49 protein-coding genes (1 of these 49 running past the window's edge) are annotated in these 57,671 nt (G+C 62.1%); 39 read left to right on the top strand and 10 right to left on the bottom strand.

What is annotated here, in order from left to right:
- Together dut and coaBC are read right to left on the bottom strand one after the other, a co-directional pair.
- On the bottom strand, positions 1-320 hold the 5' portion of the coding sequence (gene dut, locus AC13FW_RS19680) for a dUTP diphosphatase (protein ID WP_482990203.1). The gene continues 148 nt to the left of window position 1, outside the view; the window shows 320 of its 468 coding nt (coding positions 1-320); the start codon lies at positions 318-320; its stop codon lies off the left edge, out of view.
- Complete coding sequence (coaBC, locus tag AC13FW_RS19675; protein WP_482985626.1) at positions 317-1,558, bottom strand: bifunctional phosphopantothenoylcysteine decarboxylase/phosphopantothenate--cysteine ligase CoaBC; 1,242 nt, start codon at positions 1,556-1,558, stop codon at positions 317-319. Before coaBC ends, dut begins: the two co-directional genes overlap by 4 nt.
- Before the next feature lie 97 nt (positions 1,559-1,655).
- Here coaBC and radC point away from each other — a divergent pair, with 97 nt between their 5' ends.
- The 5 genes from radC to AC13FW_RS19650 all read left to right on the top strand — a co-directional run bounded on the left by radC (position 1,656) and on the right by AC13FW_RS19650 (position 7,576).
- Entirely contained in the window at positions 1,656-2,330 is a 675-nt protein-coding gene (gene radC / locus AC13FW_RS19670; RefSeq protein ID WP_482990205.1) for a RadC family protein, read from the top strand.
- A gap of 196 nt (positions 2,331-2,526) precedes the next feature.
- Positions 2,527-4,215 carry an arginine--tRNA ligase gene (gene argS, locus AC13FW_RS19665; protein WP_482990202.1) on the top strand — a complete coding sequence of 563 codons (1,689 nt, stop codon included), beginning with the start codon at positions 2,527-2,529 and terminating at the stop codon, positions 4,213-4,215.
- A 21-nt stretch (positions 4,216-4,236) separates the two neighbouring features.
- Positions 4,237-5,109 carry an SPOR domain-containing protein gene (locus AC13FW_RS19660; RefSeq protein WP_482990201.1) on the top strand — a complete coding sequence of 291 codons (873 nt, stop codon included), beginning with the start codon at positions 4,237-4,239 and terminating at the stop codon, positions 5,107-5,109.
- Between the two features lie 786 nt (positions 5,110-5,895).
- Entirely contained in the window at positions 5,896-6,645 is a 750-nt protein-coding gene (locus tag AC13FW_RS19655) for an SDR family NAD(P)-dependent oxidoreductase (protein WP_482990200.1), read from the top strand.
- Positions 6,646-6,712: 67 nt separating this feature from the next.
- On the top strand, positions 6,713-7,576 hold the full coding sequence (locus tag AC13FW_RS19650) for a hypothetical protein (protein WP_482990199.1): 864 nt from the start codon (positions 6,713-6,715) through the stop codon (positions 7,574-7,576).
- Between the two features lie 134 nt (positions 7,577-7,710).
- Here AC13FW_RS19650 and AC13FW_RS19645 read toward each other — a convergent pair whose 3' ends face one another.
- Positions 7,711-8,160, bottom strand: coding sequence for a PepSY domain-containing protein (locus AC13FW_RS19645; protein WP_482990198.1), 450 nt, complete (start codon positions 8,158-8,160; stop codon positions 7,711-7,713).
- A 120-nt stretch (positions 8,161-8,280) separates the two neighbouring features.
- Here AC13FW_RS19645 and AC13FW_RS19640 point away from each other — a divergent pair, with 120 nt between their 5' ends.
- From AC13FW_RS19640 to AC13FW_RS19630, 3 genes are read left to right on the top strand one after another with little or no spacing between them, the layout of a single operon-like run.
- Positions 8,281-8,589: a PepSY domain-containing protein gene (locus AC13FW_RS19640; RefSeq protein WP_296246826.1), complete on the top strand. Its 309-nt coding sequence runs from the start codon at positions 8,281-8,283 to the stop codon at positions 8,587-8,589.
- On the top strand, positions 8,589-9,251 hold the full coding sequence (locus AC13FW_RS19635) for a response regulator transcription factor (protein ID WP_482990197.1): 663 nt from the start codon (positions 8,589-8,591) through the stop codon (positions 9,249-9,251). The genes AC13FW_RS19640 and AC13FW_RS19635 overlap by 1 nt, the downstream gene beginning before the upstream one ends.
- Positions 9,248-10,576, top strand: a complete 1,329-nt coding sequence (locus AC13FW_RS19630) for a sensor histidine kinase (protein ID WP_482990196.1) — start codon at positions 9,248-9,250, stop codon at positions 10,574-10,576. Before AC13FW_RS19635 ends, AC13FW_RS19630 begins: the two co-directional genes overlap by 4 nt.
- 85 nt (positions 10,577-10,661) lie before the next feature.
- Here AC13FW_RS19630 and speA read toward each other — a convergent pair whose 3' ends face one another.
- Positions 10,662-12,551, bottom strand: coding sequence for an arginine decarboxylase (speA, locus tag AC13FW_RS19625; RefSeq protein WP_296246819.1), 1,890 nt, complete (start codon positions 12,549-12,551; stop codon positions 10,662-10,664).
- A gap of 263 nt (positions 12,552-12,814) precedes the next feature.
- Between speA and speE the strand changes: the two genes are divergently transcribed.
- Both speE and AC13FW_RS19615 read left to right on the top strand, forming a co-directional pair.
- Positions 12,815-13,672: a polyamine aminopropyltransferase gene (gene speE, locus AC13FW_RS19620; RefSeq protein WP_481533098.1), complete on the top strand. Its 858-nt coding sequence runs from the start codon at positions 12,815-12,817 to the stop codon at positions 13,670-13,672.
- A 265-nt stretch (positions 13,673-13,937) separates the two neighbouring features.
- Positions 13,938-14,594: an RIO1 family regulatory kinase/ATPase domain-containing protein gene (locus tag AC13FW_RS19615; protein ID WP_482990195.1), complete on the top strand. Its 657-nt coding sequence runs from the start codon at positions 13,938-13,940 to the stop codon at positions 14,592-14,594.
- A gap of 150 nt (positions 14,595-14,744) precedes the next feature.
- Here AC13FW_RS19615 and AC13FW_RS19610 read toward each other — a convergent pair whose 3' ends face one another.
- Entirely contained in the window at positions 14,745-15,083 is a 339-nt protein-coding gene (locus AC13FW_RS19610) for a P-II family nitrogen regulator (protein WP_057628415.1), read from the bottom strand.
- A 155-nt stretch (positions 15,084-15,238) separates the two neighbouring features.
- On the opposite strand from AC13FW_RS19610, the gene ubiK reads away from it, so the two are divergent.
- The 3 genes from ubiK (at position 15,239) to AC13FW_RS19595 (ending at position 18,775) form a co-directional block, all read left to right on the top strand.
- A complete protein-coding gene (gene ubiK, locus AC13FW_RS19605) occupies positions 15,239-15,496 on the top strand; it encodes a ubiquinone biosynthesis accessory factor UbiK (RefSeq protein ID WP_482990194.1) in 258 nt (85 codons plus the stop codon).
- A 10-nt stretch (positions 15,497-15,506) separates the two neighbouring features.
- Complete coding sequence (locus tag AC13FW_RS19600) at positions 15,507-17,021, top strand: YifB family Mg chelatase-like AAA ATPase (protein ID WP_482990193.1); 1,515 nt, start codon at positions 15,507-15,509, stop codon at positions 17,019-17,021.
- A gap of 227 nt (positions 17,022-17,248) precedes the next feature.
- The gene (locus tag AC13FW_RS19595; protein ID WP_482990192.1) at positions 17,249-18,775 is read left to right on the top strand and encodes an esterase/lipase family protein; all 1,527 of its coding nucleotides are present in this window, start codon (positions 17,249-17,251) and stop codon (positions 18,773-18,775) included.
- A 40-nt stretch (positions 18,776-18,815) separates the two neighbouring features.
- Here the strand turns inward: AC13FW_RS19595 and AC13FW_RS19590 are convergent, their stop codons facing one another.
- Complete coding sequence (locus AC13FW_RS19590; RefSeq protein ID WP_482990191.1) at positions 18,816-20,231, bottom strand: aminotransferase-like domain-containing protein; 1,416 nt, start codon at positions 20,229-20,231, stop codon at positions 18,816-18,818.
- A gap of 367 nt (positions 20,232-20,598) precedes the next feature.
- Between AC13FW_RS19590 and AC13FW_RS19585 the strand changes: the two genes are divergently transcribed.
- The 13 genes from AC13FW_RS19585 (at position 20,599) to AC13FW_RS19525 (ending at position 33,717) form a co-directional block, all read left to right on the top strand.
- The gene (locus tag AC13FW_RS19585; protein ID WP_482990190.1) at positions 20,599-21,708 is read left to right on the top strand and encodes a hypothetical protein; all 1,110 of its coding nucleotides are present in this window, start codon (positions 20,599-20,601) and stop codon (positions 21,706-21,708) included.
- The gene (locus AC13FW_RS19580; RefSeq protein WP_282267952.1) at positions 21,708-22,664 is read left to right on the top strand and encodes a hydroxymethylglutaryl-CoA lyase; all 957 of its coding nucleotides are present in this window, start codon (positions 21,708-21,710) and stop codon (positions 22,662-22,664) included. Before AC13FW_RS19585 ends, AC13FW_RS19580 begins: the two co-directional genes overlap by 1 nt.
- Before the next feature lie 468 nt (positions 22,665-23,132).
- Positions 23,133-23,639, top strand: coding sequence for an RNA polymerase sigma factor (locus AC13FW_RS19575; RefSeq protein ID WP_482985643.1), 507 nt, complete (start codon positions 23,133-23,135; stop codon positions 23,637-23,639).
- A 107-nt stretch (positions 23,640-23,746) separates the two neighbouring features.
- Positions 23,747-24,703: a FecR family protein gene (locus AC13FW_RS19570; RefSeq protein ID WP_282267956.1), complete on the top strand. Its 957-nt coding sequence runs from the start codon at positions 23,747-23,749 to the stop codon at positions 24,701-24,703.
- A 185-nt stretch (positions 24,704-24,888) separates the two neighbouring features.
- Positions 24,889-27,975, top strand: a complete 3,087-nt coding sequence (locus tag AC13FW_RS19565; RefSeq protein WP_482990189.1) for a TonB-dependent receptor — start codon at positions 24,889-24,891, stop codon at positions 27,973-27,975.
- A gap of 85 nt (positions 27,976-28,060) precedes the next feature.
- Positions 28,061-28,900 carry a HupA family protein gene (locus AC13FW_RS19560; protein ID WP_296246798.1) on the top strand — a complete coding sequence of 280 codons (840 nt, stop codon included), beginning with the start codon at positions 28,061-28,063 and terminating at the stop codon, positions 28,898-28,900.
- A 94-nt stretch (positions 28,901-28,994) separates the two neighbouring features.
- Positions 28,995-30,506 carry a surface lipoprotein assembly modifier gene (locus AC13FW_RS19555; RefSeq protein WP_482990188.1) on the top strand — a complete coding sequence of 504 codons (1,512 nt, stop codon included), beginning with the start codon at positions 28,995-28,997 and terminating at the stop codon, positions 30,504-30,506.
- Positions 30,507-30,542: 36 nt separating this feature from the next.
- Positions 30,543-31,151 (top strand): biliverdin-producing heme oxygenase, encoded by a 609-nt coding sequence (locus AC13FW_RS19550; protein ID WP_296246794.1) that lies wholly within the window; start codon positions 30,543-30,545, stop codon positions 31,149-31,151.
- Positions 31,151-31,522 carry a YbaN family protein gene (locus tag AC13FW_RS19545; protein WP_282267968.1) on the top strand — a complete coding sequence of 124 codons (372 nt, stop codon included), beginning with the start codon at positions 31,151-31,153 and terminating at the stop codon, positions 31,520-31,522. The genes AC13FW_RS19550 and AC13FW_RS19545 overlap by 1 nt, the downstream gene beginning before the upstream one ends.
- A gap of 11 nt (positions 31,523-31,533) precedes the next feature.
- Positions 31,534-31,851: a hypothetical protein gene (locus tag AC13FW_RS19540; RefSeq protein WP_482990187.1), complete on the top strand. Its 318-nt coding sequence runs from the start codon at positions 31,534-31,536 to the stop codon at positions 31,849-31,851.
- Complete coding sequence (exbB, locus tag AC13FW_RS19535; RefSeq protein ID WP_482990186.1) at positions 31,848-32,546, top strand: tonB-system energizer ExbB; 699 nt, start codon at positions 31,848-31,850, stop codon at positions 32,544-32,546. The genes AC13FW_RS19540 and exbB overlap by 4 nt, the downstream gene beginning before the upstream one ends.
- Positions 32,547-32,548: 2 nt before the next feature.
- Complete coding sequence (exbD, locus tag AC13FW_RS19530; RefSeq protein ID WP_482990185.1) at positions 32,549-32,971, top strand: TonB system transport protein ExbD; 423 nt, start codon at positions 32,549-32,551, stop codon at positions 32,969-32,971.
- Positions 32,968-33,717, top strand: coding sequence for an energy transducer TonB family protein (locus AC13FW_RS19525; RefSeq protein ID WP_482990184.1), 750 nt, complete (start codon positions 32,968-32,970; stop codon positions 33,715-33,717). The genes exbD and AC13FW_RS19525 overlap by 4 nt, the downstream gene beginning before the upstream one ends.
- Positions 33,718-33,875: 158 nt before the next feature.
- Here the strand turns inward: AC13FW_RS19525 and AC13FW_RS19520 are convergent, their stop codons facing one another.
- The 3 genes from AC13FW_RS19520 to AC13FW_RS19510 form a co-directional block, all read right to left on the bottom strand.
- The gene (locus AC13FW_RS19520) at positions 33,876-37,025 is read right to left on the bottom strand and encodes a TonB-dependent receptor (protein ID WP_482990183.1); all 3,150 of its coding nucleotides are present in this window, start codon (positions 37,023-37,025) and stop codon (positions 33,876-33,878) included.
- Positions 37,026-37,103: 78 nt separating this feature from the next.
- Complete coding sequence (locus AC13FW_RS19515) at positions 37,104-38,087, bottom strand: FecR domain-containing protein (protein ID WP_482990182.1); 984 nt, start codon at positions 38,085-38,087, stop codon at positions 37,104-37,106.
- Positions 38,088-38,092: 5 nt separating this feature from the next.
- Positions 38,093-38,602 carry a sigma-70 family RNA polymerase sigma factor gene (locus AC13FW_RS19510; protein WP_296246780.1) on the bottom strand — a complete coding sequence of 170 codons (510 nt, stop codon included), beginning with the start codon at positions 38,600-38,602 and terminating at the stop codon, positions 38,093-38,095.
- 464 nt (positions 38,603-39,066) lie between these two features.
- On the opposite strand from AC13FW_RS19510, the gene AC13FW_RS19505 reads away from it, so the two are divergent.
- The 8 genes from AC13FW_RS19505 to AC13FW_RS19470 all read left to right on the top strand — a co-directional run bounded on the left by AC13FW_RS19505 (position 39,067) and on the right by AC13FW_RS19470 (position 50,393).
- A complete protein-coding gene (locus AC13FW_RS19505) occupies positions 39,067-41,397 on the top strand; it encodes a TonB-dependent receptor (RefSeq protein WP_482990181.1) in 2,331 nt (776 codons plus the stop codon).
- Positions 41,398-42,101: 704 nt separating this feature from the next.
- Positions 42,102-43,064, top strand: coding sequence for a hypothetical protein (locus AC13FW_RS19500; RefSeq protein ID WP_482990180.1), 963 nt, complete (start codon positions 42,102-42,104; stop codon positions 43,062-43,064).
- A 21-nt stretch (positions 43,065-43,085) separates the two neighbouring features.
- Positions 43,086-44,990 carry a P-loop NTPase fold protein gene (locus tag AC13FW_RS19495; protein WP_482990179.1) on the top strand — a complete coding sequence of 635 codons (1,905 nt, stop codon included), beginning with the start codon at positions 43,086-43,088 and terminating at the stop codon, positions 44,988-44,990.
- Between the two features lie 495 nt (positions 44,991-45,485).
- Positions 45,486-46,880 (top strand): hypothetical protein, encoded by a 1,395-nt coding sequence (locus tag AC13FW_RS19490; protein ID WP_482990178.1) that lies wholly within the window; start codon positions 45,486-45,488, stop codon positions 46,878-46,880.
- 1,144 nt (positions 46,881-48,024) lie between these two features.
- Entirely contained in the window at positions 48,025-48,276 is a 252-nt protein-coding gene (locus AC13FW_RS19485; RefSeq protein WP_482990177.1) for a hypothetical protein, read from the top strand.
- Positions 48,277-48,610: 334 nt separating this feature from the next.
- Positions 48,611-49,411 carry an endonuclease gene (locus AC13FW_RS19480; RefSeq protein ID WP_482990176.1) on the top strand — a complete coding sequence of 267 codons (801 nt, stop codon included), beginning with the start codon at positions 48,611-48,613 and terminating at the stop codon, positions 49,409-49,411.
- 190 nt (positions 49,412-49,601) lie between these two features.
- On the top strand, positions 49,602-50,033 hold the full coding sequence (locus AC13FW_RS19475; protein ID WP_482990175.1) for a BLUF domain-containing protein: 432 nt from the start codon (positions 49,602-49,604) through the stop codon (positions 50,031-50,033).
- A 129-nt stretch (positions 50,034-50,162) separates the two neighbouring features.
- Positions 50,163-50,393 (top strand): hypothetical protein, encoded by a 231-nt coding sequence (locus tag AC13FW_RS19470; protein WP_482990174.1) that lies wholly within the window; start codon positions 50,163-50,165, stop codon positions 50,391-50,393.
- A gap of 340 nt (positions 50,394-50,733) precedes the next feature.
- On the opposite strand, the gene arsN2 is transcribed toward AC13FW_RS19470, so the two are convergent.
- The gene (gene arsN2, locus AC13FW_RS19465; protein WP_482990173.1) at positions 50,734-51,162 is read right to left on the bottom strand and encodes an arsenic resistance N-acetyltransferase ArsN2; all 429 of its coding nucleotides are present in this window, start codon (positions 51,160-51,162) and stop codon (positions 50,734-50,736) included.
- A gap of 73 nt (positions 51,163-51,235) precedes the next feature.
- Between arsN2 and AC13FW_RS19460 the strand changes: the two genes are divergently transcribed.
- The 5 genes from AC13FW_RS19460 (at position 51,236) to AC13FW_RS19440 (ending at position 57,215) form a co-directional block, all read left to right on the top strand.
- Entirely contained in the window at positions 51,236-51,625 is a 390-nt protein-coding gene (locus AC13FW_RS19460) for a rhodanese-like domain-containing protein (RefSeq protein WP_482990172.1), read from the top strand.
- A gap of 5 nt (positions 51,626-51,630) precedes the next feature.
- Positions 51,631-51,963 (top strand): ArsR/SmtB family transcription factor, encoded by a 333-nt coding sequence (locus AC13FW_RS19455; RefSeq protein WP_482990171.1) that lies wholly within the window; start codon positions 51,631-51,633, stop codon positions 51,961-51,963.
- A 117-nt stretch (positions 51,964-52,080) separates the two neighbouring features.
- Positions 52,081-52,434: a carboxymuconolactone decarboxylase family protein gene (locus tag AC13FW_RS19450; protein ID WP_482990170.1), complete on the top strand. Its 354-nt coding sequence runs from the start codon at positions 52,081-52,083 to the stop codon at positions 52,432-52,434.
- Between the two features lie 647 nt (positions 52,435-53,081).
- Complete coding sequence (locus AC13FW_RS19445; RefSeq protein ID WP_482990169.1) at positions 53,082-55,727, top strand: bifunctional diguanylate cyclase/phosphodiesterase; 2,646 nt, start codon at positions 53,082-53,084, stop codon at positions 55,725-55,727.
- Positions 55,728-56,357: 630 nt separating this feature from the next.
- Positions 56,358-57,215, top strand: coding sequence for an NAD-dependent epimerase/dehydratase family protein (locus AC13FW_RS19440; RefSeq protein ID WP_482990168.1), 858 nt, complete (start codon positions 56,358-56,360; stop codon positions 57,213-57,215).
- The last annotated feature ends 456 nt before the right edge of the window (positions 57,216-57,671 follow it).

Below are 57,671 nucleotides of genomic sequence, written 5' to 3'. Positions count from 1 at the left end.
CGGTTCCACACACTGATCAGCAGTGGCCCCTGGTAATCGGCGTCGATCAGGCCGGTGCCATTGCCCAGCACGATGCCGTGGCGGTGGCCCAGCCCGGAGCGCGGCAGAACCACCGCACACAGGCCAGGATCGGCGATATGGATCGCGATGCCGCTGGGCAGCAGGGCCGCATCGCCGGGCTCCAGCGTCAGCGCCGCTTCGGTCGCCGCGCGCAGGTCCATGCCGGCGCTGGCCTCGGTGGCGTAGGCCGGCAGCGGCCAGCTGTCGCCGAAGCGCGGGTCCAGCAACTTCACCTGCAAGGGCTGCAGTCCATTACTCATGCGTCCAACCTCTCGGCAATCAAATCCAGCAATTGTTCGGCCAGCTGGGTCTTGGCGGTGCCCGGGAACTCGCGCAGGCCGCCGTTCCAATAGGCCACGGCCGCGTTCTGGTCACTCTCGAAGCCATTGCCGGCGATGCCGACCTGGTTGGCGATGATCAGGTCCAGGTGCTTGTCGGCCAGCTTGCCGCGTGCGTACTTCTCCACATCGTGGGTTTCGGCGGCGAAGCCCACCACCAGCTTCAAGGCCTGCTCCTGCACGGCCACTTCGGCCAGGATGTCGGCGGTGCGCACCAGTTCCAGAGTCAGGGTCTGGCTGCCGGCGGTCTTCTTCAGCTTCTGCGGCGAGACCTGGCGCGGCGTGTAATCGGCCACGGCGGCCGCGCCAATGTAGATATCGGCCGGCAAGGCACCGAGTACGGCCTCACGCATCTGCGCGGCCGAGCGCACGTCGATGCGCTGCACACCGGCCGGCGTGGCCAGCTGTACCGGTCCGCTGACCAGCACCACTTGCGCGCCCTGGCGGGCGGCGGCGGCGGCCAGGGCATAGCCCATCTTGCCGCTGCTGCGGTTGCCGACGTAGCGCACCGGGTCCAGATCTTCGTAGGTTGGACCGGCGCTGATCAGCACGCGCATGCCGTTCAGGCGGCCCGGCTTGGCCGGGGCCTGCGGGGCCAGGTTGCCGGCAAGTGCAGCAATGATGGTTGGTGCTTCACTGACCCGACCAGGGCCGGATTCACCTTCGGCCAGCGGGCCGTCCTCCGGCCCGATCACCTGCACGCCGCGCTCGCGCAGCAGTGCCATGTTGGCCTGGGTGGCCGGATGCAGCCACATGCGGTGATTCATTGCCGGGCACACGGTCAGCGGCGCGGTACTGGCCAGACACAGCGTGGTCACCAGGTCGTCGGCATTGCCGTGCGCCAGCCGCGCCAGCAGGTCGGCCGTGGCCGGGGCGATGAGGATGCGGTCGGCCCAGCGCGCCAGTTCGATATGGCCCATGGCCTGCTCGGCGGCGCTGTCCCACAGCGTGGTGCGGGTGGGATGGCCCGACAGCGCCTGGAAGCTCAACGGAGTGACGAACTGCTGCGCACCAGCCGTCATCGCCACCTGCACGGTGGCGCCGGCATCACGCAGCCGACGCACCAGCTCCAGCGACTTGTACGCAGCGATGCCACCGCCTACGCATAGCAGCAGCTTCTGTCCTTCCAAGGGGCGGGAAGTGGGGGAAACGGCGGTCACGGATGGGGATTCCTAGGTACAGAAGAAGGGTTAGCTTAACCGAAGGCTTTGTTACGCCTGATCCAGTTTTTGGCAAATGGCGGTGAATCTGCCACTCATGCATATCCGTGATTGGCCCAGCGCTGAACGCCCGCGCGAAAAACTGCTGGCACGTGGCGCAGCCGCACTTTCCGACGCTGAACTGCTGGCGATTTTCCTCGGTTCGGGCCTGCGCGGGCGCGATGCGGTACAGACCGCGCGCGAGCTGCTGCAGGCGCACGGCCCGCTACGGGCGCTGCTGGACCGCAGCGCACCGCAACTGGCCAGATTGCCGGGGCTGGGTCCTGCCCGCGCCTGCCAGCTCAGCGCCGCGCTGGAACTGGGCCGGCGCCATCTGGCCGCCGGGCTGGAACGCGGCGATGCGCTGACCGACCCGGCCGCTGCCGGCCGCTACTTCGCCCAGCGCCTGCGCCACCGCCCGCAGGAGGTGTTCGCCGTGCTGTTCATGGACAATCGCCACCGGGCCTTGGCTTTTGAAGAGTTATCCACAGGGACGGTAGACAGCGCCGAGGTACATCCGCGTGAGGTCGTCCGCCAGGCCTTGGCCCACAACGCTGCGGCGGTGATCGTCGGCCACAACCACCCGTCCGGGAATCCTGAACCGTCGGCGGCCGATCGCACCATCACCGCACGGCTGCAGCAGGCCTTGGCGCTGGTGGATATCCGCCTGCTCGACCATTTCGTGATCGGCGACGGCGCGCCGGTGTCGCTGGCCGCGCGGGGCTGGGTCTGAACGCCTCAGCCTGAACCCCCTCCTGCCTACCCCGGCCCCAGAATCTGCCCGGTCGGACACCGGAATCCCGCTTGACCGCTGGCCGCCGCAGCTTTTCTGTTTTTTTGACATTGCTGACCCCAGCGGGCGTGCCGCGGGCGGCCTCGTCGCAGGTCAGGTAAAATGGTCAGTTCCGCGCTTCAAGCAGAATAGTCACGTGAAAGCCCAACTCCGCGCCCTCATCGGCCAAGGCATCGAAGCCTTGCGCGCCAACGGCACCTTGCCTGCCGACACCCTGCCGCCGGATTTCGTGGTCGAGCGACCCAAGACCCGCGAACACGGTGATTTCGCCACCAATGCCGCCATGCTGCTGGCCAAGGCCGCGCGCAGCAATCCGCGCGCCGTTGCACAGGCGCTGCTTGCCGCATTGCCGGCCAGCGACGACATCGTAAATGTCGAGATCGCCGGCCCTGGCTTCATCAATTTCAAACTCTCGCCGGTGGCTTACCAGCGCGAAGTGGTCAGCGTGCTCAAGGAAGCCGAGGACTATGGCCGCAACCTGAGCGGCAACGGCCGCAGCGTCGGCGTCGAATACGTGTCGGCCAACCCGACCGGCCCGCTGCATGTCGGCCACGGCCGCGCCGGTGCGATCGGCGATTGCATTGCCCGCGTGCTGGAAGCCAACGGCTGGAACGCCAAGCGTGAGTTCTATTACAACGACGCCGGCGTGCAGATCGAAAACCTGGCCAAGTCGGTGCAGGCGCGCGCACGCGGCTTCAAGCCGGGCGATGAGCAGTGGCCGGCCGAAGCCTATAACGGTGAATACATCGGCGACGTGGCCAAGGCCTACCTGCTGGGTGAGACCGTGGACCTCGAGGGCAGCCAGGTCGTCGGCGCCAAGGATGCCGAGAACCTGGAGGAAGTCCGCCGCTTCGCCGTTGCCTACCTGCGCAACGAGCAGAACCTGGACTTGGCCGCGTTCGGCGTGGATTTCGACATCTACTTCCTGGAAAGCTCGCTGTACAAGGACGGCAAGGTCGCCGAGACCGTGCAGCAGCTGATCAGCTCCGGCCACACCTACGAGGAAGGCGGCGCGCTGTGGCTGCGCTCCACCGATTTCGGTGACGACAAGGACCGCGTGATGCGCAAGTCCGACGGAACGTTCACCTATTTCCTGCCGGACGTGGCCTACCACCTGAGCAAGTGGCAGCGCGGTTACGAACGCGCCATCACCGAGCTCGGTGCCGACCACCACGGCTCGCTGGCGCGTGTGCGCGCCGGCCTGCAGGCGCTGGACCTGGGCATCCCCAAGGGCTGGCCGGAATACGTGCTGCACCAGATGGTGACGGTGATGCGCGGCGGCGAGGAAGTGAAGCTGTCCAAGCGTGCCGGCAGCTACCTGACCCTGCGTGACCTGATCGAGGAAGTGGGCAGCGATGCGGTGCGTTGGTTCCTGATCGCGCGCAAGCCCGACTCGCAGCTGACCTTCGACATCGACCTGGCCCGCCAGCAGAGCAGCGACAACCCGGTGTTCTATGTGCAGTACGCGCATGCCCGCGTGTGCTCGCTGCTGCGCCAGGCGCAGGAAAAGGGCCTGGACTACAAGCAGGCCGACGGTCTGGCCGCGCTGTCGCGTCTGGGCGACGACGCCTCGCTGGAACTGATGAACGAAATCTCGCGTTACCCGGAAGTGGTGGAAGCAGCCGGCATCGCGCTGGAACCGCACCAGATCGCGCAGTACCTGCGTGAATTGGCACACGCTTTCCACACGTGGTATCACGGCACCCCCGTGCTGGTGGATGATGCAGCCGAGCGCAACGCCAAGCTGACCTTGGCCAGCGCAGCACGGCAGACCCTGGCCAATGGCCTGAGCATCCTGGGCGTCAGTGCCCCGGAAAAGATGTAAACACCTGGAGACGCAGTAGACATGGCAGCACGACGCGGCAAAACCCAAGCCCGGCGCAACAACGACAATGGCACGCCCGGCTGGGTGTGGCTGGTTGCCGGCGTGGCGATTGCGGCGGTGGTGTTCCTGGCGGCGCCGAACCTGTTCAAGAAGGACGGCGACGGTTTCCTGCGCGTAGGCCCGCAACCCAATCCGGACGCACAACCGGCACCGGTTGCTGACGCCGACGTCGACGCCGGGGTGGAATCGAACAAGCCAGCCACGCCTGCCGGTGCCAAGCCGGAGGAAAAGCCAGCCACCCAGTACGACTTCTACACCCTGCTGCCGGGCACGGAAGTACAGATGTCCGATGCCGAGCTCGCCGCCAGTGCCAAGGCCGAGGAACAGCGTCGTGCGGCAGCCGCGCGCGCGACTGCTGCGGCAACGCCGGCTACTCCTGCGACGCCGCCGACCGAGGCACAGCGTGCACAAGCTGCGCTGGAAGGTCGTCCGTTGCCGGCACCGGTGAGCGAAGCCACCCGCCAGCCGGCGCCGATCAGCGAAACAGCATCGCGTCCGGCGCAGGTTGCCAGCGTTACTCCGGCGGCCACCGCTCCGAAGCCGGCACCTGCGGCTGCAGCTGCGACTGTTGCTGCAGCTACACCCGCGGCTGCGACCGAGAACGTGCGCTACATCCTGCAGGCAGGTGCATTCGGTGCTTCGGGTGATGCCGAATCGACCAAGGCCAAGCTGGCGATGATGGGCCTGGCAGCACGCGTGGAATCGGCGCAGATCAACGGCAACACCGTATACCGCGTGCGCATGGGCCCGTATGGCACCGCCAGCGAACTGGCCGAGGCCAAGGCCAAGCTCAACGGCACTGGCTTGCAGGCCATGGCGATCAAGGCGCAGTGAAGTCGCCTACGGCGGCTTCACCCCAAAGTTTGTGAAACAAACTTTGGGCCCCGTGCCCGTTACACCCACAACCCCGCGCCTGTCGGCGCGCCCCCTTTACCAAAGGGGGCTGCTGCGACTGACAGGTCGCTCGAAGAGCTTCTCGATCATTTAAGCCCTGACGTCGTTTTGATGTTGGGGCTTTTTGTTGATGCCGTTGTAGCGTCGGTACGTGCAAGCACCTGGGGCTTTGAGTGCGCGTTTGCTCGAGAGCTGGTTTCTCTTGCGCCGGTGATTTTCCTGCAAAGAGCACCCCTCCCCAACCCTCCCCTGCGCCTGCGGCGCAAGGGAGGGAGCGAAGCGCGGCTTCGCTCCGCATCGCTGCGAACTGGTCGATCGCACAGTCAGCCCCCTCCCTTGCGCCGCAGGCGCAGGGGAGGGTTGGGGAGGGGTGCTTTGGCTCTTGGCTCTTGGCTCTTGGCTCTTGGCTCTTGGCTCTTGGCTCTTGGCTCTTGGCTCTTGGCTTCTGGCTTCTGGCTTCTGGCTTCTGGCTCCTGGCTTCTGGCTTCTGGCTCCTGGCTTCTGGCTCCTGGCTCCTGGCTCCTGGCTCCTGGCTTCTGGCTCCTGGCTTCTGGCTCTTGGCTTTGGCTCTTGGCTTTGGCTTTAGCCCTTCTCCCGCTTGCGGGAGAAGGGTTGGGATGAGGGGGCGCTTTAGCTTTGGCCCTTAGCTTGAGGCATCGCCCTCCCCCCACACCCCCACCGCCGCAAAGTGCGAAAATCAAGATCCCCCGCCCCAAGGATTCCGCAATGTCCAAGACCGCTTTGATCACCGGCGCCACGTCCGGCTTCGGCGCCGCCGCTGTCCGTCGCTTTGCTGCGGCTGGCTGGAAAGTGATCGCCACCGGTCGTCGTGCCGAGCGCCTGCAGCCGCTGGTGGAAGAATTCGGCGCCGACAAGATCCACGCCGCCGCCTTCGACATCCGCGATGCCGCTGCAATGGAAGCTGCTCTGGCCGCCCTGCCACCCGCTTTCCGCGACATCGACCTGCTGGTCAACAACGCCGGTCTCGCCCAAGGCACCGCCGCCGCACAGCACGCCAGCCTGGAAGATTGGCGCACGATGATCGACACCAACATCACCGCGCTGGTCACGCTGACCCATCACCTGCTGCCGAAGCTCGTAGAGCGCCGTGGCGCGATCATCAACATCAGCTCCACCGCCGCGCTGTATCCGTACCCGGGTGGCAATGCCTACGGCGGCACCAAGGCCTTCGTCAGCCAGTTCTCGCTGGGCCTGCGCTCGGACCTACACGGCACCGGCGTACGCGTGACCGCGATTGAGCCGGGCATGGCCGAAACCGAATTCACCCTGGTGCGTACGCACGGCAATCAGGCCGCATCCGATCAGCTGTACGGCGGTGCCAGCCCGATGACAGCCGAAGACATCGCAGAGCAGATCTTCTGGGTGGCGACACTGCCCGAACACCTCAACGTCAACCGCATCGAGTTGATGCCGGTCAGCCAGTCGTTTGCTGGCTTCCAGGTACATCGCGGCTGAAGAACCTATCCGTACCCCGAGGCCTTTGACAAGGCCCCCTTCTCTCAAGGATCGACGAGGAACTCCAATGCTGCGCATCGCACGACCGTTCACCGCCACGCTGTTTCTTGTAATGCTGCTTGCAGCGGATTCATGGGCCCAGGAATCTTCACTGCCCAACGGTTTGGACGCAGGCGTGCTTGCGCAGGCGCTTTCACATGTTGGCGGGGCATCCGACGCACTGCTGCCACCGCTCTCATCGCGCAGCACCATCATTGCGAGGGGAAATTTCGGAAAAGCAATCTACTCCGATAGTTCTGCCAGCTACACGCGCCTCGAAGACGGTCTATACGATGTCCGAGATAGTTCACGCATGGCGGCCAACACGAACATCGGCGAAGGAGCGGGCTCCACGAGCTCCACACTTTCCCTTTGCGGATTGGTGGCGTTGTTTTCAGCAGGGAACTCTCGATCGGTCAACAAGATTGCTACTGCTGCAGGAAACTGGATTCTGGAGACCACCAGCTCCGTTGACTTCGGCAATCACTACAAAGCGACCTTGCTTGAATCCTCGACACCGTCGCTGTGCAACCCAACTCCAGGCTCTGACTTCACAATGCGGGTGGATTCGATCAAGACCACCCGCATGGAGGGCCCTTACGTCAGAGACAAAACAGTGGAGCACAACTTCAGCTTCATCCAGACATGCAAGGTTGCTGCGATACCAGAACCAGCTTCTCGAATCGCAGCGGCGCTGGCAGGTGAGTACCTTGACGTCACCTGTGAGTTCTCTGACGAAAAGAATCGTCCGGTGACGACACGCTATGCCTTTCTTACGCACTACCGCTACTACCTGACCGTACAGACGGTGGCAAAGAACCAGCGTTCCGAAACCGCCTATTCTTCAGCGCATCGCACGGAACCCGAAGACTCCCCAGGCACAGCACGGTAACTGGCGTCCCTGCAGCGTCACGATGGGGGTGGAAGCTTTCGACATGCGGATACCTGACACGGCACTGCCGCCATGGACGTTGTGAGACCTACCTGACGACTGCGGGCGCAGCGAGGCTGCGCCTTCTCGGCAACTCAGTCCAGCCAGCCGTCACGCTCGCTGTGCAGGATGCGGCCATCGATGCCGCTCATGCGGACTTCAACGCGCTGATTGCGGGCGTTGCGTGCTTCCAGCTTCCAGGTGGCGCCGTCGCGCTCCAGCGAATGGATCTCGCGCAGGCCTGCGGCGCCGGCACGGGCCAGGATCTGCTCGCTGCCCAGCAGGGCGCGACCATCGTGTTCATCGAAGATCTCGCCGGTCGCCGGGTCCACCCACACCTCGGCGAAGCGGCCATCAGCGCGCGCCACATCGGCTTCCCACAGGCCGTCGTCCTTCTCGATCTCGTGGATCTGCGTGTAGCCAGCGGCACGCAGCTTCTGCTCGACCTCGGCCATGCCCAGCGACTTGGTCTGTGCATGGGCGCTGGTGCTCAATGCCGCGGCGATGGCGGCGGTGGCGGCGGTGGCGAACAATGACTTCAACATGGGGGAGTTCCTTGAGTGCTGCCGGATCAGCCCGGCCCAAACAGTCTCCGCCGCCTGCCTAACAGCGCCCTAGCCAGCACTGTTAGTCGATTGTTAGCCAGCCGCGCTATCAATAGCGCCATGTTTTCCTACCGCACCCTTGTCGCCCTCGCCGGCCTGTCCTTGCTGACCGCAGGCACGCCGCTGGCCATCGCCCACGGCCAGGACGCCGCACAGCAGACCGCGCGCCAGGCCTTGAAGCAGGGCCGCTACGTGCCGCTGGAAAACATCGTGCGCGATGCCCTGCAGCGACATCCGGGCAAGCTGCTGGAAGTGGAACTCGACGACGGTATCTACGAAGTGGAAATCCTGCGCGCAGACGGCGTTGTCATCGAGCTCGACTATGATGCCCGCAGCGGTGCCTTGCTGAAGACCGAACTGGACGACTGATGCGGATCCTGTTGGCCGAAGATGACCTGGAATTGGCCAGCCGCCTACAGCCTTTGCTGGAGCAGGCCGGCTACGTGGTCAGCCACGTCAGCGATGGCCGTGAGGCCGAGGAACTCGGCCAGATCGAGGAACTGCAGGCAGCCATCGTCGACCTCGGCCTGCCTGGGCTGGATGGGCTCAGCGTGATCGAGCGCTGGCGCGGCAATGGCCGCGACTTCCCGGTGCTGGTGCTGACCGCACGCGGGCGCTGGCACGACAAGTTGGCCGGCTTCGATGCCGGTGCCGATGACTACCTGACCAAACCCTTCCAGGCCGATGAACTGATCCTGCGGCTGCGGGCGCTGATCCGCCGCAGCAACGGCCATGCCAGCGCGCAGCTGAGCTGTGGACCGTTGCAACTGGAGATCAACGCCGGGCGCTTCCTGCTGGAAGGACAGCCGCTGGCGCTAAGCCCGCAGGAGTTCCGCCTGCTCAGCTATTTCATCCACCATCCGGGCAGCGTCGTCAGCCGCGAGCGGCTGGGCGAGCAGGTCTTCGACGGCGGCCATGATCCGGATTCCAATGCACTGGATGTGCTGCTGGGACGGCTGCGGCGCAAGCTTGGCGTGGACATGATCCAGACCGTGCGCGGCCAGGGCTGGCGTTTGGTCGCACCAGCATGAAGGCACTTTCACTGCGTGCGCGCCTGCTGCTTGCCGGCGGTCTCGGCCTGGTGTTGGTATCGGTGCTGGCCGGTGTACTGCTGGGGCGCTTGTTCGAACAGGCAGCGCGCGACAACCTGGACACGCAACTGGAACAGGACCTGCTTACCGTATTGGCGCAGGCCGAGATCGACGCCAGCGGCAAGCTCACGCTGCGCCAGGAACCCAACGATGCCCGCTTCCAGCGGGTGTTCTCCGGCGCGTACTGGCAGATCGCCACGACCGATGGGCAGGTGTTGCTGCAATCGCGCTCGTTGTGGGACGAGAGCCTGCAGCCACCGATCACAGACATTCCCACCCAGGCAAGCGGCGTGGACTTCAGCGGTCCCATGCGGCAGCCCCTGCGCGGCCTCACCCAACAGGTGCGTCTGCCACGCAGCCAGGCGCCATTGCAGGTCACCGTCGCCAGTGATCGCAGCCAGCTGGATGCCGATGTCGACCGTTTCCGCCAGCGCTCAGCGCTGGCGATGGCGGTATTGATCGCGGCGTGGCTGGCCGTGCTGGTCAGCCAGGTGCAGTTCGGCCTGCGCCCACTGCGCGCGCTTGGCACGCGCGTGGAACAGGTCCGCCACGGCGATGCCGCGCAGATCAGCAGCGAGGGGCTGGGGCGCGAAGTTGCGCCGCTGGCCGATGAACTCAACGCCCTGCTCGCGCATCACCAGCGTATGGTCAGCCGCGCGCGCAGCAGTGCGCAGGATCTGGCGCATGCGTTGAAGACACCGCTGAGCGTGCTGCATGCCGAAGCCGATGGCAGCGGCGAGCACTGGCGGCAAACCCTGCGCGAGCAAAGCCGGCGCATGCAGGCCAGCATTGATCGCTATCTGGCCTCGGGCATGGCGGCTGACCGGCATCAACGCAGTGCCGTCGCACCGGTCGTGCAATCGTTGTGCCGGCTGATGGAACGTGTGCACGGCGAGCGCGGCATCCACTTCGTCGCCGACGATATCGATGCGCAGCTGTGCTTTGCCGGGGCGACAGCCGACCTCGAAGAAATGCTCGGCAACCTGCTCGACAACGCTGGCCGCTGGGCAACACATGAAGTACGCGTCCAGGCGCGCGCCGATGACCAGCAGCTGCTGATCGACGTCATCGACGACGGCCCAGGCTTGGCCGAGGAAGCGCTGCAACAGGTGCTGCAACGTGGCGTACGTCTGGACGAACGCGATGGCAGCAGCGGGCTTGGGCTGGCGATAGTCGGCGACATCGTCGACAGCTACGGCGGCCGCCTGACCCTGCGCAATACCGGCAGCGGTCTGTGCGCCAGCCTGCAGCTGCCACGGGCCTGAGCGCACATCGAATCAATCCGCCAAAGAAAACGCCGCGCAGGCGGACCGGCGCGGCGTTCGCTGTTTCCTTGCAGGTGCCCTTGGATCAGCCCAGCGGTTCGTCCGACAGGTAGGTGTAGCCGGTCAGGCCCGCTTCCAGCGCGGCATCCAGCTCCGCTGCGCGTTCGGCTGACAGATCGGCGGCGGCCACGCGCTCACGGTAGGCCGTGCGCAGGTCGGCCAGGCTGTAGCCCACGTAGTCCAGCATCACGTCGGTGGTGTCACCACGACGCTGCTGGGTGATCACGTAGCCGTCGTCTTCCACCACCACTTCCACGGCGTCTGTATCACCGAACAGGTTGTGGATGTCGCCGAGGATTTCCTGATACGCGCCAACCAAGAAGAAGCCGATGCGGTAGCTCTCGCCATGACGCACCGCGTGCAGCGGCAGCGAGCTGTCCAGGCTTTCGTTCTCGACGTAGGTCTTGACCATGCCATCGGAATCGCAGGTCATGTCGGCGATCACGCCGCGACGCTCGGGGCGCTCGTTCAAGCGCTCGATCGGCACGATCGGGAACACCTGGTCGATCGCCCATGCATCCGGGATCGATTCGAACACGCTGAAGTTGACGAAGTACTTGTCGACCAGGCGGTCATTCAGTTCGTCCAACGCCGGGCGATGGCTCTTTTCGTCATAGCTCAGGCGCGCACGCACGCCGTTGGCAATGGCGTAGAACAGGTCGTCGATGCGCGCACGCTGCGGCAGGTCGATCTGGCCCAGTGCGTAGGCGCTCAGGCCCTCGGCATGGAAATGCTGGGCTTCCTGGAACAGTTCCACCGCCGGGCGCTGGTCGAGTTCCTCGTGGATCTCACGCAGGTGGCGGATCGCCGCCGGCTCGTCGTCATGCGCTTCCGGCACGCGGCCTTCGGCGGCCTGCTCCACTTCCGACACATTGGCGATCAGCACCGCGTGGTGCGCGGTCATTGCGCGGCCGCACTCGGTGATGATGCGCGGCGGGGTCAGGCCATGCGCTTCGCAGGCTTCGGCCAGCGGTTGCACGATGTTGCTGGCGTAGGCGTTGAGGCCGTAATTGATCGAGCAGTAGCTGCGCGAACGGGTGCCTTCGTAATCGATGCCCAGCCCGCCGCCAACATCGACGTGGCTGATCCTGGCACCCAGCTGCGACAGCTCGACGAAGTAACGGGTGGCCTCGCGCATGCCGTTTGCGATGTCGCGCACATTGCTGATCTGGCTGCCCATGTGGAAATGCAGCAGGTTCAGGCAATCGGCGTACTCGGTGTCACGCAGCGCCTTCCACAGGTCCAGCAGCTGGCGCGGGGACAGGCCGAACTTGGCCTTGTCGCCGCCGCTGTTCTGCCACTTGCCGGCGCCCAGCGAGGCAAGGCGCATGCGCACGCCCAGGCCCGGCTTCACGTCCAGCGCCTTGGATTCCTCCAGCACCAGCTTCAGCTCGGACGGCTTCTCGATGACGATATAGGTCTGCAGGCCGAGCTTGCGGCCGATCAGGGCCAGGCGGATGTACTCGCGGTCCTTGTAGCCGTTGCAGACGATCAGCCCGCCCGGCCGGCTCAGCGCCAGCACCGCCATCAGCTCCGGCTTGGAGCCGGCTTCCAGGCCAAAGCCCTCGCCGTGGTGACTGGCCAGGGTGCCGGCCACGCCACGGTGCTGGTTCACCTTGATCGGGTAGACCGCGGTATAGCCGCCAGCGTAGTCCCAGTCGGACTGGGCCTGGGCGAAGGCAGCCTGCAGCTTGCCCAGGCGCTGACCGAGGATGTCCGGAAAGCGCACCAGCAACGGCAGCTTGGCGCCGGCGGCACGCGCCGAATCGACAACCTGCGGCAACGACACCGCCGCGCCTTGGGCGCCTGCGGGACGGACCACGACGTGCCCGGCGGCATCGACGTCGAAATAACCATCAGACCAGTGCGGAATCGAATAGGTCTTGCGGGCCTGTTCGAGGGACCAATCGCTCATCGGCGTAGCAACTCTCAGCTGTGGATAAATAAGGACGCGCATTCTAACGCTAGCGGGGCAAGGGTCCGTTACAATCCGCGCCCGCGCCTCCTCCCCTCTCCCCCCGGGAGAGGGGTCGGGGGTGAGGGTAAGGGTGAAACCTGACTGTGACAGGCTTCGCCCTTACCCTCATCCGCCCCTTCGGGGCATCCCCGCCTTCGCGGGGACAGGCTCTTCTCCCGCCCGCGGGAGAAGGGAAAAGTCCATTGCACCCAGGAATCATCATGACCTCCAACGAAAACTGGTTCATCGAACACTTCCAGCCGACCGGTTCGGCTATTGGTTTCCGCATCACCGGCAAGCTGGACGAGGTGCAGTCGCCGTTCCAGAAGATCGAGATCTACGACAGCACCGACTGGGGCAAGTTGATGGTCATCGACGGCGCCATGATGCTGACCACCAAGGACAATTTCTTCTACCACGAGATGATCAGCCACCCGGTGCTGTTCACCCACCCGGCGCCCAAGCGCGTGGTGATCATCGGCGGCGGCGACTGCGGCACCCTGCGCGAGGTGCTCAAGCACCCGGGCGTGGAGAGCGCCACCCAGTGCGATATCGACGAGCAGGTCACCCGCATGGCCGAGAAGTACTTCCCGGAACTGTGCGAATCCAACGGCGACGTGCGCGCCGAGCTGCTGTTCGACGACGGCGTGGCCTACATGGCCAACTGCGCCCCGGGCAGCGTGGACGTGGTGATCGTGGACTCCACCGACCCGGTCGGCCCGGCCGAAGGCCTGTTCAACAAGGCCTTTTTCGAAAGCTGCTTCCGTGCGCTGAAGGACGACGGCCTGCTGGTGCAGCAGAGCGAGTCGCCGCTGGCCCTGCTGGAGCTGATCAAGGACATGCGTTCGGAAATGGGCAAGGCCGGCTTCCAGTCGTTCAAGACCCTGCCGTTCCCGCAGCCGTGCTACCCGACCGGCTGGTGGTCGGTGACCGTGGCCAGCAAGCAGGCCGGTTTCGGCTTCGGCTTCCGCGAGGCCGACTCGGCCGCCAAGCCGTTCGACACCCTGTACTACACCGCCCCGCTGCACACCGGCGTTCTGGTCAGCCCGCCATTCGTGGCCAAGGCGCTGGGCGAATAAGCCCGCTGCCAGCGCCGTGAACCGAACCCCGCGCCCGCAACGGCGCGGGGTTTTCGTTTTCTGGCCATGACGCACACAGGCGCGCGCCACATCAGCCACGCCATCGCAACAATCATTTCCGTCACGCGATTCCTACATTTTTTTTACATTCAGCAATTCATGGACTGTGCAGTTTTATAATTGCCGCACATCCCCGCCCATGCGGGCACGTTAGACCGGCTTTGCAAGACGCTTTCCGCGCCATGCCCGCGTCAGGAAGGTTTTGATGAATACATTGCCCAGTTTCGACGGCGACCACGCGGTTGTTCCCGCCCACCATCTGCTCAAGCGCGGCGAACGCCTGCTGGAGCCTGACGTCTACCGCACCGAACTGGACGGCCGCCCGGCCGTGGTCAAGGACTACCGCCGCTACCAGGGCACTCCCCTGTCGCCGGTGGCGCGCCTGCTGGTACGCCGCGAGGCCAAGGTGCTCAAGCGCCTGCAGGGTTGGAAGCACGCGCCGGCGCTGCTGGGCACCCTTGGCGGCCTGGCACTGGGCATGGAATTCATCCCCGGCGACACCTTGAGTGCCGGCGTGCAGGGCGTCACCCAGGAAGTCTTCGACCAGTTGCAGAACGCCTTGGCGCGCCTGCATGCGGCCGGCATCACCCATAACGACCTGCACGGCACCAATGTGGTGGTCAGCGCAGGCGTGCCGGTCCTGCTGGACTTCACCTCGGCGCTGCGGGCGCCACGCTGGCTGCGCAACTGGCCGATCTTCCGCCAGCTGCGCCGCAGCGACATGAAGAACCTGGTGAAGATGCGCCAACGTTTGACCGGAATGAAGCCCTCTGCCGAGCAGGCCGCAGCGCTGGCGGAGCCGGGCTGGGTGCAGGCGGTGCGTAATGCGTGGAAGCGGCTTTATCGGCGGATCAAGGGCTAAAGCCAAGGCTTACCCCTCCCCAGCCCTCCCCTGCGCTACGCGCAAGGGAGGGGGCCAAGCCCTGCTCCCTCCCTTTGGCGCAGCCAAGGGGAGGGCTGGGGAGGGGTGCTCCAAAGCTCTAAAGCTTCAAAACCCCAAAGCCCACAAACCTCAAAGCGCATCCCCATCCAGTTCACCGGTGCGGATCCGCACCACGCTGCCCAGGTCATACACGAACACCTTGCCGTCGCCGATCTTGCCGGTGCCGGCGGCCTTGACGATGGCTTCCACCACCTCGTCGGCCTGCGCATCGGTCACCGCGACCTCGATCTTCACCTTCGGCAAGAAATCGACCACGTACTCGGCACCGCGATACAGCTCGGTGTGACCCTTCTGCCTGCCAAAGCCCTTGACCTCGGTGACGGTGATACCGGCCACGCCGCGTTCGGCAAGCGCCTCACGCACGTCGTCCAGCTTGAACGGCTTGACGATGGCCATGATCATCTTCATAGGTCGGCTCCTTGGGTGATGCCTGAAGCATACCGCGCAGGCTGACGTGCCACTAGCAAGCTTCCGGACTATCCTTACCATTGGCACTAACGGATACCGATGCCCGCAACCCACAGCCGCCCTCTAGGCTCGGCTCACCCCTGCGGAGAAACCCCATGATCGACCTCAACCACATTGATGCGCTGGCCCGCCGCCTGAGCGACCTGGTGCCGCCGGGCCTGCGCGACTCGCGCGAAGAACTGCAGGCGACCTTCAAGAGCGCACTGCAGGCAGGGCTGGGCAAGCTGGACCTGGTCACCCGCGAAGAATTTGAAGTGCAGCGTGCCGTCCTGCTGCGCACCCGTGAAAAACTCGACGCGCTGGAACACGCCGTCGCCACCCTGGAAAACCGCGCCAGCGACAAGAACGCCTGAGCGCCGGGCGGTGAGCCTGGCGCTGGTGCACAGCCGCGCCCGCGCAGGTGTGCATGCACCGTTGGTGCAGGTAGAAGTACACCTGTCCGGCGGCCTGCCCTTCACCCAGATCGTCGGCCTGCCCGAGGCCGCTGTGCGCGAATCACGCGACCGGGTGCGCGCCGCCATTCTCTGCGCGCAGTTCGACTATCCAGCGCGACGCATCACCATCAATCTGGCACCCGCGGATCTGCCCAAGGAAGGCGGTCGCTTTGACCTGCCCATCGCGCTCGGCATCCTCGCCGCCTCCGGCCAGATCGACCGCAATGCCTTGGCCAACTACGAGTTCATCGGCGAGCTGGCACTGACCGGCGAATTACGTGCGGTGGATGGTGCACTGCCGGCCGCAATCTCAGCGGCCAACGCCCAGCGCTGCCTGATCGTTCCACCGGGCAACGCCGGCGAAGCGGCACTGGCCCAGCACGCAGAAGTCAAAGTCGCACGCACCTTGCTGGAAGTGTGCGCAGCTTTGAACGGCAGCAAGCAGCTGCCCGATGCACAGGTACCGTCAACAGAACCGGCCGCGCCTGCTGACCTCAGCGATGTACGTGGTCAGCAACATGCGCGAAGGGCCTTGGAGATTGCCGCAGCAGGTGGCCATCATCTCCTGCTGCTGGGTTCCCCCGGCTGTGGCAAGACCCTGCTGGCCTCGCGCCTGCCCGGCATCCTGCCCGAGGCAAGCGAGGAAGAAGCGCTGGAATCCGCAGCCATCGCCTCGATCAGCGGGCGCGGCGTTGATCCGAGTCGCTGGCGGCAACGTCCCTATCGCTCGCCACACCACACTGCCAGCGCGGTTGCGCTGGTTGGTGGCGGCTCGCATCCGCGACCTGGCGAAATCTCTCTCGCGCACAACGGCGTTTTGTTCCTGGACGAGCTGCCGGAATGGAATCGGCACGCGCTTGAAGTACTGCGCGAGCCACTGGAGTCCGGCACGGTCACTGTCTCACGCGCGGCACGCAGCATGGAGTTTCCGGCGCGATTCCAACTGGTCGCAGCAATGAACCCTTGTCCCTGCGGTTGGGCTGGCGACAGCAGTGGCCGCTGCCATTGTTCTGCAGAAAGCATCCGTCGCTATCGCGCGCGCATCTCCGGGCCGCTACTGGACCGCATCGACCTGCACCTGCAGGTGCCGCGGCTGGCACCCAGCGAGTTGCGAGGTGATGCCGCCATTGGTGAGAGCAGCAGCGAGGTACGCGAGCGGGTGATGCGGGCAAGGACGCGGCAACTGCAGCGTGCGGGCAAGGCCAACGCACATCTCGGCCAAGCGGAAACCTCGCGGGACTGCGTGCTATCCGCTGCCGACAGTGACCTGCTGGAACAGGCCATGGAGCGACTGCAGCTGTCGGCACGCTCGATGCACCGGATCCTGCGGGTGGCGCGAACGGTTGCCGACCTTGCAGGGGAGCCTGCGATTCAACGGCTGCACCTGACCGAGGCGATTGGCTATCGGCAGTTGGATCGGGGTGGGATTGGGGGCGAGGGATAGGTTGCTGGGGGTTTTGGCGCTTGCTTGGAGCCACTGCAACGGCAAAGGCTTTACCCCTCCCCAGCCCTCCCCTGCGCTTCGCGCAAGGGAGGGGGCAGAGCTTGGCCCCCTCCCTTTGGCGCAGCCAAGGGGAGGGTTGGGGAGGGGTTAGCTCTCAAAGCACCGGATTCAAGACAAATGCCAAAAATCCGTTCACCATCGCCAGCAGCCCCCCGCAGAGACCGGCCATGGAACGTATCGAGCGCCCCTACTTCCCGATCATCTACGTGCGCGGCTACGCGATGACCCGCGATGAGATCGTCGAAACCACCTCCACGCCGTTCATGGGCTTCGAGGCCGGTTCCACCAAGATGCGCCAGGCGCAGGACGGCAGCATCGTCAAGTTCGTCTTCGAGTCACCGCTGGTGCGCTTGATGAAGGACTACAACTACCGCGACGTCTACGAATTCGGCGCCGAGCGTCGCGACCGCATCTCGCCGCGCTGCATCGTCATCCATCGCTACTACGACCCGGCAGACCCGGCCTTCGGCGATGGCAAGACGCCGTCCATCGTCGATGCCGCCGCCGCGTTGGGCAAACGCATCGAACAACTGCGCGACAGCATCTGTGGCAACAACGCGGCCATGCGCAAGGAATTCCGCGTCTATCTGGTCGCCCATTCGATGGGCGGGCTGATCTGCCGTTGCCTGCTGCAGAACCCGGACGTGGCCAGTGCCGAGGTGCGGGCGATGGTCGACAAGGCCTTCACCTATGCCACGCCGCACAACGGCATCGAGGTCGGCGGCATCAACCTGCCGAACCTGCTGTCGATCAACGACATCAACAACTTCAACCGCAGCAACATGGGCAAGTACCTGAAGGTGCCCAAGGACAAGGTCAACACCCTGGGCACCTCCGGCTTTCCGCCCGAGCGGCTGTTCTGCCTGATCGGCACCAACGCACGCGACTACGCCGCCGCGCACGGGCTGTCCTCGTTTGCAGTAGGTGCGTTGAGCGACGGGCTGGTTCGTATCGCCAACGCCTACGTCGAAGGCTCGCCGCGGGCCTTCGTCAACCGCAGCCATAGTGGCTACTTCGGCATCGTCAATTCCGAGGAGGGTTACCAGAACCTGGTGCGCTTCCTGTTCGGCGACACCTGCGCCACCGCCCAGCTCGACATCACCGCCCTGCCCTTCCCGCCGGAGATCGAGGCCGCCCGCAAGCGCGGCAAGAAGATCGAGTCCTCGTACTACATCGAGGCCACCGTCGCCCCGCGCGGCGCCTACACCTACGAGCTCACCTCGCGCACCCAGGCCAACCAATGCGCCATCCGTCGCGAGTACGGTGACATCTTCGACGCACAGGGCAACCTGCTGAAGGACAAACGCTCGACCGTGCTGTTCTCGGTGTTCCTGGACAGCAGCAAGATCCTGGCCGGCAGCGAAATCGCGTTCTCGATCGACCTGGCGGTCAGCAACGCCGGCTATCAGGTGGACGGCGCGCTGTTCCTGAAGAACCACATCCCCGGTGAGTACCTGTTCCGCAACACACTGGTGGTCTTCGCCAAGCCCGACGATGCAGGCGGCTGGCGCCTGCGTTATGTCTGGAGTGACGACCAATGGGCAGGCGGACCGAAGAATGAAGCCGAGCTGGATACCGCCCGCACCAAGGCGATCGGCATCAACCAGCAGGCACCGAACATCTTCGCGATACCGCTGCAGTCAGCCAAAGGCTTCAGCGCCGAGTTGAAGCTTTCGCTTTCCGACTGGCATTGAGCTCTCGCCGTGCCTCGCCGTACCGGGCGCTGGACCAGCATCAGGCCAGGACCGCGGCCTGGTCCATCTCCTCACGCAGGCTGTCGACGAAAACGCTGTCATTCAAATAGGCGACGTTCAAACGTGTCCACGGTGACACCTGCTCGGAGTCGATGTTGAAGAACGCGCCCGGCGCCAGCACAACACCGCGTGACAGCAAGCGAGCAGTCAGCGTACGGGTGTCGTCGATGCCATCGAAACGCGCCCATAGATACAGGCTTTGTTCCGGCGTCGCGTAGACGGTTGCGTCCAGTCGATTCAACACCTCCAACCCTTCCGCAGTGGCGGCGCGCACCCGGTCCTGCAAGCGCCCGACATGGCGCAGGAAGTTGCCTTCGCGCAGGATCGCCTCCAGCACGCGCTCTCCATACTCGCTGCTGCCGATGTGCAGCAGCATCTTCAGGTCGGCCAGCTCTTCGATGTGTGCGTTCTCGCCGGCGATGAAGCCGCTGCGCAATGCCGCCGATACCGACTTCGAGAAGCTGCCCACATACAGCGTGTTCCTGAACTGGGACAACGAAGACAGGCGAAACGCAGAATTCGGCTTGAAATCTGCCATTGCATCGTTCTCGACGATCAGCACGTTGTGCGCCGCCGCCAGCTCCAGCAAGCGCTTGCCGACTTCTGGCGCTACATCGGTACCGGTCGGGTTGTGCGCTGTGGTCTGCATGAAGAAGACACGCGCCTTGCTGGCCAGCAGCGCCGCCTCGAACTCGGCAAGATCGGGACCGTCCACGCGGCGTGTGATGGCGATCGGCTTCGCGCCTTGCAGTTGCAGCTTGCCAAACAGCGGGTAGTAACCCGGCTGCTCCACCAACACCGTATCGCCTGGCGCAACGTAGCGTCGGATGATCAGGTCCAGCGCATGATTTGCGCCAAACGTGGTCACCAGCTGCCGCGGGCCGAGCTCCATGCCATGCATGGCCATGCGGCGGATCAACTGCTGCCGCAACGGCAGGTAGCCGTAACGGTTGCCGTATCGAAACAAGCTGCCGATGCCACTGCGAGCGACCTGCCGATGGAAGCGATCAAGTCGCATGTAGGTCAACCAATCAACCGGCGGAAAGCCTTCGGCCAGGTGTGACCGCCCTGGCTCACGGATGGCCTGTTGGCGCATCATCCACAACGTGTCGATAACCCTGCTGTAACCAACGGGTTCCTCATCAACATCCCGTTCCGGCGGCGCTTCCACGCCGCGCACAAAGAATCCTTTGCCGTGCTGCGCCTCCACCAGCGCCCGCTCGCCAAGCAGGTCGAACGCCGAGATCACAGTGTTCTTCGAATAGCCATTCAAGCGCGCGTACTCACGCAAGGACGGCAGCTTGTCTCCTGGCTTCAGCACACCGGCAAGGATCTGGCGACCGATGTCCATCGCTACTTTTTCCGCTAGTGAAATCTTCCGTGGTTCAGAGCGCATAGGGATCCATACAGAATTCTTCGGGGGGCGCTCACTGTATCTAGACGCCAGCGCACGCTGTAAAGAGCATAAATAGACATTTTGATATGAATTGGCAGACACGCCGCTGCAGCCTATCTGTACGAGAAAACTGTACCTTTCGCCCGCACGCTTCAGAGCACACGGCGTTCCGATGATTGAGTAATGCTCGACGCAGATGGATCGACCGGGACAATCACCGTTGAACGCAATCAATGCACATGCAGAGCACACAGCGTCGTCCGATTCGACGCCAGCAATAGCGCACATTCCGCGCAAACCAGGCATTGGCATAAGACTGGACAGCGCTTCCGGAACAGCGCCAGTGAATGGCGCCGTTCCAATGCCAATGCCTGACGACCAACACATCCATTTGAACCAGCCAATCAGCTTCATCGACGAAGTGCCGATCAACGGCAGTCGCCAGCGCGTAGCAATCGCGGAGCGTCAGCCGGGACAGGCACACATCCTGCAACGCATCATCCAGCTCTCGCATCCAACCGGTGGATTTCATGTGTTTGGTGCCGCCCGGCTGCTGCGTGCCAGCGTCCAGTTCAGCACGATCCGCGACGTGCATGGTGCGCGCAAGCAAGTACTGCAGCTACGCAACCAGCTGGTCGGACTCGTCAACGCGATGAACCATGGACTAGTCTCCGGTGGCGGCGGCTGCAAGGAGCTTGAAGCAGTGGTGCGCATGAGCAGCGCCATGGAGCCGCAGCTGGAGATTTCAGTGCTTTTGGAAATCCCAGATAGATCTGACATCCGGGTCATCGACGAGCTGATCGCGAAGCTGGCACCTTTGATTGAGCAGTTGACCATGGGGACGAAGACGGGGGCGTCAACCACCGAGGTCGCCAGTCACCAGCTGCTACGCGCGCAGGTAGCTTTCGACCCGGGCACCTTTTCGCTTGCGGCCGCCACGGGCTATGCGCTGGCAGGACGTGTCGTTGATCTTCACAATTTCACCTGCATGACCAGGGAGCGCGTCCACAAGCGCAACGCGGACATTCTCGCAACGGCGAATTCCGTGCTTGCTGCCACTGGAGCTGCGAGCGGCAACAAGCGCACTACCTGGACAGCCGTCGACGACCCCGGGGTGCCGCTGGTGACCTGGTACCGCGATCACCACGGTCGTCTGGCGGGACGAATCTCGCTGCCGCTGCAGGCGGACGCAGACTACACCGGCACTGCGACGCGCGACGCAGCCAAGGTTCCGTTTACGTATCCACTCACTCCCGCCGTCGCGGCGATCGGTTTGGCGCAGAGCCTGGTCAACCTGCATGCACATGCTGCCGAGGCGGTCGCTCAGGGTGATCCCGGCCAACACGCCTACGACCTGGCATTGCTGGCAGGCGCCATCGACAGTGAGATCGTTCACGTGGTCAACGCCCAGTTGTCCGCGCAGAGCATCCACCTGGATCTCGCGATAACTGCGCTCGACAAGTTGCGGCGGCGATGATGGACAGCCACGATGAAGCCCAGGAAGATCATGTCCGCATCATCGAGCTTGGCGCGCGCAGTTGCCTTGAGCGCCAGACCAAGGCACTGCCGGCCATGGTCCGCATGAACCTGATCGAATTGCTGGAATCGGCCGGCATCAGGGAAATCGAACTGGGCTCGTTCACTTCACCACGCCGGGTGCCGCAGATGGCCGATACCGCGGCGCTATGCACGCTGCTGGGGCCAGCGCCGATTGACCGTGTCCGCTCCGCGCTGGTTTCGGACATGACGGGGCTGGAGATGGCAGTCACCAACGGCTTCCGTGATATCACCATCACTGCGGCCGCATCGGATGCCTATTGCCGCGCAATACTCAACTGCAACATCAGCGAAAGCCTGCGCCGTGCTGACGAGATCAGCGAGCATGCCCTGGCACTCGGCATCCAGGTCCGTGCCACGTTGGCGACGGTCATCCATTGCCCCTACGGTGGAGCGGTGACGACGGCGGAGGTCATCCGTATCGTGCGCACGCTCTACCATATGGGCTGCCGTGAGATCAGCCTGTGCGATACCACAGGCAGGGGTACCCCAGCGTCGGTTGGTGTGCTGCTGCGTGCCTGTGCCAGCGAAGTGCCGATGCACCGCGTGGCCATGCACTTCCATGACACCTTCGGCCTGGCCATCGCCAATGTCATCGAAGCACTGGAACATGGCGTGCGCGCGTTCGATGGCGCTGTTTCCGGGCTTGGCGGTGACAGCCATGCTCCGGGTGCGGCAGGCAATCTGGCTAGCGAAGACCTGGTCTATCTGTTCTCCGGACTGGGGATCAGCTGCAACGCCGATCTCGACGGCCTGCTGCTGGCCGCTGACTACATCGACTGCGTGCTTGAGCGCAGCACCGGGTCGCGCGTGGGTCGGGCGCTGCGGGCGGGAAGAAAGCAAAGCAAGGACACGGCTAGAATCTGGACGGGATGAGCTGGTTCGGTTGCTGCCGCTGTTGCATGACATCCAGCCCAGGCAGCGGCCGCCGTGGAACCCGTTGCCCGTGCGCGGCCGGCCCACGGCGTTGACGTGCACGCAGTCGTGCCAGATCAGCCCAGCCTGCTCCGTTGCCGGTGGCAGTCGCATGGCGCCCGCAACGCTCGCCTCCTTCATTTCCACGGAACCGCCAAGGTTCTGCCATGTGCCATGGCGGCCTGGAACACTGCCAGCCCAGGCGCGGAACTGACACGCCATCGGCGATGAACGTATGATGTGCCGGTCAGCGAGCATAGCGGCCAGCCGACCACCCGATGCCGGCGCCGAGCGCCGTGGAGAGATTCCCATGCCGCTGCTGTCAAACCACGCGCCACGCTGGCGAAAGCAACGCCATGCGCCGGCCCTGCCCCACATCGCGCCTGCCTGCATGTCTCAACTGCATGCCACCGCCGGCTGCCAGCACTGATGACTGCGCCGAGCTCGCGCCTGATTGATGCCTTCCTTGGCCTGTACGGCGAGTTGAAGCGGCACCTGCGGCGACGTACGGGCGACAGCAGTCGTGCCGAAGAGGTCATGCAGGAAACCTACCTGCGCCTGCTCGAGACCGACAGCCGTGTGCAGCAGGAGCAGATCCGCGACCAGCGCGCTTTCATTTTCCGCGTTGCCGGCAATCTCGCCATCGACGTGGCGCGTCGTGAGCAGCGCGCAGGCGGCAACGGCGAACCTGACCCCCAGCAGGCCGACCCTGTCGCCGGCCCGGAGCGCAATGCCATCGCCCAGGACCGCCTGCGGCAGCTCGATGAGGCCTTGCGCGAGCTGCCGCCCAATGCGCGCCTGGCCTTGCTGCTGTTCCGCGTCGACGGCCTGTCGCATGCATTGATCGCGCGCCGGCTTGGCGTATCCGAGAGCATGGTGGCCAAGTACCTGGCGCAGGCGCTGCGGCATTGTCGCGACCGCCTCGGGCCAATGTGAGGACAATGATGGAAGATGATCACTGCAGCCACTGCAACTTTGGCATTGGCGAAACGTCTTAACAGGTAGCCCCCCCTTTTCCAGCGCAGCCCCCTAGCCACGCCACGATGTTCGACCGCTTCCGAACCCGGAACAACGCGCTCAATGACGAATCCATCCAGTGGGTGATACGCCTGGGTGCGCGCCCGTCTGCGGGCGATAAAGCCGCGTTCGAGCGCTGGTGCCAGCGCTCCCCGGCCCATGCCGAGGCTGCGCGGCAGGCATTCGCGCTGCTCGATGGCGTGGGCCAGACCGCGCTTGCGGCCGAGCACCGCCATTGGGTGCAGGCGCTGACACCTGCGCCGCGCCGGATCAGCCGCCGCGCGGTGTTGGCAGGCGGGCTGTCGGCAGCAGCGCTGGCTGGCGTGGTTGGTACGGGCATGCTGGGACCAGTCAGCGGCGTGCTTGCCGACCATCGCACCCGCATCGGCCAGCGCCGGCAGGCATCACTGGGCGACGGATCGACCGCCTGGCTCAACAGCGAGAGCGCATTCTCGCAGGCGTTCTCCAACGTCCGCCGCACCGTATCCGTGGCCGCCGGTGAACTGCTGTTCGACGTCGCCCCCGACCCGCAGCGGCCCTTCGTGATCGAGAGCCGCGACGGCAGCGTCCATTGCAGCGTTGGCCGCTTTGCCCTGCACCGCGAATCACGCCGCAGCACGCTGACCGTTGTCTCCGGCCTGGCCGAGCTGCGCAACCGGGCCGGCGCCAGTATCGAAATGATCCCCAACCAGCGCGTTGCCTTCAGCGCCGATGTACTGGGCAAGGCCGAGACCGTCGATGCCGGTGCATTGACCGCCTGGGTCCGCGGCAAGCTGATCTTCAACCAGCAGAGCGTGGCGGCTATCGCAGGCGAACTGCAGCGCCACGTACCGGGGCGCATCGTCGTGATGGGTGAGTCGCTGCAGCAACTGCAGCTCACCGGCGTGTTCGAGCTGGATGACATCGATGCGCTGCTGCGCAATATCGCCGCGCTGGCCGGTGCGGAACTGATCCGCCTGCCGCTGCTGACCGTGATCCGCTGAGCCGCCGAGCAGCGCTGTAACCCTGCAAGCGGCCCGCCGTGCAGGCAGACGAAGCGGCGGCCAATTTTTTTTCTGCTGACGCTGCAAGTTTCGCCCGCGACGGTCGTCTATAGGAATGAGACTTATTCTCATAAAGTCAACGCCAGTACTTCCTGGCGTCCTCTTCCTATTCCTTCGTCGGACCCATGAGCCCTTCCAACTTTTCCCGCCGTTCCCTGCGACTGCCCGCCGTGCTGGCGGTCAGCATCGCCCTGGCACTCAATGCACCGCTGCATGCCGCCGCACAGAGCAGCGTCGCCAGCGGGTCCACGCAGCGCACCGCTTTCGATATCCCGGCACAGTCCCTGGACAGCGCGCTGACCCGATTGGCGGACCAGGGCGGGGTTCGCATCCTGTTCGTGTCCAACGATGTCAGCGGCCTGCAGGGCACGGCCATCAAGGGCCAGCTCAGTGCGGCGCAGGCGCTTGACCAGCTGCTGGCGGGCAGCGGACTGGCCTGGCAATGGCGCGAGCCCGGCACCGCCGTGGTGACGCGCAGCGGCGCTGCTACCGCCGGCGCGAGCACCCCGCTCGTCACCGGCACGCTGAGTGTCACCGGGCAGCAAGGCATCGAAGCTACCGGTGCGCAGCGCGACCTGCGCGGCCAGGACGAGGTCTACGACCTGGACCTCTCCACCGCCTACCTCGGCCGCACCGAGATCGAGCGCTACAAGGGCGCGACGCCTTCGGACCTGCTCAACGGCGTCGCCGGCGTGTTCAGTGGCGATGCGCGCAACAGTGGCGCGCTCGACGTCAACATCCGTGGCGTGCAGGGGCCGGGACGCGTGCCGGTCACCATCGACGGCACCGAGCAGGCGGTCACCGCCTGGCGCGGCTACAACGGCATCGGCAACCGCAACTACGTCGATCCCAACCTGATCGGCGGCATGCAGATCTTCAAGGGCCCGTCGCTGACCCGCAATGTCACCACCGGGATCGGTGGCGGCGTGGTGATCAAGACACTGGATGTGGACGATGTGGTGCCGGAAGGCGAGTCGTTCGGTGGCGAGTTCAAGATCGAAGGCAGCAGCAATGCGGTGGCACCACGTCTGCCGGGCCGGTTGTACACCGGCATGAACCACCGCGACGTGCCGGAACTGGCCACCGGCAGCCCGACCAATGACCCGACCCTTCGCGTGCAACCGCATACCGGTGGCGGCGGTTACAACGTCTTCGATGGCGAAGACCACGCCTACCGGCTGGCACTGGGCTGGAAGTCGGACACGCTGAGCCTGTTCGGTGCCTACGCCTACCGCGACCGTGGCAATTACTTCGCCGGCAAGCGCGGCGCCGGCTACTACTCGCAGCCGGTGGAGAACATCAGCGCCGGCGACTACATCATTACCATGGCCAACCGCCTGCGCCCGGGCGACGAGGTAACCAATACCTCCAGCCAGATGGAATCGTGGCTGTTCAAGGCCACCTGGAACCCGACACCCGACCAGGTGCTGCGCTTCGGCTACCGCGACACGCTGTCGCACTACGGCGAGATCATGCCCTCGCGCATCAACCGTACCGCGCTCGGCCTGCCGCAGTGGTCACTGAGTCGAGTGGACTCCACCGCCTACAACCTGGAATACAAGTGGCAGCCGCAGGACAGCCGTTGGATAGACCTGTACGCCAACCTGTGGCGCACCGATACCGACAGCAATGCGAACACCGCCGGCAGCTACCCGAACTACTGGAACGCGGTGACCCAGCCGATCATCATGAACGGCGCGCTGGATGATTCGACCAATACCCGCAACGGCCTGACCCTGAGCAATCTGTTCCGGCTCAGCGATACCCTGGACCTGACCATCGGCGGCGACTTCCAGCACGAGAAGCTGCGCTCGCATGACGAGTACATCGGCCCATCTGCCAGTTGGCGCATGTTCCCGCGCGCCGGCCGCCGCGAGGAGTGGAACGCCAACTTCAACTTCGAATGGCGCCCGGCCGACTTCCTGAAGATCAACGCCGGTGCCCGCTACTCCTCGTACTGGGCGTACGACGATTTCCTCGCTGACCATCCGAACAAGTTCCTGGCCTCGGTATCCGGCTACCAGGCGACCTACCGGACCATGTCTGCCGAGGAGCGCAGCAATGCAGAGACGCAGCTACGCACCGTCCACCAAGTCTGCGCGATGATGCCGTTCTACTGCGAGATGTTCAATATTCCGGAAGGGATAAGCGAAGCCGACTACATCGCCGCCAACATCGACGGCTATGCCAGATCGAAAACGATTCAATGGCTTCCTGACGCCGAAGGAAAATTCCATCGCGTAGACAACCCCTGCACCAACGGCATGCTCAACGGCATAGCCGATCTGTACAAGGGCGGGAACTGCAGCATCGGCCTCACCGCCAACCCGATTGCTTCCCGCTACGCGGTGGCAAAGAAGCGCCGTGATCGTGGCTGGGCTCCATCACTCACGGTGACCGGCTTCTTCTCCGATTACAGCCGTGCTTACTTCAGCTACAACGAGGCACTGCGCTACCCGAACATGTTCGAGAGCGTGATCGCCTTCGGTGCCAGCGTCAGCCCATTCCGCGACCTCGAGCCGGAGCATACCTACAGCTACGAGCTGGGCTATATCCAGGAGCTCGGGCATCTGCTCGGCGATGACACCATCGCCGACCTCAAGTTGAGCTACTACCACCGCCGCACCGATGACCTGATCGAACGCGACAACAACTTCCTGTTCCGCAACATCGACAAGCAGCTCGTGCAGGGCGTGGAGTTCCAGGGCCGATATGACAATGGTCGTTTCTTCACCGATCTTGCGGTTGCGCACACCCTCAAGAACGAGGTCTGTGATGAGCACACCGCGATCACCATCGACCCCAACGTCACTGGCACGCCCACCTGCGTCGATCAGGGTTTCATCGGCAGTTGGCTGCTGACCCAGGCCTCGCCGGAGACCTCAGCCAACTGGTCGCTGGGCGGACGCTTCCTGGACAAACGGTTGGAACTTGGCACGCGTGTTGTCTATTACCAGCGCCGCAAACCCAACCGTGACCTGGAAGCATTTTCCGAAGCCACCAACCAGAACCTTGGCGTGTTCAACGTGCCGTTCTCCTGGGACACCACCTGGCTGTTCGACGCCTATGCCAGTTACCGCGTCAACGACACCGTGCAGTTGGAGCTTATCGGCACCAACCTCACCGATCGCTATTACGCCGACCCGGCCACCCGCTCGCTGCTGCCCGCTCCGGGCCGCACGCTGAAGTTGAGCGTGACCGCGCGCTTCTGATCAACCCGTAGCAGCAAGGAGTCCACCGCAACCCGAACCGTCACTGCAGTCAACTTTTCTTCGTCACCTCAAGAGAGAAATGATCATGAAAATGCACAAGCGTCTTTCCCAACTCGCCGTCGCCCTGACCGTGGTTTCCCTGGCAGGTACCGCCGCAGCCGCCAACATCGTCGGCGCCCAGTCCGCTGGCTCCGGTGCTTCCACCATCACCGTCGGCGAATCGCAGGTTCCGTACGGTCCGCACACCGCTGGCAAAGCCGGCGTCGGCATCTCCAGCTATGCCGCCGGCATCAAGGTCGACTTCCAGGGCCTGACCCCGTCCAGCGCCGCAACCGAACTGCACCCGGGCACCGACAAAGGCATGACCGTGTACCAGCTGCACGACCCGATCACCACCGGTACCCCGGGTGATCCGACCGACCCGGCGCACGCAGGCCTGGGCAGCTTCAATTTCGTAAAGGTGGGTACTGGCGATGTCTGGTTCGGCGAATGGTCGACCAACGGCAATACCGGTAGCCCGACCTACCAGAACCGCCAGGTCTATTACGTGGGCGACAAGACTGGTTACACCGCTGCCACCGGTACCGCGGTTGGCTACACACTGACCGGTCTTCATCGCTACGGCGCCAACACCAACCTGACCGGCAGCCTGACCGCCAACTTCAGCAGCCGCACTTTCCACGGTGACCTGTCGATCGGCGCAACGTTGATCCGTTTGGGCACCAGCGGCAGCCAGATCGCGTTCGACACCAACGGTCACTTCGATGCGGCCAATGCCGGCCAATGGGTGATCCCGGGCAACTTCGTGCTCACCACCGGTACGGTGAAGGGCGACTTCTTCGGCGCAGGCGCGACTTCCGTCGCCGGCATCGTCGATTTCGGCAACCCGGCCTACAACATCGCCTGGGGCGGCACCAAGAACTGACGGCTGAGACCATCCGTCAACCGCTGTAATTCGACTGCTACCGGCAAGGACCAGCCAGCGTCCGCCAATCCTTGCCTCCCTCGATGGCCATTGCATGCATTCTTGTTTTCCCAACGACCGTCGACGCCGGTCTGCCTTCGCGCTTCCTGCGGCACTGCTGCTGGCAGGCCTGCTGTTGTCATCTGCCTGCTTCGCACAGGAGCAGGCCGATACACGCCGCCTGCTCGACCAGCGCATCGATCAGCAAGCACAGGCCCGCGAGCGCGAGCTGCTCAAGGACGAACTGGACACCGAGCGCCCGACGCTGACCATCGATGGCGAGCGTCATGTCATCGGCCACAACGTCGACGACGTCGGCCGCGCACTGTATCTGGCGCTGCAACACCGGCAGTGGAGCCTGGCCGCACACTTCCTCAACGAATACCTGACCCTGCCCAACCACGACAAACTGCTGGTGCATTACGCCCAGGGCGGCTTGCTGCGCATCCAGGGCAAGCACGCGCAGGCGGCCGCCGAGTACCGCGCCCTGCTCGCCCTGCAGCCGGACTTCATGCCAGCCAGGCTCGAGCTGGCCCGCACCTTGTTCGAAGACCAGCAGGATCGCGAGGCAGACGCGTTGTTCGCAGAAGTCGGCACCAGCATCGATGCCAACGACCCGAAGACCGAGGGCGTGCGCACCACCATCGCCAGCTTCCGCCAGGCCTTGGCCCAGCGCGAGCGCTGGAGCGGCTCGTATGCTGCCGGACCAAGCTGGACCGACAACGCCAACCGCACCTCGGCCAGTCGCACCTGCCTGTTGCTGCTGGTCACCGGCGACTGCCTGATCGAGCGCAAGTTGCCCGAGGCCATCACCGCCAGCGGCATTGACTACGATGCCACCCTCAACAAGCGGCATGCGCTGCGCGGACACCACGGTGTCTACCTGCGCGCACTCGCGTTCGGCCAGAACTACCGCGACAACAGCGCCTACAACGAGCTCAACGCCGCGGTGCAGGTGGGCTACAGCTTCCGCAGTGCTCGCCACAACGTCGCGCTGGCACCTTCGTTCGATTACTACGCATTGGGCAACAGCGCCTTGTTCGGCGCGCCGGGCGTGCATGCCGAATGGAGCTGGACGCCTGGCCAGCGCTCCATGCTGAAACTTGAAGCCGACTGGAAGGATCTCAGCTACCGGCAACGCGACTACGCGCGCAATCTCGACGGTGTGCAGCGCACCGCTTCGGCCACCTACTTCCGCAGCCTGGGCAGCCACTGGATGGCCTTCGGCGGTCTCGATGCACTGGACAGCGATGCCCGCGACCGCAGCAACAACTACCGCTCGCTTGGTGCCCGCCTCGGCGCATCACTGCAATGGCCGGAAGGCTTCAGCCACACCCTGTTCGCCTCCTATCGCCGCCGCAGTTACGACCTGTACAGCCCGATGCTCGGCGTCCGCCGCGATGACGATGAGCGCAACTACACACTGATCATCAAGGCCAAGCGCCTGGCTTTCGCCGGCTTCACGCCCTTGCTGAGCCTTCGCTACAACGTCGTCTCCAGCAACGTCGACTGGCTCTACAGCTATGACCGCAGCACCGCCAGCCTGAAGCTGGAACGCAGCTTCTGACCCCCCAACCACTTCCTGCATCACCGGGGATCGCACATGAGCACACACAGCACCGTTGTTTCGCGCAGCCAGCAACTGAAGGCCGCCACCCACAGCACCCATGACAGCCTGGACAAGCGGGTCATGGCAGCAGACATCTTTGCCAGCCGTGACAGCTTCACGCGCTTCCTGCGCGTGCAGTATCGCTTCCACCGCGATATCGATGCGCTCTACTCGCATCACGGACTACTGGCGTTGATCCCCGATCTGGCCGAGCGCCGGCGGTTGGCCAGGATCGCACTCGACCTGCAGGATCTCGGCAGCGGTATTCCCACCGGCAGCACTCCTGCAGTGGACGCCAACATCGCCCTGCCCGACGCCCTGGGCTGGCTGTACGTGGCCGAAGGCTCCAACCTTGGCGGCGCCGTGCTGTTCAAGCTGGCGCGGGACCGACTGCAGCTGCACGCCGACTTCGGCGCCCGCCACCTGGCCGCGCATGCCGACGGCGCAGCGCGGCACTGGCGCAGCTTCACTGCCGCGCTGGACGCCGCACCGCTGGCGGCCGCGCAGGAAGCCTCGGTGGTGGAGGGGGCACGCACGGCGTTCCAGACCGTGCGCAGCCATGTCGAAACGGAACTGCATGCCGACCCGGTGGCGGTGACCTGATGCGCTGGCTATGGTTCTGCGCCGGCTGCTGGATGCTGGCACTGGGCATCATCGGCGCACTGCTGCCGGTGATGCCCACCACCATCTTCCTGATCCTGGCGCTGGCCTGCTTCGCGCGTTCGTCACCGCGGCTGGAACGCTACCTGCTGCAACACCCGCGCTACGGCCACAGCCTGCGCCTGTGGCGTGAGCAAGGCGCGGTCAGCAGGAAAGGCAAGACCTTCGCTGCGCTTGGCATGGCGGTGGGCTACCTGGTCTTCTTCTGCACGGCGCACCCCGGCTGGAAGCTGGCGCTGGGCATCGGCCTGTTCTTCATCGCCAGCGCCGGCTACGTGCTGTCGCGTCCCGCACCACGTGCGCTCATCCATTGAGGATACTGATCATGCCCCTGACAACGCCGGCCAGCCTGCCGCTGCCAGTCCGCAACATCCACTCGGCGATACTGCGTGGCGCCGGCATCCGGGTGACCTCGGCGCGGATTGCCACCTTGCGGCTGGCGCCGTTGGTGTTGGCCGCACACGGACGCCTCAGTCCGCAGCTGTTGCATGCCGCTTCCCTGAAACAGGGCGACATGCATGTCTCCACCAGCGCTTTCTACAACACCTTGTCGACGCTGGGTGCAGCTGGCTTGCTGCCATCCCCCAAGCAAACAGACCCATCACCACCCGCGGACAGCGCGACCAACCAGGAGCACGCATGACGACCAACCTGCCCAGCAATCTCAGCCCATGGCAGATGTTCCTGCATGCAGACTGGGTGGTGCAGACGGTGATGGTCGGTCTGGCCATTGCCTCGCTGGCAACGTGGACGGTATTGCTGGCCAAGCACCGGCAGCTGCGACGTGAGGCGCAGCGCATGCAAACCGCACGCGGCGCACTCGCAGCGGCGGACACCCTGCCCACGGCATTGGCCACGTCCGGGCAGGAAAGTGCCATCGTCTCGGCGTTGCTGGCCGAGGCACAGGATGAGCTGCAGCGCTCGCCCAGCGTTGGCAGTACCGACGGCATCAAGGAACGGGTCGGCTCGCGCCTGCAGCGCATTGAACTCGCGCATGCACGCCAGCTGCGCAGTGGCACCGGGCTGCTGGCGACCATTGGTGCCACCGCACCCTTCGTCGGCCTGTTCGGCACGGTGTGGGGCATCATGAACAGCTTCGTTGGCATCGCCCAGGCCAACACCACCAATCTGGCCGTGGTCGCACCCGGTATCGCCGAGGCCTTGCTTGCCACCGCGCTTGGGCTGGTCGCGGCGATTCCCGCGGTGGTCATCTACAACCACCTGAGCCGGCAGCTTGCAGCGCTGCGCGGCGACAGCGGCGACCTGTCAGCCAGCGTGCAGCAGCTGGTCTCGCGCGACCTCGACCGCCGCGCCTTCAACCCCTCCGGAGCGCCGTGAGCATGGCGATCAGGACCGACGAGCAGGACGAAGCGCCCGACGAGAACCACGAGATCAACGTCACCCCTTTCATCGACGTGATGCTGGTGCTGCTGATCATCTTCATGGTCGCCGCGCCATTGGCCACCGTGGACGTCGCCGTCGATCTGCCGGCATCCACGGCGCAGCCGCAAGCGCGTGCCGATGAGCCGGTATACCTGACCGTGCAGCAGGATCTGTCGCTGCGCTTGAACCAGGACCCGATCACTGCACCGACCTTGGCCGCGGCACTGGATGCACTCACCGCCGGCAACCGCGAGCAGCGCATCTTCGTGCGCGCCGACAAGGGTGTCGCTTACGGCGACTTGATGGACACCTTGAACAGCCTGCGTGCTGCCGGCTACCTGAAGGTGGCCTTGGTCGGACTGGAGCAGGCCACGCCGTGAACTGGACACCACATGCGACCGAGGGCCCACGCTGGGGTCGCAGCCTGTGCGTCGTGCTTGGCGTGCATGCACTGGTGGTCGGCGGCGCTGCGGTCTGGTCATCGTGGTCGCCGCCACCTGCGCCGCCGTTGCCTCCGCAAGCGGTGATGCTGGAGCTGGCGCCACTGCCGAGCGCACCGCCGGTGCCGCCCACGGATCTGGCACCGGGGCCGCTGCAGCAGGAACAGCTGCCGCAGCCCGTGCAGGCAGCGGCGACACCAACGACGGCAGTTGCGCCGCCCTCACCCACCCAACCGGCAGATGCAGCGCTGCCACCGCCAGCCGCAGAGCGACAGCAACAACAACCTGCCTCAGTGGAAACTGCCGAGGTGCTGCAATCAACTGCACCACCCAGCGTGCAGGCGCCCAGCAGCCCCCACTACACCGCCCGGCAATCCTCGGCCGGTGCCGCCAATCCATCACAGGCCAATTGGCAGGCGCTGGTACTGGCGCATCTGCAGCGCTACAAACGCTACCCGCGTGCGGCACAGCGACGTCGCAGCGAGGGCGTGAGCCTGATCGAGTACGCGGTGGACCGCAGCGGCGGCGTGCAGTGGGCGCGGCTTGCCCGCAGCAGTGGCAATGCCTTGCTGGATGGCGAGGCGCTCGCCGCCGTGCAGCGCGCCAGTCCGTTACCGTCGCCACCGGATGAAGTGCAAGGCGATCCGGTGCAGATCACCACGCCCGTCGAGTTCTTCATTCGCTGACAGCAGCTGCGTCGGATTCGTTGCCGTTCGCTTGCCGCGAACGCATCACCACGCCTTTGCTGGCAACCAGCGGCGTCTGCAAACAGAAAGCCCGCCCGGATCTACATCCGGGCGGACCTTGTCATTGCATGCGGCGTTTTCAAGCACACCGCACTGGGTCAGAATCGATAGTTGAAACTCGCTTTCAGCGTGCGGCCCGGCGCCAGCATGGAAGAGCGGGTCAGCGGATCGATGTAGTACAGGTTTCCCAGGTTGGTCCCCACCACTTCAACCGTCGCACGGTCGTTGACGCGCCACGTGGCGTAGGCGTCGTAAGTAGTGATGCGGCCCCATTGCAGCGGCGTGTTGAGGTAATAGGAAATCGTCGCCGACTGGGTGCCGTAGTTGTCCTTGAACACGCTTTCCTGCGGCGCGTGGTGGACGATGCGGCTGCCAAGCTCCAGGCGGCCATCAAACAGGCGCGTCCCCACCGTCCAGTTGAAGGTGTAGCGTGGGATGGCCATGGTCACCAGGTAGCCACCGACGAAGCCGGTTTCCACGCAGTTGGAGACGCCGCCGGTGTTGTCCAGCAGCATCGCGGTGTGCTCGTCGCAGACACGGTTTTCCAGATTCCACGCACCGCTGATATCGGTGAAGAAGCGGCCGTTGTCGAAGCGACCCTGCACCTCGACGCCGCGAATGGTCTGCTCGTCGATGTTGGAGAAGGTCAGCTGCGGGCTGCGCTCGATCACGTCACGGGTGCGGTGGTGGTAGTAGGCGATCTTCAGGTCCGCCAGCGGATTGCCGTCCAGCAGCTGGCCGAAGTCCTGCACCCACGACAACTCGGTGTTGAAAGCATGCTCCGGCTTCAGGCCATAGCTGTCCTGGACGCTGGAGAAGCCAATCGTGCTCTCAAACAAGGCCGGGAAGCGGCGCACCTGGCTGTGGCGCAGGTAGACGCGGCTGTGCTCGCTGAACTCATAGGTCGCGGCGAACGACGGCACCCAGCCGGCGCCGCGCTGCCTGCGCGCGGTGTTGTCGACCGTGGCGAAGGGAATCAGCTCGCCATTGACGCTTTGGCCGGGATAGGGGCCATCAGACCAGCACTTGCGGCCGCCGCTGAGCTCGACGTTGCTGAAGTCGATTGCGCCGTTGATGCAGGGATTGTCAGCGCGGTTGTAACGGCCCTGGCCATCGTGCTTCCACAGCATCTCGTTGTTGGCGGTGTAGGTGGTGCGGCTGCGGACTTCGTCGAGGGCTGGGGTCAGCAACTCCGCCACGAACTGCTCACGTGTATAGCCGAAGAACTCCTCGTAGATGGGCCACTGGCTTTCCATGATGTCGGTCATCTGGGCGACCGACGTGTCGATCTCGGCCTGGGTGTAGTGCTCCAGCGTGTTCCACTTCATCACCCGACCCGAAGCCTCCTGGCTGCTGGTCGGCAACACGCCGGCCCGCTGCTGGCGCGCGAGGAACTGATCGAACGACTGCCAGTTCTGGTAGCGCACACCCGCGCTGAGCAGCAGCTTGTCGATCGGCCGCCATTCGAACAGGGCGCTGAGATCATACTCACGGCGCCAGCCAGCGCGCGGCTTGCCGCGCCAATAGCCGGTGATCTCCGGATCGTTGTAGGCATCCTTGGAGCTGAGGGTTTCCTTCTGCAGGTTGCCACCGACCGTCAGGTCCAGGCTGTCGCTCAGCTGCATCTTGTTGTCGAACGAGAAACCGGTGCGCGCGTTCTTGCTGTTGGCGATCGCGGTGTTGCGGAAGTGGTCCGGGGTGACATAGACCTTGTCGACGTCGTTGTACCAGTTCATGCGATCGTTCGGCAGGCCGCCGCTGCTGTAGGTCGCACTGTCGGTATCGGTGCGCCACAGGTTGGCGCGCAGGTCCACCCAGTCCAGCCCCGGGCGCCACTTGTATTCCAGGTTCACCGCACGCGCATCCACCTGGCTCAGCGGCCACTGCGGAATGCCATCGGTGACGGTGCTATCCCACTGGATGCGCGAGGGCATGATCTCGCCATAGCGCGACTGCGTGTCGCGCACGTTGAGCTGCAGCACCTGGCTGTCGCTCAGGCGCCAGGTGCCCTTGACCAGCCACGATTCCATGCGGCTGGAGGAATTGAGGATCTCCGAACCAGGCACATAGACCTTGGCCAGGTACGGCACGTAGTCCCAGCTGTTGGTCGGTTCGTTGTCATAGAACGAACTGCCATGCTTGCCGGCGAAGTGATTACCCTTTTCGCGGAAGGCATAGGCCGCCATCAGGTCGAAGTTCTCCTTGCGCAGGCCCAGCGCCAGCCGCCAGGCCTGGTCACTGCCGAAGCTGCCACTGCCACTGGTACGCGGATGCTGGTACAGGGTCGGGTCGTAGAAATTGACCTGGCTGGCCGGGAAACCCGGCACGCTGCCGATCGGCTTGCCGGTCAACAGGGTCGGCAACTTCGGATCGATGGCGTTGTCGCTGGCCTCCATCTTCAACTCACCGCCGAAGCTCTCGCCTTCCAGCAGGATGTCGTCCACGTCGAGCGTCTTGATCTGCACCGCGCCGCCCACCGAGGTGTTGGCACCACGCAGCATCGCCGGGCCCTTGATGACCTGCATGCCGCCGATCAGGCTGGGATCGATGTAGTTGCGGTTGTTCGCGCCCATGTAGCCGCGCCAGACCGTCAGCGCCTGCTCGGTGCCGTCGATGGTCAGCGGCACGCGGCCCGGGCCCTGGATACCGCGGATGTTGGGATCCAGCGCACCGCTGTTGCGGGCATCGCCGCTGTAGACGTTGACCATGCCCTTGAAGATGTCAGCCGGTGCAGCGCCCTTGTAGCGTTCGATCTGCTCGCGTCCGGCGTAGACGGTGGACAGGTCCAGGTCGTAGACATCGTCATAGCCGCGCTCATCGCGCTCGATGCCGGTGGGATCGGCCGAGCGCTCTCCACCAACCCGCAACGTACCGATCACCACGGCATCGCCGTCAGTGCTGGCCACGCGCTGGATGCTCCACGCACCCGGGCTGACTTCGCGTGCCACCAGATCCGTGCCCTGCAACAGCCGCGCAAGCGCTGCGCGCACCGTGTAGCGGCCCTGCAATGCGGGCGCAGCGCGGCCTGCAACCAGTGCCGGGTCATAGCTCAGCGAAACACCGGCGGCCGTCGCGGTGTCGTTCAATGCCCGCGCCAACGGCGCGGCCGGGAGGTTGAAGCTCACATTGCCTTCGCTGGCTGCAGATGTGCCGCTCTGGGCGAAGGCCGGCTGCGGCAATGGCAGCGAAAGCGCGACCAGGCAGGCAAGGGCCAGCGAGGTGCGGACAACAGGGGGACGCGAAGACATGGCAGGGTCCGTGACAGAAAGGAATTGAAAGGGTTCACTTCCTTGCCCGGCCAACCGGCAAAAAGGGACATCCCGGTCTCAGGCGGGGTCGACCATCACCCACAGGCGGCTGCGATAGCGCACGCGCAGCGGGAAACCCGCCTGCAGCAGCGCGAGCACGGTATCGGTGTCGTCCAGCTGGAACACGCCGGACACCAGCAGGCCGGCGATCTCCGGATCACAGCGCACGACGCCGCTGCGGTAACGCGCCAGCTCGGACAACAGTTCCCCCAGCGGCATGGCCTCGGCATGCAGCACCCCCTGCACCCAGGCCAGGCTGTTGCGCTGTAGCGCGGTGACCGCGCTGATGCCGGTCGCGTTGAAGACCGCCTGTTGGCCTGCGCTCACCAGCTGGGTGACATCGCCGCCATCACCGAGCTGGATCCGCACCGCGCCCTGCTCCACCGCCACGCGCGCATGGTCATCCCACATGCGCACGGCGAAGCGCGCGCCCAGCGCAGATAGATGCGCGTTGCGCAGCTGCAGCAGCAGGGGCCGTGCTGGAACACGATCATCCGTCGCTTCCTGCAGCAGCACTTCACCGCGCAGCAGCTGCACTTGCCGCAGCTGCTCATTGAAGGTGAGCGCAATCCGCGTATCGGTGTTGAGCTGCAGTTCGCTGCCATCTGCCAAGCGCAGCGCGCGCCTCTCACCGATGCCGGTGCTGCCGTCGGCAACAATGTGTTGCCAGGGCTCGCGCTGCCACGCCAGGCGCGCCAGCGGCGCGCCGACCATCATTCCCATGATGGCCGCCAACGCGGCGCGGCGGCCCTGCCGCGTACGGCGAGCCTGTTGCAAGGGCGCACTGCCTACCGCACCGGGCACATCGTCGAGCAGACCGGTCAAGCGCTCCGCGCGTTGCCAGGCGCGCCTATGCAGGTCGTTGCTGGACAGCCAGCGCTGCCAGGCCGCGCGCTCCCTGGCATCGAGTTCGCCTTCGCGGAAACGCAGCAGCCATTCCGCCGCTTCATGCAGCACCGGCGCGGGAATGGACACATCGATCCTGGCCAATGGCTCCTGCATGCGGATCAATCCATGGCCTCGAGGCAGGCCGCCATCGCCAGCACGATGTCGCGCTTGATGGTGCGCTCGGTCACGCCCAGGCGCGTGGCAATCACCGCATAGGTCTGCCCGTCCAGCTGCGACAGCAGGAAGGCCTCACGTGCGCGCGGAGGCAATGCGTCCAGCATGCGGTCGATGCGCAGTAGCGCTTCCAGGGCTATCTGTCGCTGTTCCTCATCAGGTACCAGCGCCTCGGGCAGGCTTGCCAGCACCTCCAGCCACGCACGCTCCAGCGCGCGGCGCTGCCACAGATTGATGACCAGGCCGTTGGCGATGCGGGTCAGGTAAGCGCGCGGTTGCTCCAGCGTTGGCAACTGTGGCTTCTGCAGCAGGCGCACGAAGGTGTCCTGCGCCAGATCCGCTGCTGCCTCGTCCGCGGACATGCGTCGGCGCAGCCACTGCAACAACCACCCATGGTGCGCGACGTACAGGCCCTGCAGGGAATCAGGCGCCGGTGCCGGCGAAGCGTTGACCATGGGCAAATATTGCGAATAGGAATCACTATCATCCGATAAGTTGGGATTGCACGCAAACCGCGCATGCCGCCGGCAGCTGCAACAGCGACCGCCGACCAGCGAAACGACCCGGTTGCCCAGCTGCCCAGCTGTCTGGCTGTCTGGCTGTCTGGCTGTCTGGCTGTCTGGCTGTCTGGCTGTCTGGCTGCCTCGGGAGCCTCGGGAGCCTCGGGAGCCTCCGAAGCTTCGGGAGCTTCGGGAGCTTCGGGAGCTTCGGGGCAATGTTGGCGGAACCCATTAGCTGGTTTCCCATCATCTCGAACCTGGCTCCCTGCGCCAGCGCGCAGCAACACCGGTGCGCGAACGATCTCCCCGGCGAGCACCACCTCCCACGGAATGCCCCGCACTTGGCCGCGGCAGCAGAGGGCCTTTCGCTTTTCTTTAAACGATATATTATAACATTCCAATTTCCACGGGGATGATCCATGCGTCAACACGTACTTGCGGCCGCCGTGCTGCTCGTTGTCCAGAGCGCCTACGCCGCAGACGACACCACCCTGCCCACCGTCAAGGTCCGGGCAGACAAGGCTTCGAGGATCGACAGCATCGTTGTCGTCGAGAACACCCAGGCGCAGAACCGCACCCTGGGTGGCATGCTGGAACGCGTGCCAGGCGTGCAGAACAGCGCCTTCGGCCCGAACGCCGGCGCGCCGGTCATCCGCAGCCTGACCGGCAACCGCGTGCAGGTACTGGAGGATGGCCAGTCCATCCTCGGCATGAACGCGCTCAGCGGTGATATCGCCATTCCCTTCGATCCGTTGTTCGTGCGCAGCGTCAGCGTCAACAAGTCATCGGACAGCGTCCGTCACGGCGGCAACGCGATCGGCGGCAGCGTCGATGTCGACTCCGGCATCATCTCCACCAAGATGGAGGACAAGGACCAGGACATCGAGCTGGTGCTCCGGCAGGGCTTCAACGCCGCCGATGCGCAGGGCTTCCGGATGAACTTCAACAACCAGCGCAACTTCTCGACCAACCTGCAGATGTCGCACCAGCGCATCTCGCACTACGACATCCCCGGCAACAGCAAGGCCAGTGTCTGCGACAGCCAGCTGTTCCCGGCCGGCGGCGGGGTCAACAGCGGCCTGGCCGACAGCTGCCAGAAAGAAGCCCGCATCCAGCAGGTCTACAACAAGGCCTCGCAGCCCTACATCGACCAGTTCATGACCGAGAACCCCGACTGGGCGGACGGCAGCTTCTCGTTCTATACCAACCAGCCGTCATCGGTCTGGCAGGGCAAGACCTACGTGAATCCGGCAAACCCGGACTATGTGGCGGGCACGCCTTCGTATGTGCAGAACAAAATCAACCGCGATGTCACCCCGAATTACCGCGGCACGTTGGGCAACAGCTATTTCCGCAACACAAACATTGCCGCCGGTTCGACCTACTTCTTCAACCGCGGCTATGTCGGCATCAGCATCGACGCCAAGGACAGCGAGTACGGGGTGCCGGGCTTCTCGATGGACAACCTGTCCTTCGGCGCCGACCACAGCCAGAGCCGCCCGGTCGGCGTCGTACTCAAACAGACCAAGTACGCCTTGCAGGCCAACGTGCAGGATCCGTTCCCGCTGTTTGAAAGCGCTGACCTGCGCATGTCGCAGCTCAGCAATACCTCGGCCGAACAGCTGGGGACAAGCACGGCCAATGAGTACCAGTTCGATACCTACCAGGCCGAAGTGCTGCTGGCACAGCGTCGCGCTGGTCCGCTCAGCGGCTTGCTCGGGCTCAACCAGCGCACGCGCGATATCAGCGGCAGCGGCACGTTGCGCTACCTGCCCGATGTGCAGAGCGTGACCAATGCGGTATTCCTGAAACAGAGCCTCGACTTCACCGCGGTCTCCTTCGATGCCGGGTTCCGCCACGAGCGCGTGGATCATGACATCCGCAGCAGTGCCTTCAAGACCTCACGCAACTCGGCCAACTCGAAGCTGGAGGACAGGTCGTTCACGCTCAACAGCTACAACCTGGGGGCGCGCGCCGAACTCGGAAGCCACCTCAGCGCCAAGGCCCGCTATGCGTCGTCGCAACGGGCGCCGGAGGTCAATGAACTGTATGCCAGCAACGCCCACTACTCGGTCATGACCCAGGAAGAAGGCAACCAGAACCTGAAGCCCGAGCGTGCCAGGAACGTTGAATTCGCCCTGCTGTTCAACAACCGCGGCTTCGACATCTCCGCGACCGCCTACGTCATGAAATACGAGAATTACCTCTATCAGGGGTATTCCGGCCTGCAGACCGCCAATCGCCTGCCGCTGAAGTACTGGAAGCAGACCGACACCACGGTGAAGGGCTTCGAGGTCGATGTCTCGCAGACGCTGGAACTCGGTCGCTGGGGCAGCCTGAACCTCTCCGCGTTCACCGACCTGGTGAAGAACCGAGCAGACCATCCGGATTCACTGCGGGCACACAACGACGGCCACTACCTGCCCAACATGCCCACCAATCGCTATGGCGCCAACATCGGCTGGCAGAAAGGCGACTGGAAGGCCGGTATCTCCAGCACCTATTACGACAAGCAGAAGTACCTTGGGAAGAATGTCAGCGAGGAAGTGCCACTGGATGGCTTCAACATGCTGGACATGCAGGTAAGCCATCGCTTCCAGCCGCGTGGTGGCTACGCAAGCGCGATCGAGGTGTTCCTCAACGGCTCGAACCTGCTCGACGCAGAGGCCCGTCCGCACAACTCACCGTTGAAGTACATCGCGCCCCTGCCGGGCCGTGCATTCCAGCTTGGCGTGCGCATCAACCTCTGAGGGCCTGCCACTCCGGCAGCGCTACAAGCGGCTGCAGATGGTCATCGTCGGAAACGCGTAGCGTCCTGCCGCCAGGCCTGGCGCTGCGCTGGTGTCGATGGAACCAGCGCATGCAGGGTTGCAGGCTTCCGCCGCAGCGTCACGTCCCGGCACCATCTCAAGGAATCCAGGCGGCAACGGTTCCACTACTCGTTCTGGAAGGGCTGAAAAGCAGAAACCCCGGATTTCTCCGGGGTTTCTGCTGTCCTGGGACTGGCCCGGACTTCAATCTGGCGCGCCCGGAGGGATCCGAAACTGCAGCACATCCTATTGATTATTATTACATTTCAATATTCATTCGATCCGCAATACCCCCATCCATGCCCCCACTCGATCTTGTGACAAGGGTTGCGATCCACAAGGTGTAATTCTTGCTGAACTTGCGATAAGCAACCACCATCCCCTAGATCCAGTTAGCTGACCAATGCAAAGCGCAGCGCCGATTTGCGCGCCTCTTTGACTGGCGGGCCACCCTAGTAGCTCCTTCTACGTGTACGCGCCAATTCGGACGTCCCGATCTAAGGGCATGCGCAGATTTTTCTGTAACTCGAAACCCGTTGCTACAAAAAACTGCACACGCCCTGGCGAGGAGGCATTGCGGGCGGCCGTCGATGGCGTAACCATATAGATGAGTACATCCAGCGGACGCCAAGGAACGTGAGATCATGGAAGAACTGCCCCTCGACTCTCCGAGAAGGGGAGTCTCGGCCGAGTTCGGCTACTACCCAAAGCTCTGCGACATAGATACGGATCGCTTTTCGGTCCGAACGCTCACCACTCTCCAGGAATCCATTGCAGCGGTAACGAAAGATCCCTGTACCGTAAAAGACTGGATCTACTCCGGAGCGCAAGGTCATCTGGACGTATTCAGCGGGAAGGCCCGCTTAATGCCCTATGCCGCCCGGGTCTTTGGAATGCCCAAAACTCACGTCCTGACCCTTCATCAAAGCACCAACCCACTCGACCTTGAGTTCATCGTGTGGTGCCTTGCCTTCTTCCTGGGCATGCCATTGACGACGACCGAGGCCGGCTTTCTTGATGCGGCGCCGACGAAGCCCGGTAAGCTCGTGGACTTCGTTCTGACTCGCCCATGCGATGAATCCGATGCCATCGGATTGGCGTTGGACTTTCTCAATGCCGAGCCTGCCGATTCCCGGGCCCCCAAGCGCGTTGCGGCCGTCATCCATGCGTTGTTCCTGTCGCACAATCCTCAGAGCCTTCCCTTTGAGCGGTTCCAGTACCTCTACATGGCACTGGACGGGTGCTTCCAGCTCATTTCAGCCAAGGGAGGGGTAAAGCTCCCTCGAAGCCACGGTGAGCGTATTCAGTGGATGTGCGCGGCGTTCGACATGCCGGTCCCTGATTGGGCCAGGCACGCCACCACAACGCCGTCGTCGCTTTCGGTTGTTCGCAACAACGCCTTCCACGAGGGGCTCTTCTTTGGCGAGCCGCTTGGATTCTCGATCTATGGTGGCAATCAGCCGGCAGCAGATCCTGGCAACACGCCGCTCCAGATGCAGGCGTTAGTCAGCCGGCTCTTGGTTGCCATCCTTGGAAAGCCGGAAGCTAGCTACGTCAAGTCACCCGTCAACACGCGTCAGCTTCACGGACTCAACCTCCGTGAGTGAACTGACGAATTGGAAAGTTCGATGATCAGCCGGATCTGGAAGAAATTCATGCCGTCGAAAGAAGAAGAGCGCACTCCAGCCGCACCATACGGAGCAATCAAGAGTTCCGGGAATGAGATGGCGGATCGGAACGTTCACGTCAAGGAATACCTACGCTACTACCTTTCGCTGCCCACTCCACCGGGATTCGCCGTTCTTCTGAATGGCCCCTGGGGGATCGGAAAGACCTTCGTCGTCAAGAAATTCCTGGACACGCTGGACAAGGAAACGACGCCGTACATCTATGTGAGTCTCTACGGCATCCAATCGGTTGATGACATCGATGACGCTATCCTTCAAGGGATGTATCCCGTGCTGGCGAACAAGGGCGTTGTACTGGGAGGCAGGGCGCTCAAGTCGATCGGGAAGTATTTCAACGTGGAGCTAGATCTGAAAGCGAAGGACTTCCTCAACAAGTCCAAGGCCGACGTCTACGTGTTTGACGATCTAGAGCGGTGTGAGATGCCCATCAACGCCGTAATGGGCTACATCAATATGCTCGTGGAGCACGAGGGCCGCAAGGTCATCCTCATCGCGAACGAGAACGAGATCGACGATCAACCTCAGTACAGGCGGATACGCGAGAAGCTCGTGGGCAGGACATTCGAAGTGCAGTCCTCATTCGAAGAGGCGCTGGAAGGGTTTGTGTCCTCGGCAAAGGGTGAGCCGGCGAGAAAGCTCCTCTCCTCCGCCTCATCCACCATCTCGGAGCTGTATCACCAGTCTGAGATGAACAATCTGCGAGTTCTACAGCAAACCATCCTGGACTTCGAACGACTCTACATCGTTCTGGAAGAGAGACATCGCAAGAGCGAACAGGCGATGAAAGTCCTGCTGGCTCTCATGTTCGCGCTCTCTTTCGAAGTCAAGGCAGGGCGGCTCGACGGGGATGACATGAAGAATCGCCGAGTCCACCTCTTGTCGTCGCACATCAGGCGAAAAGAGCAAGACTACGTTGCGCCAAGAATTGTCGCGGTCAACGACCGCTATCCCCTTGCGCAGATCGATGCGGACCTTTTTTCGGACAATACCTTGGTCGACCTGATCGTGAGAGGCATCATTGACCGTCGAAAGCTTCGTGATGAGCTGGATGGCAGTTCATTCTTCTTTACGGCGGAGAAGGAGCCCGCGTGGCGTACCGTTTGGAATTCTCATGAGCGTACGGAAGAAGAGTTCAAAGTGGCGTTCGCCGAGATGACACGGGCTTTCGGCGCGCATGAGTACACGATCCTCGGCGAGATGCGGCATGTTTTCGGCATTCAGCTTAGGCTATCGAAAATCGGGGTGACGACCGCCAGTCGCGCACAGGTCGTTGCCGATGCAAAGTCCTATATCGACTACCTGTACGATCACCAATTGCTCGAGCCCCTTGAACGGCGCCAGTACACCTTCGATGACGATTTCGATAGCTACGCTGGCTTGGGCTACATCGAAGCCTCGTCAGCAGAGTTCAAGGAAATCTCCGAGTATCTTCATCAAAAACGTCATGCGACCGCGGTGGATCTTCGACCGGCCATCGCTCAGGACCTTCTCAAGGAGATGGTGGAAGACCCGAGTCAGTTCCTGCGCCGGATCTGCTTGACCAATCACGAAGACAATGAGTTCTATGACATCCCCGTCCTAGCTTCCTTGGATGTGCGGAAATTCGTAGATCTCTTTCTCGGGCTTCACCCAACAAAGCAGAAAACGGTGATCTTGGCGCTGAAGCTACGCTACCAGCATCGCATGCTGGACCGTGATCTGGAAGACGAACGGCCTTGGGCAACTGAGGTCCGCAGCCAGATACTGGCAGCCGGCGGTGCCATGTCTTCCATTTCCAAGGATCGAATTCAGCGGCTCGTCGCCTACGGTCTTGATGAAGCGCTCGATTCCGCAAAAGAATCGTAGGTCTTACGGTGACGCGTGTTTGCCTCCCTGGAACCCGCGATCCCCAAGCGCGCCGACGCTCTGTCGGGATGTATTGAGGCAGAGAATGACAAAGTCACCACATGGATCACCACCGGTACTTGAAGGGCTTATCTGCATCTCTTTTCCGCGATCCCAATGAATGAACTGCTATGGCTCCCGAAGAGGCAGCGCGTATTTGGCAGGCGGATAGCCTGCGTCTGAGGCGCTTGGTGAGAAGATCTAGTAGAGATGTCGTGCTAGCGCTTGCGCGTAATGGCGATGCCGCACTTCAGGGCTGGTACTTGGTGGTGCTGTCAGGAACGTCGCGATTGGTGACCGCCCCGTAGCTGCGCTTCGTCAGCTCAGCGACAGAGCCTGTATGTCAGGCTCGCAGCGTCTCGCCATCTTGCGGTCTAATGGGACACTTGGCCGCCCAAGTAAGGGGCCAGTGGGGGGCGCTTAGGCTGCAGTTTATTCTGAACTAAGGGGAATGCGATGAAGGGAATGACAGGATTTCTGACCGCGCTAGGCCTTTGGCTGGTGATCGGCACGGCCAACGCTCAGATGCAGGTCAAGGTCGGCCAGTGCTACGACGACATGCACAAACAACAGCTCGATATTGTCGAGACAAGGGCATTCAACCCGGCTCTTGGCTCGGTGACACCCATCTATAGCCAGCTTATTCGACCGCCACAACCCGGCTACGGCCTAGAGGTATACGCCATAGTGCCGGATCCTACGGGTATCAACCTGATGGCTGTGAAGTCTGCGGTCCCGGGTGTGCAATTCTGGATTCAGCGCAATGGCCTCCTGATCGCAGTCGAGCCAGGCCGCGTCGTCCCACTCGCACAGTGCGGTTACAACCCGCTGTGGGCAGCACAGTTCCCAGCACCGCACATTCCACCGCCGCAGCCCGTGACGCCGGTTTCGTTCTATCCCATGCCAGGCCAATCTGTGGCGACCGGTCCCGCTCACCTTGCTGGTAACCCCATTCCGGCGAATGCATTCAATGACGGTACCTATGCCGGTATTCCGCCACTAATGGGAGCGCAGCAGGCGCAAGCCTGCTTCAACAACGCAGATGGCAACCAGTCAGCCTTCTACTCGTGCGTCGCTGGAACCGCGTTTGGTACGCGCGAGAAGGCCGCGATGGAATGCGCTCAAAATGCGCAGGATAGGACTGAGCTCGGATTGTGCATCCTTGCCGACCAGATCGGAAGCGGCAACAGCAAGATCGCACAGGATGCCGCGGCCTGTTATGCCGAGTACGGCCACACGTGGAACGCCTATCCGCAGTGCCTCGCAATGAAAAATACCCCGCCAGAAGCTGCCCAGTTGATCAACTGCGCGCGCACTCAAATGGCGGCTGGACAAACACCTAACTACTGGACAATTGGACTGTGCGCTCTTCCCAGGTCCATGTTCAATCCCAATCCGGAGACCACCATCGCGCTTGAGTGCGCCGCCACGACGGGCGGCCAGCCGAAACTCTTCGTGGCTTGCGCTGGAGGTCGTCTGCTGGAACGCGAACTCGATAAGTGCTTCTCGGGTGGCATCGGAACCTCGAACGGTTGTTTCGGTCCAAACAACTCGATCACCCAAGCATACGATCAAATTGAGAACCAGCTGCGCAATGTCCTTGGCGCCAACAGCGTCGCGTTTCAGGCATGGCAGATCGCCCGCCTCTCGATGGACCCGTACAAGATGGCAGAAGCGACCCGCAACGTGAATCGGGAAGTCAATATGGCGATCACGAACGCGAACAACGCGATTGCAACTGCCGGCAAGCAGGCTGCGGAGGCGATTGCCAAAGCTACTCCCGATGTAACGATCGGTAGGTCCAGCAACGGCCTTCCCAGCGTGACGATTCGCAAACCGAAGTGGCTGTAAGGAATTAAACATGAGTTAGACGAACTCGGCACCCTTCGCCATCACAAGGTGATCAGCAAGCACCAAGGCAGCAAGGCGTATGAAGCTGCGAGGAAGATCTACCTTACAAAGAACCCCGGCAACAACGCGCACTGCAGCAAGAAGGTGGTGCAGTGAGCGTCGCTAGCGTGTAGATGCTACTGACCAGGTCACACGCAAACCAAGAGCTCACAAGCTCGACTACACTCAGAGCTCAGCTAGCCACGTGCTGCGTCCGGTCCGCTTGGCTAGTGGGCGTGGCACCTTGATGCTACGATTTTTCAATCCCGGACTCATGTGCCAATCATGACCGAATCGACTACTTCCTCATGCCTCACCCCAGCAGAGCTGGCCGAACTGCGCAGGGCATATGAGCGATACGGCACCGGCGATGGCTTTTGGATCAACTACACAGCCATTCTTGAAAAAGCGAGCGTTAGAGAGGGTTGCGATCAGGACCGCGCAAACGATGAAATGAGAGCTGCATTTCGAAGATGGGCAAAGGACGACCCACAATTCCCTTAGACCTCAGAGACCACGAAAGCTGTTCAAACTGTAAAAAGCCAGCGAACCAGATCCGTCACGGATCTCCGGAGTGGATGAAAACTTGGGCCGTGACATGTTCAGTGTCACTCAAGACGAAGCACGATGACCGAATCACTACTAGTCTTGCGAACGTCACGCGCATAGCATGTGATGCGCTACCGACGCGTTGGAATTTTACCTAGCAACGCAGTAGTAGTACTGTTCTTCATCGAAGTGGGGTTGCGCAGCTTTCTTAGCGGACACCAATCACAATACGTGAGAGTGTCGTAAGACGAAGACTTTGCTTTGCTCTGAGCCTGTTAAACCTTAGGTAGGTAATCAAGCTGGTCGCCTCCTGGTCGGTCCGCGTGGCGCCCCTCCTTCCACACGAGAGCATCTTTCTGAGGATGATCGAGGCCGCCAAACGCTTGATCCCCGCCGGCGTTCAACACTTTATTGTGGGAGCGGAAGCGCCTAAATGTACACCCACTGAATTCGCCTCAATCCACCCTGACTCGATCTTCACAGAGATGAAGGAATCATCTGCGCTCCCTCCAGTGGCATAGGAGGATGTCGAGAAACAGTCAAAGGGAGATTTTCCATGGGGTCAGTCGCAATGTACCTGGTAGGGCCAGGTCAGCAACGCCGCTCGGTGAGCATTCTGTCGCGCCAAAACAAGCGATTGTTTACCGGCAGTGTCGACAGCATTCGCATCAAGAATCGCGCGATCTCAGAGATCGAAGTGAAGACGTTGGTAGACGAGAATGGAAACATTGCCGTTCAGTCTGACTACGACGGATTCCGCTTCAAATACCCCGACTCTGAAATCCACTGGAGCCTGGTAATTGGCTGAACAAAAGCCCGGCTCCCGCCGGGCTTTTTCTTTGGTGAGAGCAGCAAGTCAGGACACATCAACTTCACCATCCATAGCGGAGCATAAGGACTCATAAGTTAGCTATTGGAGGCTGTATGAAGACCGCGCCGCCCCATTTCCGCCGACCCTCACTATGGATATCAGCCTTTTGCATGGGACTTGGTGCGACGCTGGCATCCGTAATACAAGCAGCACTGTAAGCCTGCGTCCGCTCACTCGAAGCTATCCACCAAAGCACTCTCACTGCGCTCGCTCGAACACCTGAACAACCCATCGCTGCAGCAATGAGAGTTGAACGCTACGCTTGTTTCCGATGGCATCGTTATCCGACCTACTCGCGTTCGCTCGGGACCTCCCCAATGCCCCTGGTACCTACACGTTCCACGGCCACGGCGGAGTTCCCCTCTATATAGGCAAGAGCATCCATATCCGCACTCGGGTCCTCGACCACCTGAGATCTGCGAATGATGCGCGACTGAATAGCTCAACCCTCAGCTTCTCGTTCATTCGTACAGCTGGCGACATCGGCGCCCAGTTGCTTGAAGCGACGCAAGTCAAGCGCCACCAGCCTCTGTTCAACCATCGCCTGAGGCGCAACCGGAAGCTGTGCACACTTACCTTCGAGCATGGAGAGCTCACAATTGCTAACGTCCATGAAGCAGGTGGTGCGCCCAGCTATGGCCTGTTTGCCAGCAGGCATGCCGCTATCGAGGGCTTGCGAGCCATCGCGGATGATCACCTACTTTGCTACAGCCGGCTCGGAATAGAAAAGCTGCAGGCAGGACGCTCATGCTTTCGCCACTCTATTCGTCGATGCCTTGGGGTTTGTTGCGGAAAGGAGACCGATGACGCGCATCGTCATAGACTCCTCTCTGCCCTCGTGGAACGCCACGTACAAGCATGGCCCTTCCCTGGCGCAATAGGGATCATTGAACGCTCCAGCGACCTGGAGCAGATTCACGTGGTCCGCAACTGGTCTTATCTGGGAAGTGCGTCTGACAAGGCCGCGGCGAAGAAGCTGTCCAAGCCAGCCCCAGGCTTCGATCGCGATGGCTACAAAATACTGGTGAAGCCCCTACTGTCCAAGACCGTGGAGCTTATCGAGCTCTCTTAGCCTTTGGGTCTCAGCACCCTCGGCCAGAAACGGGGTTCCCTTTCGCTCCCGAACGAGCAGGAAGAGCAAAGCCAATACGTGAAAGAAACAAGGCTTTGGGTGGTGGAAGGTCGGCTCAAAAAAATCTCACGTGAACGGTGAGATTGTGCCAATCTGGCGACAGCAATGCCGTCATCATCAGGATAAATCAATGCCATATCACGCGATTGCTTATGCGAGCACCGCAGTCGCAGGCCTGACAACAGAAGATATTGATCGACTGTTGATCGACGCTCGCGCTAGGAACCAGATCCAACGTGTGACGGGAGTCTTACTTTACGACGGAAGCCGGTTCTTTCAGTATCTGGAAGGGCCTGACTACGGTGTGAGCAAGATCTACTCACGCATTCAGGAATCCTCAAAGCATGCCCGGATCGAGGAACTCTTCAACGGTCCTCTTGAAGCAACCTATTTCCGTCAGTGGTACATGGCCTGCAGCAAAACCGACGGCAGTATCCTGCAGAAATTCTGCACGAAAGAGTGGCGTCGCGAGGCTCCTTATCTCGGTGAAGGCCATGAGGGTGAGCCACCAGAAGTGCTTCAAGACTTGATTCGGTTCTGGAACGAGATTCGCCCAGACTGATCTTGTCCGTAGCTGAAAGCGAGCTCTCAGCTACGAATCTGCCAAGGCCCCGACTTCGCCTTTAGATGGGCGAGGTGTTCGCAAACGACCTTCTTCAACCCATAAGCCCAGCTCCCGCTAGGAATAGTCATGCCAAAAATTGAAATGTTCCTGCAAGGCCCCGGTGGAGAACTGCGCAAGGTCAAGTCTTCGAGCCCCAGCATATCCGAGAAGATAGAGCGGTCTTCTCAGCACTCCCCCATCTCCCAAAGTATGCTGGGGATCGGCCGTGTGACCGATACAGAGGGGCGCGTTGCCATCCAGGTTGACCACGAAGGATTCTCTACCGTTATGACGAAAGAGGCCCAACTTGGGCGCTAGTTGTTCAGTAGTGACGGCCTGCTCACAAGGTCAGTACACCTGTGGTACTGCTTGCACGGATTGTTTGCATTGCGCACGGAATGTATCGTTAGAGGTTGGCCACACGACTCGGGGCCCGTGTTGTGCGTTCGACAAAGTAGGGTACGAAGCCGGTACGGATTGAAGCCCAGAGCTTTGTCAGACAGCGCACCAGTAAGATGCGGGCGCAGCACGGGCTAACCTAACGTCTTGAATAACTGTCGCCTCCCGGAAGCCCGAGCCAGACATTCTGGGAATGTCGCCAGGAAGAAGCTCCAGGTCACAGGTGACGTCCGCTTTCGGCCATAAAGAGAAACCGACGCTATAAGTGCTTCATCATGAATTCCGCAGTTCCAGGACATAAGCCGGCGAACTGCTGAGACTTGCGGATTGATTCCGGCGCTGCCACCCGAGGCAGACATCTGTAGCCGCAGCGCTCGAACAAGGCGACTGCCGTGGTCGTCATTAAAAACAGCTCGGTGATGCCAGCATTGGTCGCTAGCTGTTCTGCATGGCGCACCAGCACCGAGCCGTAGCCAAGTCCTCGACGACCCTGCGCGACCGCCAAGGAACGTAGCAAGCCTGCCGGTGGATGCAGCTCTACACCTACTACACCGATGAGCTCATCTTCTTCGTAGAGACCACCGAAAACCCTACGCACACTGTCCTCAAGGTCGGTTACAGGCAGCGCGGCGTCCTTCAGCAAGGACAAGACAGCAAAGTTCACGGAAATTGTCTTGAAAGTTTTCATCGATCGCCCCCCCCCTTGCCTTTTACATTAGGTATTTCTAAATTAGATTTGTCTAATTTACAGGAAGTCCGTTATGCGAACCGCCAACGACTTGGTCAATGCCGCACGCGAACGCATCAAAGAGATCCAAGTGGAGCATTTTGCTGCTCTCTCCGAGGCCAGGCCGCTGCTTATCGATGTGCGGGAACCAAACGAATTCGCGGAAAGCCATGTCCGAGGAGCAATCAATCTTCCTCGAGGTCTGCTGGAATTCAAAATTCTGAGCCATCCAGAGCTTGCTGGTAGTTCGGCGGAAGAACCAGCGTCACAGGCAGCGCGGCCAATTGTCGTCTATTGCCAAACGGGAGGACGCGCTGCTCTTGCTGCAGATAGCTTGCAGCAGCTTGGTTTCAGCAAGGTGCAATCACTAGCAGGCGGCATCACCGCGTGGAAAGAAGCGGGTTTCCCCGTGGTCACCGACTAGCCCATATGTCCAAGACCAATACGAAACATTCGACCTCGGAACTGTACACAATGCGCGAGCACGCAAGTCACGCTGCGCAATTGCTCAAGGCCCTAGCCAATGAGAACCGACTATTGATCCTCTGCCTACTAGCTGAGCGCGAATGTTCAGTTAGTGAGCTGAATCTAGAGCTGGACCTCAGTCAGTCATCGCTATCGCAACATCTTGCTTTGTTACGGGCAGAGGGCCTTGTAGTCAGTCGTCGCGAAGCTCAGCTGATCTACTACTCCCTGGCTCCGGGTCCCGCCTTCGAGGTGATGAGCACCCTTCACAAAATTTACTGCGCTGATCACTCCTAGCCAGCGGTAACGCGCTAAGGCTGTTTATCAAATGCAGCCACTCACCCAAACGCATCTATGTGAAGGAGTGGAAATCATTAGCGCCTTCTCATTAGCTTCACAACCTAAGGAAATGCAATGAACGCCAATTCGTATGCCGAACTGACTCGCGAAATATCCCAGAATTTGACCGAGCTCCGCACCCAGAACAGTGCGGTGATGCAAGGCTTCGGAGCCCTCAGCAAAGCCGCAATGAATCCAGGTGCGCTAGACGAGAAGACAAAAGAGCTCATCGCCATGGCGATTGGCGTCGCAAATCGGTGTGATGGCTGCCTGGGCTTTCATGCCAAAGCGCTGGTTCGCCTGGGCGCTACTCCAGAGGAATTTCGAGAAATGCTTGGCGTAGCCGTCTACATGGGAGGAGGTCCGTCACTTATGTACGCAGCAAACGCCCTTGCTGCCTATCGGGAGTTCAACGAGCCGCAAAGGTGACAGCAACCCTTTCACAGGGGAACTCAGTGATTCATTCCGACCTAGCACTCAATTGTTTTGCTTTCTATACATAAAAACCGGATGACTCCGGAGCGGTAGAGAGAGGATTCAGAAATCAATCCTTATGCATACTCCGCTGTTGTCGTGTAGCTATGTCAGATTTGCAGCGGGGTCGACTAGTAGCGGAGCGATACAGGAAGGCTTGCGCTAAACGCTAGGCCCTCAATATCGACCGTCTACGCGAAGCAGTCCCGACCTCGGACACTGAGCCCCAGCGCGAAATGTACGCCGAGCATGCTAAGGCCGCAGTCAACGTGGCCTTTGCTGGCCAATTCTCGATCCGTCTCGGTCTGCTCCATGCGTCGATCAAGAGGCAGACCGAATCAGCTGGCTCGTCCGCGGGACATCGCCCATCAGTGGAGCTAGCCCTGTCTTCAGATTTTATGCCCCCCCCAGGTTGCATTCGGATCAGAGCCCCCACCCTTCAGGATCTTCCCCGTAACGCCGATATCCGTACTCGGTCCACAAGGACCCGTAGTTGCGTTATGGTAGCTGCAGCATTGTTCTTACTATTTCTACGGCCAGCCAGTGAGCGGCAGGCCACATGTTCCTCATGGCGCGACATTACGCAGGGGGTCAATCGGCACGTGAATTTCAACCAGCCAGATCACGAAGATTCCGCGCGCGCCATGTCCATTCATGATGGCAGCCTACCGCCGCTCGCTTGGGCAGTTGCCGGCCTGTTGTTCGGACTGACCTGCACTGCGGTCCTGGCGCATCGCGAATGGTCCGAACTGCAGCATAGGACGGAAGAGGCCAGCAGCACCTTGGCAGATACTAGCGTTGCGCAACTACGCGTACCGCTTGATCGCGCGGCTTCCATTCTACGCTCGATGCAGACAGTCTTCCTCGCCAATGACCGGATGGACCAAGCGGGGTTCAGCGAATACTACACGCGTCTAGACAATAGCCACGATGCTTACACCTCCATCGCCTTTGCTCGACGCACGCAGGTGCATCGACCGCAAACGGACCATGCCGCATATCGCTATGAATTTGTGTCGCCCTACCAGAGCAATATCAGCCTGCTAGGTTTTGACATGACCTCCCAACCAGCCAACCTGGCAGCCTTGGTACGCGCCAGAGATACAGACACCGTCACCCTTTCGGCTCCGTTCACCCTGCGCCAACACTCGCCCTCGGGAGAGAATAAGCTGGGGGTCACGCTCCGCCTGCCGGTCTATTCCAAAGGCGCAGCACCGGCGTCCACGAGCGAACGAAGAGCCCGGGAAATCGGCGCACTTGCCGTAGGCATTCGCTTGCAACCACTGATCGAAAGTGCACTTGAATCGCGCATCAAGGAAGGCTTCCGGATCAGAATCCGCGATACGAATGCGCGTTCCCTACCATTCTACGATTCGGGCTTAGCGGCGGCACACGGGCTGCCCACCCAGCACCGTCAACTTGATTTCGGCGGCAGACGCTGGTACCTAGAGATGCTGCCCGTCCCACGCCCTTTGGACCTAGGCCAGCTGCACACTATCATCCTAGCCGGAAGCATCATCAGTCTCCTGCTATCGGCTCTAATGTGGTCGTTGGCCGTGACTAGGCGCAAGGCGCTAGCACTTGGCGAGCAGATGAGTACACGCTACAGAGAGAGCGAGCTGCGTTTCCGAGCCCTGAATGAACTACTGCCAGCGCTGGTGTTACTGGCCGACGCCCGCAACTGGAAGATCGCATACGCCAATCAGGCAGCGCGGAGGCGTTTTGGAGACCCAACCGGCCTGCCACTCTCTTCGCTATTTCTGGACCAACTACTCCAGGATCGCATACGTAGCCCCGCAAATATTCGCAACACTTGGAATTGCCTCGAAGCCGAATTGCGAGGTGGAGATGGCACCAGCTTCTGGGCGAACGCCTCTATAGTCGAGGTAAATGTTGATGGCGCACCTCATCTATTGATGGTAGCGACCGATAATTCCGAACAGCGAGAACTTACAGACCGCCTGAGCTATCAAGCGGCACATGATGCACTGACCGGACTCTACAACCGTCGTGAGTTCGAACGGCGTGTGGAGGAACTGCTTCAGAATCGATCCACGATAGCGAAGAGTGGCGTGTGGGCGCTGCTCTATATTGACCTTGACCAGTTCAAACTAATCAATGACGTATCTGGGCATATGGCGGGTGACCAGCTGCTGGAGCAACTTGCGCTGATCATGCGTCAGCAGACGCGCAGCGACGACGTACTCGCGCGCTTGGGCGGAGACGAATTCGGCTTGCTGAGCTTCCACGCCGACAGCGGCGGGGCACTGGTACTGGCGGAGCAGCTGCGCGGAAGCATCGAGGCGTTGCTATTTGCCTGGCAAGAACGCAGCTATAGAGTCAGCTGCAGTATCGGGATGGTGGTTATTGACCAGCAGGTGCCCACCCTGAAAGATCTACTCGCGTGGGCGGACACGGCTTGCTACCTGGCAAAGGAGAACGGGCGTAACCGCGTGTACGTCTATCGTGAGGACGATGAGACGACTCGCCGCCGAGGAGAGATGGAGTGGGTCAATCGACTGCGTTGGGCTATCGAACAGGACCGCCTGCTCCTTGACTACCAAGAGATCATCTCGCTCACTGGGGAGGATACCGGTACCAATATCGAACTACTGCTGCGCCTGCGAGATGAAGATGGCAGCATTGTGCTACCAGGGGCGTTTCTACCCGCTGCCGAGCGCTATGGCTTGATGCCCGCCATTGACCGCTGGGTGATCCGGAAGGCCCTCTCAAACTTCACCACCCTCCACCCAACTGCGCAGAAGCTTGGCAGCTGTGCAATCAATCTGTCGGGCGCCAGTATCGAGGACGAAGGCTTAGCCGACTTCATTCTTGATAGTTTGAAAGAGTACGCTGTGTCGCCGCAGCAGCTTTGCTTTGAGATCACCGAGACCGTCGCCGTTCGCAACCTGGTCAAGGTGGCAAGCATCGTCGAACGCCTACGGCGTGCCGGCTGTAGTATCGCCCTCGATGACTTTGGCGCGGGCATGTCTTCATTCGGTTATCTCAAGAGTCTCCCGCTGGACCTGATCAAGATCGATCGTAGCTTCATTGCTGATCTGGACTCCGATCCGACCAGCCACACCATCATCAGTGCGATCGCCAAGATAGGCCACCAACGCGGCCTAAAAGTTGTGGCCGAGGGCGTTAGCTCTCAGCATCTGTGTAGTGCAGCGCGCTCCTTGGGCGTGGACTACGCACAGGGCTTTGGCTTACACCGTCCGGAACGAGTGAAGTTCCAATGCTAAATCTGGCAATAGGCGTCAGCAGCGACCCTCCAGCGAACTGAGATTTCTTGCGCGATTCTCACCGACTTCTTCTGGATGGCTGAGCCTGAGCACGCTCTTTGATTGCGACTAACTCAAACCTGAAGCTGGTGCGACTTAGGATTAACATAGAGTCGCTCTCAACGCGACTCTTCAGTCCTCGGGCATATGGCAAACCACTTCCACATTGTGCCCATCGGGGGCGATGACGAAAGCAGCATAGTAGCTAGGATGATACGACGGCCTCAATCCAGGAGGCCCATTATCCTGACCTCCCGCTGCAATCGCCGCGGCATAGAACATATCAACGTGGGTGCGAGACTTCGCCGCGATCGCGAGATGCAAAGGAGTTGGAGGAGCGCAGGCGGGATAGATCCATAGCGATGGCTTCCCTCCCAACCCGAGGCCAACACTATCAGGTCCTCGCATAGCAATTGTGATCCCCAAGGGCGAAAGAGCACGAAGAAGAAAGCTCTCCAACGCCGCTGGGCTATTTGAGCGTATGCCGATGTGATCGAACATGGATATCCTTGGTTCGAACCAGCCGCAAAAGAAGAAATAGAATAGACCACACCAAGTGCCGTCACCATCTTCGCCGAAGAAACACTTGAAATGAATACACTACTGATGATCGGCGGAGAACTCTGCAGCCACGTTGGGAACGCACTTGCTCACGATAGCTGCAAGGTTTTAGGCATACGCCGCACGCCTGTATCAAAGGAACTAGCAGGCGCAACCACCTGGTACCAGGCCGATCTATCTTCCCCACAGAGCCTTTCATTCTTAGCTGACAAGGCATTCGCTGGCGTCAGCCATGTTCTCTATGCGCCATCGCCCGATAGCAGGTCTGCGGCGCACTACGAAAACGTCTACCCACAGGGGCTGAGAGCACTGCTAACCAAGCTCCCTACAAGCTGTATCGAGCGACTTCAGCGCTGCGTCCTTGTCGGATCGTCAGTAGTTTGGGCACCATCTGATGCTTGGGTTGATGAAGACACACCTGCTACAGCGGAAAACTTTCGTGCGAGAGCAGTGCTGCAAGCAGAAGAAATCCTGCATACCCACGTCCCACTAGGTGCAGGTGTCGCACTCAGGCTATCCGGACTATATGGCCCGGGACGAACATACCTGCTGAATGCTCTGCGTGCTGGAACCATCCCTACCCCCGAGGGCCCTGGGCATTGGTCCAATCGAATTCATATCGATGATGCTGCAAGCGCCTGCGCTCATCTACTGACCCTCCCCGCCCCTGAACCGCTGTACATAGGAACGGACAATTGTCCGCTTCCAACTTCGACACTCTACGACTCAGTAGCGGAACTACTAGGTGCACCAATTCCTGCCAGAAAGCACTGTGATCCGACTGGGAAGCGGTTATCGAACAGTCGCCTCCGAGCATCCGGATGGACGCCGACCTGGGGAAGCGCACTGGATTGGTACAAAAGTACGCTGTGCCAATCCACTTCGTAGATCACGAAGCTTTGCTTCGACAAGCCAAACACGCACTCTTTTGAGGTTTCTTAGCAACTCACGTTTTCGCCTTAGAGCTCCGGCTAGAAGAGCATATGCATATCCAGAGATCACCTAGCGACATATCTTCGTCGAGCGCGATCAGATACCCCAAGATAGCTCCCTAGAACTTACGAGCCCATCTAACGCCGAGCCAACTAACTTCGGGTTGCTAATAGCGAGCAGACAAGATAGCTCCAGTAGCTTCGGCAATCCGCCGATAGCAAATGCTATTCCGAGCCGGCGCATCATTAACTCCACAGCTCGACTCCTCGTTCCAGGTGGAAAGATGTCGCCTGCCCGTAAACTTGATCCAGGCATTCTTAGAGGTCTCCGGGCAAACTAGCCCCAAGGAGACCACTGATGCGCAAGAGCAAATTCACCGAGAGTCAGATCGTTACGACGTTGAAGCAGGTT

It is taken from the genome of Stenotrophomonas sp. 21LCFQ19, assembly GCF_056861425.1.
Note: the sequence above shows the minus strand (reverse complement) of the source record. Positions and strands in the feature narration are given on the sequence as shown.

Excerpts from the sequence above, each read along its gene's own strand:
- radC (WP_482990205.1), top strand. The coding sequence starts at position 1,656 with ATGCATATCCGTGATTGGCCCAGCGCTGAACGCCCGCGCGAAAAACTG.
- AC13FW_RS19660 (WP_482990201.1), top strand. The coding sequence starts at position 4,237 with ATGGCAGCACGACGCGGCAAAACCCAAGCCCGGCGCAACAACGACAAT.
- AC13FW_RS19655 (WP_482990200.1), top strand. The coding sequence starts at position 5,896 with ATGTCCAAGACCGCTTTGATCACCGGCGCCACGTCCGGCTTCGGCGCC.
- AC13FW_RS19650 (WP_482990199.1), top strand. The coding sequence starts at position 6,713 with ATGCTGCGCATCGCACGACCGTTCACCGCCACGCTGTTTCTTGTAATG.
- AC13FW_RS19645 (WP_482990198.1), bottom strand. The coding sequence starts at position 8,160 with ATGTTGAAGTCATTGTTCGCCACCGCCGCCACCGCCGCCATCGCCGCG.
- AC13FW_RS19640 (WP_296246826.1), top strand. The coding sequence starts at position 8,281 with ATGTTTTCCTACCGCACCCTTGTCGCCCTCGCCGGCCTGTCCTTGCTG.
- AC13FW_RS19635 (WP_482990197.1), top strand. The coding sequence starts at position 8,589 with ATGCGGATCCTGTTGGCCGAAGATGACCTGGAATTGGCCAGCCGCCTA.
- AC13FW_RS19630 (WP_482990196.1), top strand. The coding sequence starts at position 9,248 with ATGAAGGCACTTTCACTGCGTGCGCGCCTGCTGCTTGCCGGCGGTCTC.
- speA (WP_296246819.1), bottom strand. The coding sequence starts at position 12,551 with ATGAGCGATTGGTCCCTCGAACAGGCCCGCAAGACCTATTCGATTCCG.
- speE (WP_481533098.1), top strand. The coding sequence starts at position 12,815 with ATGACCTCCAACGAAAACTGGTTCATCGAACACTTCCAGCCGACCGGT.
- AC13FW_RS19615 (WP_482990195.1), top strand. The coding sequence starts at position 13,938 with ATGAATACATTGCCCAGTTTCGACGGCGACCACGCGGTTGTTCCCGCC.
- AC13FW_RS19610 (WP_057628415.1), bottom strand. The coding sequence starts at position 15,083 with ATGAAGATGATCATGGCCATCGTCAAGCCGTTCAAGCTGGACGACGTG.
- ubiK (WP_482990194.1), top strand. The coding sequence starts at position 15,239 with ATGATCGACCTCAACCACATTGATGCGCTGGCCCGCCGCCTGAGCGAC.
- AC13FW_RS19595 (WP_482990192.1), top strand. The coding sequence starts at position 17,249 with ATGGAACGTATCGAGCGCCCCTACTTCCCGATCATCTACGTGCGCGGC.
- AC13FW_RS19590 (WP_482990191.1), bottom strand. The coding sequence starts at position 20,231 with ATGCGCTCTGAACCACGGAAGATTTCACTAGCGGAAAAAGTAGCGATG.
- AC13FW_RS19585 (WP_482990190.1), top strand. The coding sequence starts at position 20,599 with ATGCCTGACGACCAACACATCCATTTGAACCAGCCAATCAGCTTCATC.
- AC13FW_RS19580 (WP_282267952.1), top strand. The coding sequence starts at position 21,708 with ATGGACAGCCACGATGAAGCCCAGGAAGATCATGTCCGCATCATCGAG.
- AC13FW_RS19575 (WP_482985643.1), top strand. The coding sequence starts at position 23,133 with ATGACTGCGCCGAGCTCGCGCCTGATTGATGCCTTCCTTGGCCTGTAC.
- AC13FW_RS19570 (WP_282267956.1), top strand. The coding sequence starts at position 23,747 with ATGTTCGACCGCTTCCGAACCCGGAACAACGCGCTCAATGACGAATCC.
- AC13FW_RS19565 (WP_482990189.1), top strand. The coding sequence starts at position 24,889 with ATGAGCCCTTCCAACTTTTCCCGCCGTTCCCTGCGACTGCCCGCCGTG.
- AC13FW_RS19560 (WP_296246798.1), top strand. The coding sequence starts at position 28,061 with ATGAAAATGCACAAGCGTCTTTCCCAACTCGCCGTCGCCCTGACCGTG.
- AC13FW_RS19555 (WP_482990188.1), top strand. The coding sequence starts at position 28,995 with ATGCATTCTTGTTTTCCCAACGACCGTCGACGCCGGTCTGCCTTCGCG.
- AC13FW_RS19550 (WP_296246794.1), top strand. The coding sequence starts at position 30,543 with ATGAGCACACACAGCACCGTTGTTTCGCGCAGCCAGCAACTGAAGGCC.
- AC13FW_RS19545 (WP_282267968.1), top strand. The coding sequence starts at position 31,151 with ATGCGCTGGCTATGGTTCTGCGCCGGCTGCTGGATGCTGGCACTGGGC.
- AC13FW_RS19540 (WP_482990187.1), top strand. The coding sequence starts at position 31,534 with ATGCCCCTGACAACGCCGGCCAGCCTGCCGCTGCCAGTCCGCAACATC.
- exbB (WP_482990186.1), top strand. The coding sequence starts at position 31,848 with ATGACGACCAACCTGCCCAGCAATCTCAGCCCATGGCAGATGTTCCTG.
- exbD (WP_482990185.1), top strand. The coding sequence starts at position 32,549 with ATGGCGATCAGGACCGACGAGCAGGACGAAGCGCCCGACGAGAACCAC.
- AC13FW_RS19520 (WP_482990183.1), bottom strand. The coding sequence starts at position 37,025 with ATGTCTTCGCGTCCCCCTGTTGTCCGCACCTCGCTGGCCCTTGCCTGC.
- AC13FW_RS19515 (WP_482990182.1), bottom strand. The coding sequence starts at position 38,087 with ATGCAGGAGCCATTGGCCAGGATCGATGTGTCCATTCCCGCGCCGGTG.
- AC13FW_RS19510 (WP_296246780.1), bottom strand. The coding sequence starts at position 38,602 with ATGGTCAACGCTTCGCCGGCACCGGCGCCTGATTCCCTGCAGGGCCTG.
- AC13FW_RS19505 (WP_482990181.1), top strand. The coding sequence starts at position 39,067 with ATGCGTCAACACGTACTTGCGGCCGCCGTGCTGCTCGTTGTCCAGAGC.
- AC13FW_RS19500 (WP_482990180.1), top strand. The coding sequence starts at position 42,102 with ATGGAAGAACTGCCCCTCGACTCTCCGAGAAGGGGAGTCTCGGCCGAG.
- AC13FW_RS19495 (WP_482990179.1), top strand. The coding sequence starts at position 43,086 with ATGATCAGCCGGATCTGGAAGAAATTCATGCCGTCGAAAGAAGAAGAG.
- AC13FW_RS19490 (WP_482990178.1), top strand. The coding sequence starts at position 45,486 with ATGAAGGGAATGACAGGATTTCTGACCGCGCTAGGCCTTTGGCTGGTG.
- AC13FW_RS19485 (WP_482990177.1), top strand. The coding sequence starts at position 48,025 with ATGGGGTCAGTCGCAATGTACCTGGTAGGGCCAGGTCAGCAACGCCGC.
- AC13FW_RS19480 (WP_482990176.1), top strand. The coding sequence starts at position 48,611 with ATGGCATCGTTATCCGACCTACTCGCGTTCGCTCGGGACCTCCCCAAT.
- AC13FW_RS19475 (WP_482990175.1), top strand. The coding sequence starts at position 49,602 with ATGCCATATCACGCGATTGCTTATGCGAGCACCGCAGTCGCAGGCCTG.
- AC13FW_RS19470 (WP_482990174.1), top strand. The coding sequence starts at position 50,163 with ATGCCAAAAATTGAAATGTTCCTGCAAGGCCCCGGTGGAGAACTGCGC.
- arsN2 (WP_482990173.1), bottom strand. The coding sequence starts at position 51,162 with ATGAAAACTTTCAAGACAATTTCCGTGAACTTTGCTGTCTTGTCCTTG.
- AC13FW_RS19460 (WP_482990172.1), top strand. The coding sequence starts at position 51,236 with ATGCGAACCGCCAACGACTTGGTCAATGCCGCACGCGAACGCATCAAA.
- AC13FW_RS19455 (WP_482990171.1), top strand. The coding sequence starts at position 51,631 with ATGTCCAAGACCAATACGAAACATTCGACCTCGGAACTGTACACAATG.
- AC13FW_RS19450 (WP_482990170.1), top strand. The coding sequence starts at position 52,081 with ATGAACGCCAATTCGTATGCCGAACTGACTCGCGAAATATCCCAGAAT.
- AC13FW_RS19440 (WP_482990168.1), top strand. The coding sequence starts at position 56,358 with ATGAATACACTACTGATGATCGGCGGAGAACTCTGCAGCCACGTTGGG.